Source organism: Arthrobacter sp. efr-133-R2A-120, from assembly GCF_030209835.1.
GTDB lineage: Bacteria > Actinomycetota > Actinomycetes > Actinomycetales > Micrococcaceae > Arthrobacter.
Genome location: NZ_JARVRF010000012.1, coordinates 1 through 53,216, shown reverse-complemented (window position 1 = coordinate 53,216; position 53,216 = coordinate 1). Strand labels below are relative to the sequence as shown.

Sequence of the window (53,216 nt, the reverse complement as noted above, 5' to 3'; positions counted from 1 at the left end):
CAGTGAGGTCGCTGGCCGGCAAGGCGGCCGACGACGTCGGACGGCTGGGTTTCCAGGAGGCCGTCGCGTTCGCGTCCGGGGTGGAGACACTCTCCCGCACCATGGATTATCTCCAACTGCTCGCCGCCGCAGGGCTGGACCGGGCCCGTAACGAAGAACCCGCCGCCGGGCCGGGCCGGACCACGGGCTGGACGACAGGCTGGGCTGCCGATGCGGAGACCGGCTCCGGCGCGGGCTGGACGTCCGGGACCACGCCAGCCCCCACGGACACGCAGGATGGTGCCGCCGGCTCCGGGCAGGATGGCGCCGCCGGCTCCGCGCAGGCTGGAAGCGGCCGGGGCGGGGAGTTCAGGTCCACAGCCGAGCACCTGCGGTCGTTGCTGCGGATCAGTACCGCCGAGGCCGGCCGCCGGCTTGCGCTGGCCCGGGAGTTGCTGCCGGGCCGCGGCCTGACCGGAGAAACGGTCCCTGCCCGGCATGAGGAAACCGCCGCGGCGCTGGCGTCCGGCGTGATCGGGTCCCGCCCGGCCGGGATCATCACGACGGCCGTGGCGAAGGTCCGACCGCTGTGCGGCCCGGAGAAGGCCGCGGAGATGGAACACGCCCTGGTCCGCACCGCGGAGGAAAACGACCAGGACTTCCTGGCCAGGTTGGCGCGGCGCTGGGTCGACGCGATCGACCAGGACGGCCCGGAACCGTCCGAAGAATCCCTGCGCCACCACCAAGGAGCGTTCCTGCGCCGCCCCAAGCACGGGCTCCAACACGTGGAGATCTTCGCCACCACCGAGCAATACGAGCACCTGCTCACGGTCATGAACACCGCTGCCAACCCCCGCACCCGCAGCACAGCAGCCCAGGGCGCCGGTCAGGTCAGCGCGGTTCCTGCCTGCGCGGAAGCATGCGGCAAGGCATCCGCCGAGGCATCCGGCGAACCATGCGTAGATCCGTCACCGTCCGGCGATTCGTCCGAGAGTGCCGGGGCGCTGGAGCGGCGGTCGAGGGCGCAGAAGCTGCTGGACGGTCTGGTCGGCGCCTGCCGGCTCGCCCTGGCCACAGGGTCCCTGCCCGCCGCGGGCGGGCACCGCCCGCAGATCCTGGCCACCATCAACCACCGCGACCTCTTCCCCCACGACCACCGGCATCCCCAGCCCGGGCAAGCTTCACAGGCCGGACAACCTTCACCCTTCGGGCAGTCTTCACCCTCCGGGCCACCTTCCCCCGGACAGCCCGCATTGTTCAACCGCCCCCGGCAAGGCAGCAGCACCGGGTCGTTCACGTTCACCGGGCCCGTCCCGGCAGCCACGTTGCGCAGACTCGCCTGCGACGCGGACATCATCCCCGTGGTCCTGGGCGGCGAGGGCCAGGTCCTGGACATCGGCCGGGCCTCAAGGATCTTCCCGCCGCACCTGCGCAAAGCCATCACCGCGCGGGACAAGGGCTGCGCCTTCCCCGGGTGCACCATGCCGGCCCCGTGGTGCGAGGCCCACCACATCGAGTACTGGTCCCGCGGCGGACCCACCAGCGCCGCCAACGGCACGCTGCTCTGCAGCCACCACCATCACCTGATCCACAAGGAAGACTGGCGCATCCAAGTCCAAACAGGCGTGCCCTGGTTCATCCCGCCACCCCACATCGACCCGGACCGGAAACCCCGAAGAAACCACTACTTCCAAATATGAGCCCGCCTTGGGCCGTGTCATGCGGCCACTGATCCTCCACAGGCACTCTGCGGCGGCCCTGTCCACATAGCACCGATCCGGGCTGCAGCTGCGAGCATGGAAGTTCTAGGCTCGTGGATATGCCACGTAGGAACCGAGCTTCACCCGCGGACGACGCTGCGAGTGCCGCCCGGCTCCGATTCGCTGTCCGTCTTGCGCCAACGTCGGACGAAGAGGCGGTCGCGAAACCGAGGCACGACAACAAGACGGAACCTTTGCTTCCGATGGGTACCTTGATGGCATCCGCATCGGATATGGACGATGCTGGAGCGCAGTCAGCCACCGAAGACTTGTCCGAAGAGGCAGGATCCCCATCGCGGCTTCGGTGGCGCACACCATGGCGCGTAGCGGTGTTGTTGTCTTTGCCTTGTTTGCTGCTGGTGGTTTGGTTCTTCTGGCAGTCATGGTCCGGGCAGCCGATGATTGAGCCCCTCGTCCGAGGTTCACATGCGGGAGGAACTCCGGAAGCGGGCACGGGTAGCGGAAAAGCCGGTGTCAACGGGGCTCCGGAATCTCCCAACGGCGCCCAGTTACTTATCGTGCACGTCGCGGGTGCGGTGAAGAATCCGGGCATCGTCAGGGTGCCCGCCGGTGCGCGGGTATTCGATGCGATCGCTGCAGCTGGTGGTGCGGATCCAGCAGCCGAGTTGGACAGCCTCAACCTTGCCGCCGTCGTCGAGGACTCGGCGAAGATTCATGTTCCGAGGATAGGGGAGGCGGCTCCGTCGCAGCTTGCGGGACCAGTCGGCGGTGGCCCAACGGCCGGTGGCACGGGGGCCGGGACCTCTGCCGGCGGCAAAGTCAATCTCAACACCGCGACCGCTGAGGAACTGGATACCTTGCCGAAGGTCGGCCCCGTCCTGGCAAAACGGATCGTCGAATGGCGGCAGCAACACGGTCCGTTCGCTTCCGTGGAGGACCTCGATGCAGTGGATGGTGTTGGTCCCAAGATGATGGAATCCCTTCTGCCCTTGGTGACGGTCTAGGGTGAGCGGAGGCAAGGCGGGCCCGGGGCGCGTGGACCTTCGACTGGCCCCCTCTGCCATTCTCACGTGGGCTGTTTCCCTTGCCTCCGCCTATCTACCTCCGCTGTGGACGGGAGTTGTGTGCGTGGCTTTGGCCGTCGCCGCCTGTCTTCTTCTCATTGCTCGGGCCGTGGCCCCTCAAAGCCTGAGGACCTTTCCTGCCACGTTGGCTGTTGCGTGTTTGTTTGCCGCAGCCGTGGCCGCCCACGCCGCGACGCAGGTCGGACCGCGCCAGGACGGTCCGGTTGCCGACGCTGCGGCGGCGCGCGACTCGGTTGTCATTCATGTGTTAATCGTGGGTGATCCCCGCGAATTTGGCACGGACTCACGTGGATCGGGACGGTGGGCCGTACCCGCCGAAGTGATTGATATGGCGGCCGACGGCATGTTGATCCGCACCCGCACAAGAATTCTGCTGACCGGAGGCGAAGGTTGGGACCAGGTCGTCAAGGGACAGGAGGTACGAACCGCCGGCAAGCTGAAGCCGGCAAAGCCAGGACAGGTCGAGGCCGGTGTCCTTGCCGCCGCCACCCCACCCATGCGGCCGGACTCGCGGCGCAAGACGGAAGCAAGGCACCAGCCGGGGGGACCTGCCAACATTCCCCAAGGTCCAGCGCAATTGAAAAGGCAATTCAGTTCCGCCGCCGAGTGGTTGCAGGGCGACGCCGCCGGACTCCTACCAGGAATGGTCACGGGCGACACCACCGGCCTGGACGAAGGCCTGGAGGCCGCGATGAAAACCACCAGCACCACCCACCTCACCGCCGTGAGTGGTGCAAACTGCAGCCTCATTCTTGGCGGCCTGGTGCTCCTCGCGAGGAGCTTTCGGCTTGCCAGGGGAGTCGCGGCAATCGTGGCCCTTGCTTGCTTGGCGGCCTTTGTCATGATGGTCGGACCGGACGCGAGCGTCCTGAGGGCGGCAGTCATGGGTGCTATCGGCCTCACCGCGCTGAGTAGTGGCCGGCGGGGCCGGAGCCTGGGCTTTCTCTGCCTCGCGGTCACTGGCCTGCTCATCCTGGACCCCTCACTTGGTACGAGTGTGGGGTTCCTCTTGTCTGTCCTCGCTACCCTGGGAATTGTCCTGTTGGCACGGCCCATCGCCTCCTGGGCTCCGACGTGGGTGCCCTCCTGGCTAGCCTCCGCCGTCGCCGTCCCCTTGGGCGCACAACTTCTGTGCAGCCCGGTCATCGTGGCCTTGCAACCCCAATTCTCCGGCTACTCATTGCTGACCAATATCGCAGTCGCCCCGTTTGTCGCACCCGTGACGATCCTGGGAACCATTGCGGTTCCCCTCGTTCCGCTGATTCCCTGGCTTTCGGTCATTCCCATGGCCATCGCCGGGGCCAGCGCGGAAATCGTGGCGGCAATCGCCAGGTTCTTCGCAGGACTTCCGGGAGCGGCCCTGCCGTGGCCTGAAGGTCCAACGGGAATCGCCACCATGCTTCTCTGGTCTGTTGTGACCATCCTGATTGTGTGGCTGGTCCTGCATCCGACGTTGGCGGGCTCAGCTGTAATGTCGTTGCACCGCCGCTTGGTGTTGCTCATAGCCGCGGGGGAGTCGGTCGTCCGGCGTCGACGGGCCAAGGCCCATTCCGGGTCTCGCCGCCGCCCCGTAGGCGGGCCGCGCGTATGAGGATCACCGCCCGGGACGCTGAACGTGGGAGACTGGGATTCTGCAAAAACCCTTCTGGAAGGAAGCAACGTTGGCTGCTGCCCAGGTCTCCAAGGCTAAAACTTCCGCGGCAAACACCGCCAGCTGGCGGGACGTTACCCCGTCCGCGGTAGTGCTTATCACCGGCCCTGAGGAATACCTCGGAATCCGTGCCATGGATCGGATCCGCTCTCAGGTGCGGGCCGCAGCGCCGGAAGTGGAAATCAGCAAGCTCAATGCCGGAAGCTACGAGTCCGGTTCCCTCGCAATGGCGGTCACGCCGTCGCTGTTCGACGAGGCCAAACTTATCGAGATCGAGGGCCTCGAGTCGATGACCGATGCCTTCCTTGCCGATGCCTTGAAATACGTAGCCCAACCGGAGAGCGACGTCGTGTTGGTCCTTCGCCACGGTGGCGGAGTGCGCGGAAAGAAGCTCCTGGACGCCATCAAGTCCTCTGGATGGCCGGTGGTGGACTGCCAACCCTTGAAAAAGGACGCCGAGAAAACAGCATTCGTCGTCTCGGAATTCAAGGCAGGCGGCCGTCGCATCGAGGCGGAAGCCGTCCAGGCCCTCGTCAATGCGGTCGGCGCCAGCCTCTCCGAGCTCGCTGCCGCATGCAACCAGCTCATCGCGGACGCTACCACCGCGGTCGACGCAGCCACAGTGGAGCGCTACTACGGCGGCCGCGTGGAAGCCACGGCATTCAAGGTTGCGGACGCCGCCATGGCCGGCAACGGGCCGCAGGCCCTGTCCAGCCTCCGGCATGCCCTTGCCACTGGGGTTGACCCGGTGCCGCTGGTGGCCGCCCTTGCCGCGAAGCTCCGCACCTTGGCCAAGGTTGCAGGAGCCCAGGGGTCGTCGGCACAGGTCGCCAAGCAGCTTGGCATGCAGCCATGGCTGGTGGAACAAGCCCAGCGGGACGTCCGGCGTTGGACCCCTGAAGGCCTGATCCGTTCCATCCAAGTCACGGCAGAAGCGGATGCCCAAGTAAAGGGCCTCTCCCGGGATCCCGTGTACGCGGTAGAGCACGCCGTCACGGTCATTTCGAACGCGGCCCGAGGCCGCTAAGCCCACGCGTGACACCCATATTGTTGGGCGACACGCACATTTCCTGGCGACGCCCGAATCCCCCTGCGTCGCTAGTCCATTTGCGCGTCGTGAGTCGAACCCCGAAGTCCTAAATACCCTGATGCCGGAACCCGGCGCGTCGCACGCATAACACTCACAGGCGGCACACTCATAGGCGGCCTGGCTACCACTCAATTCCGCGGCAATCACTACTCAATTTCGGGCAATGACCACTCAAATTCAGGCAAACGGCTACCTCGGCGGTCTTTTTGACCGTAGATTTCGCTGTGGGGGAGTCCTTCCTCCGGATGACGAGCCCGCTGTGTCAGCCCTCTGAGATGCCGGACGGGTGACTACGAAAATCACTGTATGAAAGGAACATTCATGTCAACTCCCGTTGAGAGCCGGAGCCGCACCAACGGCTCATTCACATGGAAGATGGCGAAAATTTGGTCTGGCCAAGAAGTGGGCGCTGAAGCAGTTCGTTGCATGGTAAACCGCTAACACTTACGTACCAGCCCATGAGAAGGCCACAATGAACTCGCCTGACGTCACCCAAAGACGTACTCGTGTATACGCTGTGGTCCTCTCCGGGTGCAAGGCCATCTTCACAAACGATTTTCGGCGCAGGTCCCATCGGTTCCAGGACCTTCTGTCGAGTTTAGGCTTTCCAGCTCACGCTACGACCATCAACAACGCACTGATCTTTGGGCATTTGTTGACATTACTCATCATCGGCGTGGGTATGGTGTGGACGCCCCAGCCAGCTGGGTTAGCCACATTGGGAATTCCGCTAAGCACTCCTGACCTGGTGAGCATCGCGGCGGTGCTGTTGGCAGTAGCGCTCATACAAGCGAGGCGTCGCTACAGCCAATCCCACCGTTGCTGGAACACCGTGTCAGCACCCCTGGGGGTTGGGATGCGCGCGGGTTTGGTCCTTACGGATCTGGGTCTTGCCAGCATGCTCATCCTTCAGAACCTGCGGTGGCACGAGGTTAGTAATCTATTAGCCGTCGGGGCCCTCGTTGTTTCATCATTTTTTGTCGTGGCACCCCTGAAGAGAACGGCGAGCCGGGTGCTCGTTATTTTGATTGTTGCCTTATCTGCGAGCAGCTTGATTCTTCTGTTTGCGAATGCGTCGTGGTTGGAGGTCGATGACACCCTAGGCTCTGGATTGGGTTACAAATTGTTGTTGATCATGGCAGGCACTGTTCTTACGGCAGCTTCCACGCCTGTTCTATACAGGGTCACCGCTCATCCCCGTGCACTGCATGGCCGTGGGTTGCTGACTGATTTATCAATTAAGGCGGGAAGTCTATTTTTCTTGTCAAGCTTGGCCTTGTCGGTCATGGAAATGACACCGTGGCCGTGGACGGCGCCGTTTATTGCTCTCGTTGTCTTCTTCTCGGGGGTAGTTCTGTATCGATCGTCTTTCGTAAGGATCTCGTCACCCGAAACCTTGGGCTTTGCCCTATTCCTAGTAAGGCTTAAACCGTCCTGGGTAAAGCCCCTCATTATCCGCAGCCTGGTAACTGCGATCGTAGTAACCGCACCCTTGACCTTTATGTTGTGTGTATTCCTCCTTTTGGGAAAGTACACCCAGGCGGCGGTCTTGCTCGTTGCCCTTGTCGCGCTCGAGATAAGCATCGACGCCTTGATCGTCCAGCGTCGGACGGCCGTTATGCCGGCCTCGCACATCGCGAAGTTGGCGCAGAAATCCAAGGCCGGATTAGGCGCAGCACTTTGCGCTGGCCTCGCAGTTGTGTTCTCAGGCATTCTGAGGACCGCTGCACCGCAAGCAACAAACGGTCCTTGGCTTGGCATCGCGTCTGGCGGACTTACTCTCGTGGCTGTGCTCTTGGCCGCCCTTGTTCTCAACGACGCGCCTGCATGGCTGCGTGAACTGTCTGCCACCGAAACGGAGGACACCTGAAATCTCTGGCGCGTGTCGATCATGCCTTTGGATCCCACGTCATATTTGACGGAGCTGCCGTAGATCTTCCGGACCGCGGCGTTGTTGCGCTTCGAGGGCCGAATGGATGCGGCAAAACGACGCTACTCAAGCTCCTCGGCGGTATGATCTCGACGTCGTGCACGGAAATCGAGCGGTGGAGAAAGGACTTCACGGCGGTCTATCTAGACACGGACTTTCTTACCCTCGACTACCTCACGGTAGAAGAACACTTGGATATGGTCAGGCCGCTGATTGGCCCGTCTGAGATGCCGGAAGATGAAGGGCATCATCTTCTGACGGAACTGATGATGCCAACCAAGGTCGCAGACCTATCCCTCGGACAGCGCCAGCGACTTGTTCTGACAGTAGCTTTGGCACTCAGGAACGTCGATGTCCTTCTTCTCGACGAGCCCCTTAACGGATTGGACCAGCTAGCCTCTTTAGTCGCACGCCAGTCAATCCTCGCCGTAGGAAGAGGCCGACTGGTCCTCGTGGCTACACACGAGGATGACCACTGGAGCGACTACGATCTCGCGATCCGCCAAAAGGATACAGTCGAACTGCGCCCAACAGGAGCGCGAAAATGAGCAGTCGTCTCACCAATAGCGTTCGCGCTCCTTTCAAAGCCGTGCGTTCCCACTTCCCGTATCTGGGCACCGATTCCTTGAAAATTCTGATCGCCATGGCCTGCGGGATAGGTTTTGCTTCTCTCTTCACGTGGGGCAGCAGCAGTGACGTGACTTCGATTAGCGCGCCAGGAATACTTCTGCACAACGCTTCCTTGGCTGTTCTCGCTCTTTTCCTGACCCACTACGGTGCGATCGTCATGATGATCCTCAACGGCTTTTGGCTCGGGATGGGCCTGGTTGCCAGTACAGCGGCTGTTGGCCTTCACCAGACCGTTGCGCTCACCGCGGTCCACGTTCCCCTCGAGATCGTAGCGTGGACGCTCACAATCCACGGGGCACGCCTATTTTGGCCAACACTTCTCGGAACGGTCAGAGGAGAACACGGTTGGCGTCACGTGGCTCACAAGATGCGCGAAGTACTCATCGCCGCAGCTACCTTCTACTTCCTGGCTGCCCTGGCCGAGTGGGCCGAACATGCACTACTCGAAAGGTAAGTAATGACCTCCACGAGCCCAAAGACGTCCGATCAGCCCACACCGCAGAGCCCGAAGAAGATCAACCCGGTCTGGATCATCTGCCTCCTGCTCGCATACACTGCTGCTGCCCAATTCGCTGTGGGGCCGAGTATTGGACGGCTGGCCACGGAAAATGCCGAACACAACCAGTTTTCGAGCCAAGAAGTGCTCCTCACCTTCCTCCGCGTAGGCGTCATTGCCTGGAGTATCCTGGCATCGTTTCTGCAAGCCCTCATATTGAGGCTTATATACAAGGGCATCGTCAAAGGACATGGCCCCACCTTTGGAGCCAGCTGGTTTTGGGTTCTTCTAGGTCAAATCCCGTTCATCGCCACTGTCCTCGTCATGGGTCTGTTTTTGCAGCCCGAAGCGCCCGGTCTCCTCGGTCAAGCCTGGGTGCGTATTCTGTTCGGCACGATCGCGGGGGCCATCTACATTGCGGCTGCCAAGAAGGTGTTTGTTGCCCCGAACGGGCGCCTTGCGATGCTCTTCCTCATCGTCGCCGTCGTGAACTCCGTCCTGCTCGTCTCAGGTAGCTCAGCCTTAAATACCTGAGGCCGGCACCCAATGGATGCCGGCCTCACGCGTTCAGCTCAGTCGAACTGGAAAAACCTTAGAGTGCGTTGACCTTTTTGGAGATCGCCGACTTGCGGTTTGCAGCGTTGTTCTTGTGAATAACGCCCTTGCTGACAGCCTTATCCAGCTTACGGCTGGCAGCAACAAGAGCCTTTGCAGCGGCATCCTTGTCCGTGGACTCAACGGCGGTGGCAACGGCGCGGATGGCCGTCTTCAGCTCAGACTTGACAGCGTTGTTACGCAGGCGAGCCTTCTCGTTGGTGAGGATGCGCTTCTTCTGGGACTTGATATTAGCCACGTGTGTGAACTCTCTTTTTAATGCGGAAATGGTCTAGAGGGTTTTCAGGTTGGCCATCGACTGAGCGGCGTGGGGATGCCTATGGCAGCCAACCATGAGTGGCCGTCGACCTGCACGGACACACAGCCATAAATATTATCAGACTCGGCGCTTTTCCGGGGATTTCGGGTCTATGCCGGATCGTGTCGCCCGTTGAGCCGACGCGCCACTAGTTGGAAAGTGCGTTTGTCGAGGACGGCACCCTCGCGCCGGACGTCCGCCGGATTGACGCGAACCACCCGGTCTACCTTGACCTCACTGGGCCGGCCTTGGGGGTCCCAGGCGCCGGTCCCGATGTCGATGTAGCCGTCTGAATGGAGCCCGTTGTCGTGGTCTTTGCTGGTCAGCATCAGCCCCAGCAGCCACCCGCCGTCGTGCCCAATCAGCAGGACCGGCCGGTCCTTACCTTGGGAATAATCCTCTTCGTAAGGGACCCAGGACCACACGATTTCTCCGGGGTCTGGTTTGCCGTCGGGGTTGGGGGCGTACCGCGGAGACACGGCGCCCCTGAAGTCGCCCGGGTAGGGGCGTGAAAGCTGCCCGACGCCGGTGCTTGCGTTCCGTGTCCGGCTCGCCGTCGCCGCGGCCCCGGCTTTCGGGGATGGGCGAGCGGGTGCGCCATCCGGGGCTCCTATGATCCGTCGAAGGTAGCCCAAGGAGCCTTTGAGGAGCCTGCCAAGCAAATGTGTGTCCGATGCCATGGCTCCACCGTACTTTCCATTGCCATGCCGCGTCGCGCATCAAGTTGCTCACCATGCGTTCCCACATTGCGACGGCGCCCGATCACAGTGCACAAGCGGCGTCGTGTTCATGGGAGACTATTAGTTCAGATATGCGGCATCGGCCGGAATGGTCCAGGCCAGTCCGGAGTCCGGCCGTGTGAGTATCGACAGTAAGGACCCTGCGTGTCTCCCATGGCCCGCACCGCACCGGTGCCCGCCGCGACAGATCCGGCCATCATCCGGAACTTCTGCATCATCGCCCACATCGACCACGGTAAATCCACCTTGGCCGACCGCATGTTGCAGTACACCGGCGTCGTTAAGTCCCGCGACATGAAGGCCCAGTATCTGGACCGCATGGATATCGAACGCGAACGCGGCATCACCATCAAGTCCCAGGCTGTCCGCATGCCTTGGGAACTTGACGGCACCAGCTACGCCCTGAACATGATCGATACCCCTGGCCACGTTGACTTCACCTATGAGGTTTCCCGTTCCCTCGCGGCCTGTGAAGGTGCGGTCCTGTTGGTGGACGCGGCGCAAGGCATCGAGGCCCAGACCCTCGCCAACCTCTACCTGGCGATGGAAAACAACCTGACCATCATTCCGGTGCTCAACAAGATCGACCTCCCGGCCGCCCAGCCCGAAAAGTATGCGGCGGAACTCGCCAACCTGATCGGCGGCGACCCCGAGGACGTGCTTCGCGTATCCGGCAAGACCGGCGTCGGCGTGGAGGCCCTCCTGGACAAGATCGTCCGCGATCTTCCAGCCCCTGTCGGCGACCCCAGCGCACCGGCCCGCGCCATGATCTTCGACTCCGTGTATGACACATATCGCGGCGTGGTCACCTACGTCCGTGTCGTGGACGGCATGCTGCACCCGCGCGAGCGGATCCAGATGATGTCCACCCGTGCCACGCACGAACTCCTGGAAATCGGTGTCAGCTCTCCGGAGCCCACTCCCTCCAAGGGACTGGGCGTCGGCGAAGTAGGCTACTTGATCACCGGTGTGAAGGACGTCCGCCAGTCGAAGGTCGGCGACACCGTGACCAACCTGGCCAAGCCCGCTTCCGAGTCCCTCGCCGGCTACGCCGATGCCAAGCCTATGGTCTTCTCCGGTTTGTACCCCTTGGACGGCACGGACTATCCCGTGCTCCGGGATGCCCTTGAGAAGCTGATGCTCAACGACGCAGCGCTCGTCTACGAACCGGAGACGTCTGCCGCCCTCGGCTTCGGTTTCCGCGTGGGCTTCCTTGGCCTGCTGCACCTGGAAATCACCCGTGAGCGCCTCGAACGCGAGTACAACCTCGACCTCATCTCCACCGCTCCCAACGTTGAGTACGAGGTCACGCTGGAGGACAAGCGGGTCATCCACGTCACCAACCCCAGCGAGTACCCCACGGGCAAGATCGCCGAGGTCCGCGAGCCGATGGTGTCGGCCACCATCCTGGCGCCCAATGAGTTTGTGGGTGCCATCATGGAGCTCTGCCAGAGCCGCCGCGGCGTCATGGGCGGCATGGACTACCTCTCCGAAGACCGCGTGGAAATCCGCTACCGCTTGCCGCTGGCCGAAATCGTCTTCGACTTCTTCGACATCCTCAAGTCCAAGACCCGAGGCTACGGTTCGCTGGACTGGAAGGCCGACGGCGAGCAGGTCGCCGACCTGGTCAAGGTGGACATCATGCTCCAGGGTGAGCAGGTTGACGCTTTCAGCGCCATCACCCACCGTGACAAGGCCTACGCCTACGGGGTCATGATGACTGGCAAGCTGCGCGAGCTCATTCCCCGCCAGCAGTTCGAGGTGCCCATCCAGGCCGCTATCGGCTCGCGGATCATTGCCCGCGAGAGCATCCGCGCCATCCGCAAGGACGTCCTTGCCAAGTGCTACGGCGGTGACATCACCCGTAAGCGCAAACTTCTGGAAAAGCAGAAGGAAGGCAAGAAGCGCATGAAGATGGTGGGCCGCGTGGAAGTTCCACAGGAAGCGTTCATCGCCGCCCTGACCACCGACGAATCCAAGGACAAGGCCAAGAAGTAATGCGGCTTTTCGCCCGGAACGCTGCGGGACAGGCTCGCCCTGAAGCGGCGCGCACAGGACAGGCCCGGGGGGAATTCCGTGCCTAGCGTTCTTCCCCTCGGGGATCCGGCACCCGCGGACGGCCTCTTGCCGCCGCAGGTGCTCGACGGCGTCGATTCACGCAAGTTCGGACTATACGTCCACATACCCTTCTGCGCCGTGCGTTGCGGATACTGCGATTTCAACACCTACACTGCCACCGAGCTTGGTGGCGGCGCCTCCCAGGACGCCTACGCGTCCACCGCCATTTCGGAAGTGGAGTTCGCCGTCCGGGCCATGGAAGCCTCAGGGCTGCCTCAGCGGCCCCTGAGCACAGTGTTCTTCGGCGGCGGCACACCGACACTGCTGCCTGCTGAAGATCTCGCACGCATCCTGACGGCCGCCGTCGGGCACTGGGGACTGGAAGCGGGAGCCGAAGTCACCACTGAAGCGAACCCGGACTCCGTGACGCCGGAATCCCTCCAACTGCTCGCCGACGCCGGCTTCACCCGGATTTCCTTTGGCATGCAGTCGGCGGTCCCGCACGTGCTCAAAGTCCTGGACCGTACGCACACACCCAGCCGGGTTCCCTTGGTTGTCCAGTGGGCGCGCGACGCCGGCCTTGCCGTGAGCCTCGACCTCATCTACGGCACTCCGGGCGAGTCCATGGCTGATTGGCAGACGTCCTTGGAGACTGCTTTGTCCTACGGTCCGGACCACATCAGTGCCTACGCGCTGATCGTGGAAGAAGGCACCAAGCTCGCGGCACAGATCCGGCGCGGAGAAGTGCCCGGGATCGACGACGACGACCACGCCGCCAAGTACGAACTCGCCGATCAGCTGATCAGAGCCGCCGGGCTGGACTGGTACGAAGTCAGCAATTGGTCCCGCACACCGGAACAGGCATGCAAACACAACCTTGCCTACTGGCGGGGGGACGATTGGTGGGGAATCGGACCCGGCGCGCATTCCCACATGGGCGGCGTCCGCTGGTGGAACGTCAAACACCCCACCGCCTATGCCAACAGGCTCGGTAGCGGAGTCTCGCCCGCCGCTGGCCGCGAAACGCTCGACGCCGGAACCCGGGAAGTGGAACGCATCATGCTGGAGGCGCGCCTCGGCACCGGGCTGCAGGTCGATGCCCTCGACAAGGTGGGTCGCCACGCCGTCGCGGGCCTCATCGCGGACGGCCTGGTTGAGCCTGGAGCAGCCTTCCAAGGACGGCTGATCCTGACACTCAAGGGCCGGCTACTCGCGGATGCCGTGGTCCGCCGGATCCTTCCGGACTAATGTCCGGCGCGGGAACCGGCACAGGGATCGCGAAGACCCTCTACTTGATCCAGCGCAGGTTGAAGCGGTAGCGGTGCGGCTGTCCGTGGTTCACGCGGATTCCGGCCGACACCGAGAAGCAGGTCACTGCGACCCAGATTCCCGTGGCAAGGACAGCGAACAGGTTTCCCACCACCGGGAGCAAGACCAGGATGTTGGCGAGCACTGCCGCAATCGTCGGGGGCAACGTGAAGTTCAGCGCCTCCTTGGATTCCTGGGCCGTGAACGGGCCACGTTCGCGGAAGATCAAGTAGATCAGGAGCGAAGGCACGCAGCCGAGGATCCCTCCGAAGTGCGCCAGGGTTGCCCACTGCCGGTCTTCCGAGGCGGTCAAGGGCAGCGCGTTGGCAGGAACGCCGTGGTACTGGGACTGGCCCGAGGCGCCGTCCCGATCGTCAGGAGCGTTGTCTGCCACAGTTTCTTCCTTCGAGTATCTATCGGTGCAGTGTTGCTGTCCCAGAATACTTGCTCGGCACGCGATCAGCCGACCAACCACCGTGCCCGAGGCAGGTAATCATCAGGGAACGGTCAGGAAATCGATGACTTCCTCCACGCGACCCAGCAAAGAGGCTTCCAAATCGGCGTAGCTGTGGACGGCGCCCAGAAGCTTTTGCCACCCCAGTCCGATGTCTTCGGCCGTCTCATGCGGCCAGCCGAACGACTTCAGGATGCCGGTCTTCCAATCGGTGCCCCGCGCGACGGTCGGCCATTGCTCGATCCCCAATACTTTGGGCCGGATTGCCTGCCAGACGTCCACATAGGGGTGACCGACGATCAGGACGTTTCCCGTGGCGCCCGGCAGCGTCATGGCGTCGGCAGCAATCCGCGACTCCTTCGAATCCGGCACCAAGTGGTCCACCAGGATCCCGAGCCGTCGGCCCGGACCGGGGGAGAACGCGGCAATGGCCGCCTTGAGATCGTCCACACCGTGCAAGGGCTCGACGACGATGCCCTCCACCCGGAGATCGTCTCCCCACACCTTTTCCACGAGTTCGGCGTCGTGCTTGCCTTCCACCCAGATCCGGCTTGCCTTGGCGACCTGGGCCCGCTGTCCGGCGACGCGGACGGAACCTGATGCCGTCCTGCCTGCTTGCGGCGCGCCCTTGGCGGCCGGGCGTGGCGCTGGCGGCAGGAGCTTCACTGCTTGGCCCTCCAGCAGGAATCCGAAGCCGAGCCGGAACGATTTGGTCTTACCCCGCCGGTCCTCAAGCACCACAATGTGCATGCCTCCGGACTTCTCCACCCTGGTCACGGCCCCGACCCAACCGGACTGAACGTCCTCGAGAACCATCCCGCGTTCAACGGGCACTTCAGGCAGTTGCCGTTTGGCCGGCGAGGAGAGGTCTTGCGGGCCCCAATTGTCGTAAGACACGGTCTTCACACCACTTTGCGCTAAGGGATCGGTCACGGTCCGTGGCATTCCGCAGGACCGCGCGGGAATCATGTTCGCCGCGAGCGGTACCAATGCTAACAACGAGGTGGCTCATACTAGACTTGTTAGCACTTGGGCATGTTGAGTGCTAACTGTTGAAATGTTGATCGGAGGTGGGCAGTGAGCGAACCACGCAAGCTTGAAGTGTTGCGCGCCATCGTGGAGGACTACGTTCACTCCCGCGAGCCCGTCGGCTCCAAAGCCTTGGTCGAACGGCACCATTTGGGAGTGTCGAGCGCCACCATCCGCAATGACATGGCCCTCCTGGAAGAAGAAGGCCTCATTGCGGCGCCCCACACGAGTGCGGGCCGCATCCCTACGGACAAGGGTTACCGCTTGTTCGTCGACCGTATTTCCGAGGTCAAGCCGCTTTCGGCTGCCGAGCGCCGGGCAATCCACTCGTTGCTTGAGGGACCCGACGACGTCGAGGACATCCTTGAGCGCACCGTCCGGCTCCTCTCCCAACTGACCAACCAGGTCGCCGTCGTACAGTATCCGCACCTGAGCCGCGCGCGCGTCCGGCACATCGAGTTTGTCCTTTTGGCGCCGCGCCAGATCCTGGTGGTGTTGATCGCCGATTCGGGCAAAGTGGAACAGGGCGTTGTGCACGCAGCGGCGGACGCCACCGACGAAGAGCTCATGGCCCTGCGCGGGCGATTCCTTGGGAGTATTTCCGGCTCCCAGCTCGACCTCATGCCGCAGGTCCTGCCCTCGGTGGTTGCCTTGTGCCCGCCGGCGCTCCGGAACCTTGCCGGCGCCCTTGCCCTCGGCCTGGAAAGGCTTGCCGAGCGGAGCCGCGACGAACGCATGGTCATGGCAGGCACGGCAAACCTGGCCCGCTCCAATGTGGACTTCCCGCTGAGCATCGGTCCGGTCCTCGAAGCGCTCGAGGAGCAGGTGGTCATGTTGCGGCTGTTGTCGGACATGGCGGAGGACCCCCGGGGCGTCACGGTGAGCATCGGGCGCGAAAACCCCTATGACGGGCTCTCCGAAGCTTCCGTCGTTGCCACGGGCTACGGTCCGGGCAGCAGCGCCAAGATCGGGATTCTTGGACCCACCCGCATGGACTATCCGAACACCATGGCGGCCGTCCGTGCCGTCGCACGCTACCTTTCCCGCATTCTGGGCGGCTGACGGCTTCGGCTGGAAACCGCCGCACAAGAAACGCAGTGTAACCGTAAAACAAGGAAGAGATACCGACTTTGAGCAGCCACTATGACGTTCTGGGCGTCTCGCCGGAAGCAACCGGCGAGGAGATCAAGAAGGCCTACCGCAAGCTCGCACGAAAGCTGCACCCCGATGTGAACCCAGGTGCCGGCGCTGCCGAGGAATTCAAGGCCGTAACTCATGCTTACGAGGTCCTCTCCGACCCCCAGAAGCGCCGCGTCTACGACGCCACCGGCAACGAGAACGGGACCGACAACGGTTTCGGCGGAGGCTACGCGGGCCAGGGATTCGCCTTCCAGGACATCTTCGACACCTTCTTCGGTGGCGGAGGTGGCGGCATGCAAGGCCCCGCATCACGCATGCGCCGGGGGCAGGACGCTCTGATCAGCGTCCGCATCGACCTGCGCGAGGCCGTCTTCGGTGTCAACAAGAAGCTTGAGGTGGACACCGCTGTCATCTGTCCCACCTGCGAGGGCTCATGCTGCCGTCCGGGCACCCACCCCGAGCGCTGCGACATCTGTGGCGGCTCGGGCCAGGTCCAGCGTGCAGTACGCTCGATTCTCGGCCAGGTCATGACGGCCGCACCGTGTGGATCGTGCGAAGGTTTCGGTTCGATCATCAAGGATCCTTGTAATGAGTGCAGCGGCCAAGGCCGTATCCGCAGCCGCCGTTCACTGACCGTCAAGGTGCCAGGCGGCGTTGCTACCGGAACCCGCATCCAGCTATCGTCGCAAGGCGAAGCAGGTCCCGCCGGCGGACCTCCCGGTGACCTCTACGTGGAGATCCGGGTCAACAGCGATTCCACCTACATACGGGAAGGCGACGACCTTCACGCAACGCTGAGCGTTCCCATGACCGCCGCGGCATTGGGTACCGAGCTTCAGCTTGATACTTTCGATGGCCCCCAGGAGATCGACGTCAAGTCCGGCACGCAATCCGGCGAAGTCATCACCCTGCGCGGGCTCGGCGTCACCCACCTCCGCGGCTACGGCAGGGGAGACCTCAAGGTGCACCTGCACGTCGAGACGCCCGGCAAGCTCGACGCCGCACAGGAAGACTTGCTACGCCAACTGGCGAAGTTGCGCGGAGAGCAGTTCACCGAAGGCAAGCTTGTGGCCAGTGGCGGTATGTTCGCGAAGCTGCGGGATAAGCTCGGTAACCTGTAGCGGTGAGCAACCCCGTATTCTTCACAGCAGCCGGAACGCTTGACGGGCTCGGCCCTGGTGACGCTTTCGTGCTCGACGGCGCCGAGGCAAGGCACGCTGTCACCGTCAAGCGCCTTGAAATTGGCGAATCGGTCGATATCGCCGACGGTGCCGGTAAACGGCTCACGGGCACCGTGACGGAATCCGGGCAGGGAACCTTGACAGTCCTTGCCTCCACCGTCCAGGAGGAGCACCAGCCGACGGTGCGGCTCGTGTTGGTCCAGGCCCTCGCGAAAGGCGACCGGGACGAGCTTGCCGTCGAAACGGCAACGGAACTCGGGATCGACGCCGTCGTGCCCTGGCAAGCGGAACGTTCCATCGTCCGTTGGAAGGGTGACCGGGCTGCCAAAGCCCACGCCAAATGGCAATCCGTCGCCACAGCAGCCGCCAAGCAGGCGCGGCGCGCGTGGATTCCCGAGGTGCGTGCCGCCGTCGACGGCTCGGGCTTGGCCGCGGCCGTTGCCGCGGCCGATCTGGCGATCATCCTGCACGAGGACGCGAAACGCCCGTTGCGTGAGGTTCTGGAGAAGTGGCAGGGCGAGGCTTCTAACGCGGATGCCGGAGATGGACTGGAAGTCCTGCTCATCGTCGGCCCCGAGGGTGGCATTTCACCGCGCGAAGTGACCAAGCTCAGCGACGTCGGTGCCGTCACCGCACTCTTGGGCCACCACGTGCTTCGCTCGTCGACGGCGGGCCCCGCCGCCGTCGTGCTGGCCAGCGACATTCTGGGGCGCTGGTAGGAAGCCTGCCGGATCAGCGAACGTTGAACGAACGGGTATCCGTCGCGACGTCGGCGCCGTCGGGGCCAACCAAGGAAACCCGCAATTCATAGCGGCCCGCTCCGAGCCCCACGGTGAGGCTGAATACCCCGCCTTGTCCCGGGACGGTCGACGCGGTTGTCTGCCCGGCAAGGTAGGACGACTTGTCGCCATTTGAGTTCTCGCGGAGGATCTGCCAATGCAGCTTCTTCGAGGGGTCCGTGCTTCGCCCGTTGAACTTGACTGGACCGGCAGGCAAGGTCAAATCCTCCTGAGGGTCAATGATCCACACAGGTGCCACCATGGTTGCGTCGCGGACCATGGGATCGCCCAGTTTGACCTGTCCGAATGCCATGTAGTCCGTGTGCCCGTCCACCAAGATGGTCACTTTGATCTGCTGTCCGGCATCGATCAGGCCGGAGCTCGCGGCCGCAGCGGTTGCGGTGTAGACGAGTTGCTGGACAGCCCGCTGAGCCATCCCGGCATCGAGATTGGAATTGAACGCGTCGCGGGATACGTCCACCGTGACCACGTTCTTACCGGAAATCGAGGTCGCCAGGCTGCCCGGATTCTGCCACGGCGTGAAGAAATCGTGATCCAACGGCTTCTGGGACATCATGATCCGCAAGGCCGTGGTGATGGGGTTCTCGTTGCCCGGGTTGTCACGGAATTCGCGGTACAGGAAGGTGTCAGTGTCGCTTCGACCGATCCAATACACGGGGATCTTGTTTGAGGCCTGGGTTGTTTCGAGCGGAGCATTGCTGTCCGGGGCCACCTGCAGGGCGGCTGTCGGGGTGGGAACCGGCGTCGTGGATCCCTGTCCCGTGCGATCGGCAATGCAACCCGACAGGAACAAGGCAGCCGTCAAGGCGGTCGCAAGCATGGCGGAACTTTTCCGGATGCGTGTGCCGTGTGAAATGCCGGCTGGCCTGGTGATGGTGGATTCCTGCTCGTGTTCGGCCGCTGTGGTGCGGGTGGAGTCGTGCGCCCGGGTGGCCGGGTACAAGGGCATTTTTGCCCATGAATCAGCTTGTCATAGTCCCGCGGGCGTCGGCTGGCGTTTCGATACTCAGGCGGCGAACTGCAATGCGATTGATACGAGGTCGATGCCGAGTTGATACCAAAGCGTTCGAATCGGCCGTCTGCAGCCCCGCCAGGCACGGCCTGGAACCACCGCGGAGACTGGCTGGCGTAGGATTGAAAGCAATCCGAGGCCCGCGATCCTGCGCCCATCCAGCAAACGGACATCGGAGGAAATCGATGGACATCACCAAGCCGGAGGAGCACAGGCCGCGAGGCCAGCACTATGACAGAATCATTGAACGGGCGGCCCAAGGCCGGCAGCGTTGAGACAGGTCCGGCCGAGTTCCCACACTCTGTCCCGGGCGCCCGGACGGAAGTTGTCATCTTCGACAACTCGGATCAGATGGTTCAGACCCTTGGTAGCCATGACGAGGCGCTGCGCTACATCGAAGCCCAGTTCCCCGGCGTCGACTTTCATGTGCGCGGCAACGAGCTCTCCTTCAGCGGACCGTCAAGCGATGTCCCGCGGATCATGCGGCTTCTGGAGGAAGTCCGCGGCCTGGTCGGCAAGGGGACGGTCATCACCCCGGACGTGCTCCAGCAGCTAGTTTCCTTGTTGCGCAGCCAATCGCTCCAAAACCCCGTGGAAGTCCTGACCCACAACATTCTTTCCAGCCGCGGGCGCACCATACGCCCCAAGACGCTGAACCAGAAAAACTATGTCGACGCCATTGACGACAACACTGTGATCTTCGGGATCGGCCCTGCGGGCACGGGCAAAACTTATCTGGCCGTCGCCAAGGCTGTTCAGGCCCTGCAGCTCAAGGAAGTCAGCCGTATCATCCTCACGAGGCCGGCCGTCGAAGCCGGAGAGCGCCTCGGCTTCCTGCCGGGGACGCTGAGCGACAAGATCGATCCGTATCTGCGCCCTTTGTACGACGCATTGCACGACATGATGGACCCGGAATCGATCCCGCGGCTCATGGCCGCCGGGACCATTGAGGTAGCACCGCTCGCTTACATGCGCGGCCGCACGCTCAACGACGCGTTCATCATTCTTGACGAGGCGCAGAACACCACCGCGGAACAGATGAAGATGTTCCTGACGCGGCTCGGCTTCGGTTCCAAGATGGTTGTCACGGGGGATATCACCCAAGTGGATCTGCCCTTCGGTGCCACCTCCGGGCTGCGTATCGTCCAGGAAATCCTCAGCGGGATCGACGACGTGAACTTTACGATGCTGGACGCGTCCGACGTCGTCAGGCACCGGTTGGTCGCCGACATCGTGATCGCGTACAGCAAATGGGATGAAAAGCACCGGGCGCGTGTCCAGCACACGCCCATCCATGACAAACGGGGAGAACACCGATGAGCATAGAGGTCAACAACGAGTCCGGCGTCCAGGTGGACGAGGCACAATTGGTGACGCTCTCACGCTTCATCTTCGAGCGGCTCTACATTCACCCCCAAGCCGAACTTTCCATCCTCCTGGTGGATGAAGCTGCGATGGAAAAGCTCCACATCGAGCTCATGGACGAACCCGGCGCCACCGATGTCCTGTCTGTTCCTATGGATGAGTTGACGCCGGGAACGCCGGGGAAGCCGACTCCGCAGGGCATGCTGGGCGACATCGCCATCTGCCCGCAAGTGGCCGAGGTGCAAGCGCGCAACGCCGGTCATTCGACACGGGATGAAATGCTCCTGCTCTGCACGCACGGAATCCTTCACCTGCTCGGTTTCGACCATGCCGAGCCGGAGGAAAAAGAAGAAATGTTCGGCCTGCAGCGTGAGCTGCTGTCCGCGTTCCTTGGCAAGGACGCCCCCATGGAGACCATGCTGTGACCTCGCTCATCCTGGTCGGGATGGCGTTGGTGTTCCTCAGTTTCGTCGCCCTGCTGACCGCGGCTGAGGCTGCCTTCACCTTCCTGCCGCGGCACGACGCGGAGCAAGCCATCGTCAGGAGCCGGGGGAATTCGCTTCGCAGTATCCTCGCCCAGCCTGTTGCGCACATTCGCGCGCTGCGGTTCTGGCGGGTCTGGTTCGAGATGGCGGCAGCAGTTGCAGTCGCAGTCGTCATGCATAGTCTCCTCGAGAACGTCTGGCTTGCCGGTTTGGCGGCGACCGGCATCATGGCCGTCATTGGTTTCGTCTTGGTGGGTGTCTCGCCCCGCCAACTCGGACGCGCCCACTCAGGCGGGGTGGTTCGCTACTCGGCCCCGCTCATCAGGTTCCTGTGCTGGATCCTCGGTCCCATTCCCGGCTGGCTCGTGGCGATCGGCAGCACGGTGGCTCCCGGTGCGCCCAGCGGCGACGAAGCGTTCTTCAGTGAGGAAGAATTCCGTGAACTCGTCGACAGGGCTACGGAATCAGACATGATCGAGGACAGCGAGGCCGAACTTATCCAGTCTGTCTTTGACTTCGGCGACACCCTGGTCCGCTCGGTGATGGTCCCTCGAACGGACATTGTGAGCATCGAGTCCGGATCCAGCCTGGAGCAGGCCATGGCCCTGTTCCTGCGCTCCGGGTACTCAAGGATCCCCGTCATCGGCGAGAACGCGGACCAGATCCGCGGCATTCTCTATTTGAAGGACGTTGCTGCAGCATTGCACCGCCCGGAACAGCCATCGGCGCGCCAGGACGTCGATGCCATAGCCCGCGAGGCACGATTCGTTCCCGAATCGAAGCCTGTCAGCGACCTCCTGAGTGAGCTCCAGCAAGAGTCCACTCACGTGGCCATCGTCATTGACGAATACGGCGGCACGGCAGGACTCGTGACGCTGGAGGACCTCATTGAGGAAATCGTGGGGGAGATCGTGGATGAGTACGACTCCAATGATGCCGAGGTCACTGACCTGGGTGATGGCACGTACCGCGTCAGTTCACGGATGAGCATCGACGACCTCGGCGAGCTTTTCGACATTGACCTCGACGACGACGAAGTGGACACCGTGGGCGGCCTCCTGGCCAAGACCCTGGGCAAGGTGCCGATCGTAGGCAGCGCGGTGCAGGTGGATGGGATCTCCTTGAAAGCCGATAGGCTGGAAGGCCGGCGAAACCGGGTCAGCCATATCATTGCGGCAGCCATTCCAAAAGAAGACACTGACCTTGAAGACCTTCTCGACGAGGCCGACACAACGCAACAGGGAGTTCCACGTGAGCAAGCACAATAAGAAGTTCGACGCCGATCAGGACTTCGGCGGCTTCCACGCGGGATTCTCGGTTCTTGTGGGCCGTCCCAACGCCGGCAAGTCCACCCTCACCAACGCTTTGGTCGGCCAGAAGGTGGCCATCACCTCGGCAAAGCCGCAGACCACGAGGCACACGATCCGCGGCATTGTCCACCGGGAGGACGCCCAGCTGATCCTCGTGGACACCCCCGGCCTGCACCGCCCCCGCACCCTCCTTGGTAAGAGGCTCAACGATCTCGTCGCGGACACCCTCTCGGAAGTGGACGCGATTGGCTTTTGCCTGCCCGCCAACGAGAAGATCGGGCCGGGCGACAAGTACATTGCGGCCCAGCTCGCCGCCGTCGGACGCAAGCCCATCATCGCCCTGGTCACCAAGACCGACCTGGTGGACCGGCAGGCCCTGACCGAGCAGCTCCTGGCGGTAGCCGCCTTGGGCCGCGAAGTACTCGGCGAACAAGGCTGGGCCGATATCGTTCCGGTTTCGGCGACCGATGGCTTCCAGGTCAATACCGTCGCCGACGTCCTCATCGGCCACATGCCGCCCTCTCCTCCTCTGTACCCGGACGGTGAACTCACCGATGAACCGGAGGCCGTCATGGTCGCCGAACTTATCCGGGAAGCAGCCCTGGAAGGGGTTCGCGACGAGCTTCCGCACTCCCTGGCCGTGGTGGTGGAGGAAATCCTGCCCCGCGAAGGACGCTCCGAAGACAACCCGCTCCTCGACGTGCGCGTCAACCTGTACGTCGAGCGCCCATCCCAGAAGGCCATCATCATCGGCAAGGCCGGAAGCCGGCTGCGCGAGGTCGGAACGAACGCCCGCAAGGGGATCGAGGCCCTCTTGGGAACCAAGATCTACCTCGACCTGCACGTGAAAGTGGCCAAGGATTGGCAGCGCGATCCGAAGCAACTCGTGAAGCTGGGATTCTAGCCGCTGGGGAATTTCCCAGATTGGGCCCGTAAAATGGTCCGAATCCCATTTTCCGAGGAAAGGTTGAGCGCGCAGTGCGACGTCGCGATGCACGCGTTCAGGAGCCCGGCACCGTTGGTGCGCGCGGCACTGCACGCCACGGGGAAGCCCCCGGCACCCCCCGCCACATGAATGCTCCGAAGGGCCTCCCGCTCTGGCTCAAGGTCACTGCCGTGACGGTGTCGGTGCTGTTGGTCGGCGGTATCGCCTTCGCTGCTTACTGGGTCATCCGCTTGCAGTCGAACATCAGCAAAGCACCTTTGTCGGCAGGCGCTTCCAGGACCGAGGCGGCAGCAAACGATGCGACGGACCGCCTGCAGATCCTGATCCTCGGGTCCGACACCAGGGACGGGAAGAACTCGCAATACGGTTCAACGCAGGAATCTACTGGCTATGGCCAGTCGGATGTCATGATGCTGCTGGACATTTCGGCGGACAACAAGAGGGTGAGCCTCACCAGCTTTCCCCGCGACCTCCTGGTGGATGTCCCGTCATGCACTGATCCCAAAACCAACACTGTGTATCAGCCCCATTCCAACGTCATGATCAACTCGGCCATGGCAGAAGCCGGAATCGGTTGCGCCGTAGACACAGTGAACAAGCTCACGGGACTGCAAATCGACCACTTCATGATGGCCGACTTCAACGCCGTCAAGGAGCTGTCCAACGCCGTAGGCGGAGTGGACGTGTGTGTAAGCGACGCCGTCTACGACCCCGACTCCGGGCTCCGGCTGCCCCAGGGAACCTCGAAGGTCCAGGGGGAGCAGGCCTTGGCCTTCCTCCGGACGCGCCACGGTTTTGGCGATGGAAGCGACCTCGGCCGCATCCAGGCGCAGCAGGGTTTCCTCTCCTCGCTGACCCGGAAGATCAAGTCCGACGGCACGTTGGGCAATCCGCAGAGCCTCCTGTCCATCGCGGATGCCGTGACAAAGAACCTGACCGTGGATGAAGGCCTGGCGTCCGTCCAGTCGCTCCTGACCATCGGGAGCCGCCTCAAGGACGTTGACTTGTCCAAGGTCGCCTTCGTCTCGGCTCCCACCCAGCCCGCCGCCGTCGACCCCAACCGGCTCGAATTGGTTCAACCGCAAGCCTCCCAGCTGTTCGCCGCCATGCGCGCGAACCTGGACCTGACCACTCCGGGCGCTACGGCCGCTCCCTCGCCTGCGGCGTCGGGCGCCCCGAGCAACAGCGCGGCGCCAACGCCGAGCGCTCCCGCCGCTCCTGCCTATGACAAGGCCCTTCAGCCAGTGAGCGTTGCCGACGGAACAGGCATCGCATCCCGCGGCCAGGAGATCGCCGCCGCCCTGGTTGGCGGCGGATTCACGAAAGCCGCACACTTCCTTGCGGCCGCTGTGCCCAAGACCGTTGTCTATTACGGCCCCGGCTACGCTGACGTCGCGCCGGATGTCGCAAGTCTCCTGGGGATCCCGGCCTCGCAAATAGAAGCATCCAACGGCGTGGTCGGAGTCCAGGTCTACATAGGCAGCGACTTCGATTCCGGGACCAAATACGGAGTGGCCTCCGTACCGTCCAACGTCGTCAAGCAGACCGCGGGCGACGTGAAATGCCAGGCGGTCAACCCGGCACTCGTCGCTAGGTAGCTGTTGCCGCTGCCTACCAGATACTGACTCGGTCCTCGGGCGACAGCCACATCCCATCCCCGGCTTCCACCGTGAACGCCTCGTGGAACGAGTCCAGGTTCTTGGCGATGGCATTGGTCCGGAACTCGTTGGGGGAATGCGGGTCCGTGGCGACGCGACGGATGGCTTCCTCGGGACGGATGACCTGGCGCCAACCGGCAGCCCAGGACATGAAGAAGCGCTGCTGGCCGCTAAGGCCTTCGAGAACAGGGGGTTCAGCACCGTCAAGGCTCAGGAGGTAGGCCTTGTAGGCGATGGTCAGGCCGCCCAGATCGCCGATGTTTTCGCCGAGCGTGAGCTTCCCGTTGACCTTGTGCTCCGGAGCGGCATACGGGGCGAGGGCGTCGAATTGGGCAACGAGCTTCGCCGCAAGTCCTTCGAAGGCCTTGCGGTCTTCCTCGCTCCACCAATTCCGCAGCGCACCGCTTCCGTCGAACTGGGAGCCTTGGTCGTCGAAGCCGTGGCCGATTTCATGGCCGATGATGGCGCCGATACCTCCGTAGTTGACCGCGTCGTCGGCCTCTGCCGTGAAAAAGGGTGGTTGCAGGATCGCAGCAGGGAAGACAATCTCGTTCAACATCGGGTGGTAGTACGCGTTGACGGTCTGCGGGGTCATGAGCCACTTGTCGAGATCGACAGGCTTGCCGACCTCATCGAGGTGGCGGTCGACGTCGGCGTTGTGGGCCCGTTCGACGTTCCCCAGAAGATCGGCCGGGTCGATGTCGACGGCGGAATAGTCTATCCACTTGTCCGGGAAACCAATCTTGGGCCGGAAGGCCTCAAGCTTTTTCAACGCCTCGGCCTTGGTGTCCTCGCCCATCCAGTCAAGCGCCGTGATGCTCTCGCGATAAGCCTCGATCAGTTTGGCGACGAGCGTCTGCATCCTGGCCTTGTACCCCTCGGGGAAGTGGCGCTCCACGTAGATCTGGCCTACCGCCTCGCCAAGGGCGGCTTCGACGACGGCGACGCCGCGCTTCCAGCGGTCCTTGTTCTGTGGAGTGCCACTCAGGGTGGTCCCATAGAAGTCGAAGTTTGCGTCCACGAACGCCGAGGAAAGATAGGGGGCGGCGGCATTGAGGACACGCAGGGCCAGCCACTCCTGCCACGTGCCAAGGGACTCGGACTCGACAAGGGCGGAGGCGCCGGTGAAGAAATCAGGAGTGCTCACCACCAGCTCGGTGAATTTGTCTTCCTCAACCCGGGCGGAATCGAACCATGCGTCAAGGTACGGGAACAGCTCACGGCCCTCCTCCGCGGTCTTGAGGTTGTAGGTCTTCTGCGGATCGCGCAGGGTGACGTTGTCCCAGTGGTGCGAGGCAAGCGCCTTTTCAAGGGCGACAACACGATCGGCGGCACCGTCGGCGTCGGGAATGCCTGCCAGGCCGAAGAGCTTGGCGACGTATTTCGCGTAGGCGCTGACAATTCCTTCGAACTTCTCGTCACGGTAGTAGGACTCGTCGGGCAGGCCGAGGCCGCCCTGACCGATGTACAACAGGATCCGGTCCGGGTTCCCGGCGTCGGGCGCAGGATAGATGGAGAAGAGGCCGGAAACATCCGAGCGGAACAGCCGCCCGGTCAGGGCAACCACTTCGGCCGGCGAAGCTGTGGCAAAGACCTCGGCGAGCCGGGCCCGGATGGGCTCCATGCCCTTGGCCTCGGTGGCTTCCTCGTCCATGAAGCTGTTGTAGAGATCGCCTACTTTGCGTTCGATGCCGCTGGCATCCTCGCCCTTTGCGGCAGCCTCCTCGATGATCGCTTTGACCGCGAGTTCAGCGCCGTCCCGTAGCGCGGTGAACGTTCCCTCAAGCGGGCGGTCGTCAGGGATGACCGTCGACTTCAGCCACGCCCCGTTGACGTGCTGGTAGAGGTCGTCCTGCGGCCTAACGCTTTCATCGATGTTGGACAGTGTGATCCCCGACTGTGGCACAAGAACTCCTTCGGACGACGAGCGGAACCGGCTCACCACCGTTCCCGCGTCTGCATAGTGGACGTTGCTTCTGGTATTGCATTGTCATCATACGCACCCGTGTTACTGTGAAATGGTGCGTGCAGGAATGCTTCTCCTTAGCTGCCGCGGCGGGGCCTCGAAGGCGATCATTCGCTAGGCCAACCCTCGCTGCGGAGTTAGCTATGCCCGGCCAATCTTCCATCAAGATTAAGAGAAAAGGCCCAAAGTCATGCGCAACGCACAAAAGCCCTCCGGAATGCCCATTCACCGGTACCTGCCTTTCCAGGACCAGATCAATGTCGAGCTCCCGGACCGCACCTGGCCGGACAAGGTCATCACCAAGGCTCCGCGCTGGTGCGCCGTGGACCTCCGTGACGGCAACCAGGCCCTGATCGACCCTATGAGTCCGGCACGCAAGCTGAAAATGTTCCAGCTGCTGGTCAAGATGGGCTACAAGGAAATCGAAGTCGGCTTCCCCTCCGCTTCGCAAACAGATTTCGACTTCGTGCGGCAGCTCATCGAAGGCGGCCACATTCCGGATGACGTTTCCATCCAGGTCCTGACCCAGGCGCGTGAGCACCTGATTGAGCGCACCTACGAATCCCTCGTGGGCGCCAAGCAGGCCATCGTCCACCTGTACAACTCCACCTCGGTTCTGCAGCGCCGCGTCGTGTTCAACCAGGACGAGGACGGGATCCTGGACATCGCCCTCCAGGGTGCCCGTTTGTGCAAGAAGTACGAGGAAACCCTCACGGACACCCAGATCACGTACGAGTACTCGCCGGAGTCCTTCACCGGAACCGAGCTCGAGTACGCAGCGCGTGTCTGCAACGCGATCGCAGACGTATTCGAAGCATCCGCGGACAAGCAGGTCATCATCAACCTGCCCGCCACTGTGGAAATGGCCACACCCAATGTCTACGCCGACTCCATCGAATGGATGCACCGTAACCTGCATCCGCGCGACGGCATCATCATTTCCCTCCACCCGCACAACGATCGCGGTACGGGCGTTGCCGCTGCGGAGTTGGGCTACCTGGCCGGCGCCGACCGAATCGAAGGCTGCTTGTTCGGCAACGGCGAGCGTACCGGCAACGTGGACCTTGTCACCTTGGGACTGAACATGTTCGTCCAAGGCGTGGATCCGATGATCGACTTCTCGGACATCGACGAAGTCCGCCGGACCGTGGAGTACTGCAACCAGCTGCCCGTTCCCGAACGTTCCCCCTACGGCGGCGATCTGGTGTTCACAGCGTTCTCCGGTTCGCACCAGGACGCCATCAAGAAGGGTTTCGAAGCCCTCGAAAAGGACGCTGCCGCCGCCGGCAAGGCCGTGGACGACTTCACGTGGCAGGTTCCGTACCTGCCGATCGATCCCAAGGACCTCGGCCGCAGCTACGAGGCCGTCATCCGCGTCAATTCACAGTCCGGCAAGGGCGGTGTGGCGTACCTGCTCAAGAACGAGCACAGCCTGGACCTGCCGCGCCGGGCACAAATCGAATTCTCCGGCGTCATCCAGCACCGCACCGACACCGTGGGCGGCGAGGTCAGCGGCGCCCAGCTGTGGGCCATGTTCCAGGACGAGTACCTGCCGGCCAGCACGGCGGATGGACAGTGGGGTCGCTACTCTCTGGGTTCCATCCGCACCGAAACCGATGAGTCCGGCGAGCTCACCCTGCATGCGGCCCTGCGTGTTGACGGCACGGTAGTCCAGCGAACCGGCACGGGCAACGGACCGATCGCGGCCATGCTGGACATCTTGCGCCAAGACGGCGTGGACGTCCGCGTCCTGGACTACACGGAACATGCATTGTCCGAAGGTGGCAGCGCCACCGCCGCGGCTTATGTGGAATGCGCCGTTGGCGAGCGGGTCCTCTGGGGAGTCGGTATCGACCCCAACACGAGCACCGCGGCACTCAAGGCAGTCATCTCCGCCGTCAACCGTGCCATCAGGGCAGTCCGGGCATAGCCATTTGCCGTGCGGCGCCGTCAACACGGCGCCGCACGGCTTCGCTGGACCCGAGAAGGCCCGGCGTGGTGCGAAGATTAACTGTGGCCAATCCTTCGTCGTTTGCAGCGCGCTCCTATCGGGACGATGCCGTGGTGCTGCGCACCCACAAGCTGGGCGAAGCGGACCGCATCATCACTTTGCTGACAAAGCACCACGGACAAGTAAGGGCAGTTGCCAAGGGCGTACGGCGTACCAGTAGCCGGTTCGGGGCCAGGCTGGAGCCGTTCATGGTGGCCGACCTGCAACTCGTTTCCGGCCGCACCCTGGACATCGTCACCCAGGCCGTCGCCAAAGGAGCCTACGGGAGCTCGATCGCTGCCGATTACTCCCGCTACACGGTCGCTGCCGCCATGACGGAAACGGCAGAAAAACTGACAGACGCCGACGCCGATTCGGGAACCGCCCAATACAACCTGCTTGTCGGGGCTCTTGCCGCGTTGAGCCGTTCCGACCATCCTCCGGAACTCATCCTCGATTCCTACCTGCTCCGTGCTTTGGCAACCGGCGGTTGGGCGCCCAGTTTCACGGATTGCGCCCGCTGCGGGGCGAGCGGTCCGCACTCAGCCTTCTCCGCTCCCTTGGGTGGAATGATCTGCAACGACTGCCGTCCGCCCGGTTCGCCGGCACCCGCACCCGAGACCGTCGTCTTACTGGGTGCGCTGCTGACGGGGGACTGGGCTGTTGCCGATATGTCCGAGTCCTTGCACCGCCGCGAGGCCGCCGGATTGGTGGCGAGTTACCTGCAATGGCATCTTGAACGAGCATTGAAGTCCCTCAAACATGTGGAGCGAAGCTGAAAGTGGCACTGGGAAAAAAGAAGACGGCAACGGTGCGGACCACCCCGGTGAGGCCCCCCTACCACCATCCCTCGGGCGCCAGGCCGCCGGCCATCCCTGCAGAACTGATACCGCGGCACGTGGCCATCGTCATGGACGGCAACGGCCGCTGGGCGAACCAACGAGGCCTCCCGCGCATCGAAGGTCACAAAGCGGGGGAGCCGGCCCTACTGGATGTAATGGCAGGCGCGATCGAGCTGGGCATCAAGTACGTCAGTGTCTACGCATTCTCCACCGAAAACTGGCGCCGTTCTCCTGAAGAAGTGCGCTTCCTCATGGGATTTAACAAGGATGTGCTGCGTCGGCAGCGCAACCAGCTTGATGAATGGGGAGTGCGGATCCGCTGGGCAGGACGGAGGCCCAAGCTGTGGGGCTCCGTCATCAAGGAGCTGGAAGACGCCGAGGAGTTCACGCGCGGCAACGACACCTGCACCTTGACAATGTGTGTCAACTACGGCGGCCGCGCCGAAATCGCCGATGCCGTCGCCGCGATTGCCCAGGATGTTGCCGACGGCCGCCTGAAACCCGGCTCCGTCACCGAGAAGACCATCCAGAGGTACCTCGATGAACCGGACCTTCCGGATGTGGACCTGTTCCTGCGAAGCTCCGGCGAGCAGCGGCTCTCGAACTTCCTCTTGTGGCAATCCGCCTACGCGGAATTCGTCTTCATGGACACGCTGTGGCCCGACGTCGACCGCAGGACTTTGTGGGACGCCGTCGAGATCTATGCCAAACGGGACCGCCGCTACGGGGGCGCGGTAGATGCGGCGGCACCCCGCTGACCCCGGCACCGAATTAGCACACAGGTGCTGCGAACCGCTCAGTCCGGGTAGGAAGCCAACCAGATAGCTACGTCCCGGTAGGCCTGCTGTCGGATCGTACGCCTTGACAGGAATACATCGTGAAGGGCGCCCGGATAGCGGAATACCGCTGTCCGGCGGCCAAGGCCCAGCGCCCGACGGGCCGTCTGCTCTACGTCGATCACGGCGTCGACGCGCATGAGCTCCGCGGTCCATTCGGCCTGGATCCGGGTCCGGCCGGAAAGCAGCACGAGCACCGGGGCGTCGATATTGAGTTTGCGTTCGACGGCGGCGTGCCCCGCGAGGACTGCCTTTGTCCACCCTGCACGGATCGGGAAGGAAGCCCGGGGCCTCCATTCCGGATCGAGGGTCCATTCGCCGTGGGCCAGGTTGCTCACGCTTTCCCAGTAGGCCGGCATCTCAGGGAAACGAAAGGGTCGTTTGGGGTCGGTACGCGCAAATGGTTCCACCAGACGCATCGCCATGCTGCGGATCAGGCTGCTGCCCTGGAGCTCCAGCCACGGCGAATTCAACGTCAGCGTGGCAATGCGGCCGGGGTTCCGGTCGGCCCACAGCGCCGCGATCAGGCCGCCGAGCGAGTGGGCCAGGAGGTGGACGGTGGGTGCCTCCGCGCTACCCGTCAGCTCGGCAACATCCTGCTGGATGGTACGCAGGGCGGCGTCAAGGTCTTCGTCATAGACCGTGAGGTCGGTGGTGTAGCCGGGAGTCTGACCGGGCCGCAGGCTCCGCCCAAACTTGCGCAGGTCAAGGGCATAGAAATGGAATCCTGAGGCGCCGAGAAACTCGGCCAGCTCCGTCTGCATGAAGTAGTCCGCCCAGCCGTGGATGTACAGCACCACCCTCGGCGGCCCCTGGGTGACGGGAACGTCGTGCCGGCGTCGCCGTCGAGTGAATGCCGTCAAGGCATCCAGGAGCCCGTGCGGCACTGACGGTGCGGCCACCTGGCGGATGTGTCGGACGAGGGTGGCGCAGACGGGACCCTCCTCGTCCGGTGGAAGTTCCAGCTCCAAGGCCTCGAATCCGCCGCCCAGGAAGTCGTGTTGCCAGACCGGCACCCCGAGTTCAGTCGTCATGGCGTTTCCCCCGCTTGTCCCAGCTCACGGCCCGCCGGAGGTTCAGTCCGTGGCCCGTTGGTGATGTATCCGTGAATCCAACGCGCAAGCCTGTCATAGGCATCGGCGCGCACCGGGCCGGCCGACAGGAAGACATCGTGGAGGCCGCCGTCCACCCGTTCCAGGGTGACCGTCCGGCCAAGGGTCATGGCCCGGACTGCCATGGTGTTGACGTCCAGGACCGCGTCCGAGTGCCGCATGGACTCTTGCCAGACCATGCCGTTGGCGCTCGCTCCGGAAATCAAAACCAGGATCGGGATATCTATTCTCAGCCCCCGGGCTACCCTCGTGTGGCCGCTGAGGACCGCACTGAGCCAACCGGCCCGCATGGGAAAGGCCAAAGGCGGGCGGTATTTTTCGTCGACGAGCCATTCGCCTTCGGCCGAGCTGCTGATGCTGCGGAAATAGAAGCCGCGTTCGGGCAAGCGCAGGATGGTAGTGGGCCGGAACCGTGCGAGGGGCTTCACCATGGTCTGCGCGGCACGGCGGACCACGGAACTTCCATGCATTTCAAGCCACGGGCTATTCAGGACGAGGTACTGGACCGAGCCGGGGTGGCCACTGACCCACAACGCGGCCACGAGGCCCCCGGTGGAATGCCCCATGAGGGTCAACGAGCCGGGCTCCTGACTACGCTGGTCCGCGGAACGGATCATATCGATGGCTTTGCTGATTTCGGCGTCGTAGTCGTTCAGGTGCTCGACGTAACCGCCAGGCCTGTCCGCTTGCAGGCTGCGGCCGTGGTTGTGCATGTCCAACGCGTAGAAATGGAAGCCTTGACCCGTCCAAAACTCCGCCAGGGCGACGTTGAAAAAGTAGTCGCTCCATCCGTGCAGGAACAGGACCGAACGGTTGGCCGGCGCGGGAAAACCACCGGGGCTGTCCGCGCCTTGGCGCGGGACATGGCGGACCAGCGTTGCGCGCCGGACAACTCCATCAGGTCCGGCCGCCTCGAATGCGCAACTTTCGAAGTCCGCACCGAGGATATCGGTCTGCCACTCCATGGGAACAGCTTAGACACTCGCCGCGGCATCGCGCCCGGCTGCGCGTCCGGAGAACAGGCACCCGCCAAGGAAGGTTCCTTCCAACGCCCGGTATCCATGGATGCCTCCTCCGCCGAAGCCGGCGGCCTCGCCCGCCGCGTACAGTCCGGGGACGGGAGTTCCGGAATCGTCAAGCACACGTGAACGAAGGTCCGTTTGAAGTCCGCCCAGGCTCTTGCGCGTCAGGACGGAGAGGCGAACGGCCAGGAGCGGACCGTGTTCCGGGTCGGTGAGCCGGTGCGGAGGGGCCACCCGCATGATCTTGTCGGTGGCGAAACGCCGCGCCGCCCGGATCGCGGCGAGCTGCGGATCCTTGCCCAGTCCGCTCGCCACCTGCAGGTCCCGATCGTGGATGAGTGAATCGAGCCGGGCAGGATCTATCAGGGCCGAGCCTGTCAGCGAGTTCATTTTCGCAGCGAGCTCCGCGGCCGTTTCGGCTTGCAGGAAATCCACGCCGCGGTCCAGGAAGAGGCGCAACGGAGAATCGCTGCCGGGATTGAGCCTGGAAACGAGGAGCCTGATGTCCTTGCCGGTGAGGTCCGGGTTCTGTTCCGACCCCGACAGGGCGAATTCCTTCAGAGCGATGGTGCGGTTGCACACGAACCACGAATGTCCGTGTCCGCTCGCCAGGATATGGCGGAGGGCGCCCAACGAATCGAAGCCCGGAAAGAGCGGGGCGGGCAACTGCCGGCCTGTCGCGTCAATCCACAGCGACGACGGACCGGGCAGTATACGGATGCCGTGCGAAGGCCACACGGGGGAGTGGTTGTGGATGCCTTCGGGGTAGTGCCACATGCGGTCGCCATTGATGAGCCTTCCACCAGCGGCAGCAGCGGCGGCGAGGAACTCGCCGTCGACGGATGCCGGTACACCGCTCAGCATGTGTTCCGGCGCACGGCCGTCCGGCCATTGCCTCCGCACCATGGTGTGGTTCCCGCCGATTCCGCCGGTGGTCACGATGGTCGCTCCTGCGGTCGCCTCAAAGCGCCCGACGACGGTCCTTGGCGATGCTTCGCCGCGTCCGGCTCCGGACGCCTCGAGGATCTCGCCGACGACCCCGGTGACGCGGCCCGCCGTCGTCGTAATTTCCGTGGCGCGATGCCGGAAATGGAGGGATATCCTTCCGCGGGCCACGCCCTCGTTCACTTTTGCCAGGAACGGTTGCACGACGCCGGGTCCCGTGCCCCACGTGACGTGGAACCGCGGGACCGTGTTGCCGTGGCCTTGGGGACCATAGCCGCCGCGTTCGGCCCACTGCACGAGTGGAAAGATCCGCACGCCAAGGGAGTTCAGCCAGCGGCGCTTCTCGCCGGCGGCAAAATCCACGTAGGCTTCCGCCCACCGCCGGGCCCAGTGGTCTTCCGGCCGGTCAAAAGCCGCGGACGCCAGCCAGTCGCTCAAGGCAAGCTCGGGGCTGTCCCTGACGCCCAGCCTCCGCTGCTCGGGAGAGTCGACCAGGAACAAGCCGCCGAAAGACCAATGTGCCTGGCCGCCCACGGAGGCGGAGGGTTCCTGGTCCAGGACAGCAACCCGTTTGCCGTCGGCGTAGGCTTGGGCCGCGGCGACCAGTCCCGACAGTCCCGCCCCAATGATGACGACATCGGCTTCAATAGTTGCCTTGGAGTGAACTCCATCACGCGGATTGCTCGGCATTGGTACATGCTACCGTCCGGTAACCGCCCTGGTTTGGTGCGCGACCCGTAAACCGGAAAACTAGGACCATGCGCGTTTACCCCACATTCTTCAAGTTGGCCTTCTCCTGGATGGATGCCGAAAAGGCCCACAAGATCGGCTTCCAGGCGATCCGCTTTGCACACCGCTCAGGAGCAGGACGCGTTCTGGCCAAAATGACGGCTCCGCACCCCTCCCTGCGCACGGAGGCTTTCGGGCTGACGTTTCCGTCGCCCTTCGGTCTTGCGGCCGGTTTCGATAAAGAGGGCCACGGAATCGAAGCCCTCGCTGAGTTGGGCTTCGGCCACGTGGAGGTAGGTACGATCACCGGCCAGGCACAGCCCGGAAATGAGAAACCACGGCTTTTCCGCCTGATCGAGGACAAGGCCGTGATCAACCGCATGGGCTTCAACAACGACGGCGCGGCGGCCGTGGCCCCGCGGCTCAAGGCCGCCCGGGCGGCGTTGCAGCGGGCGCATTCAGGCGTTCGTCCCGTGATCGGAGTCAACATCGGCAAGACCAAGGTTGTCGAGCTCGACGACGCAGTTGAGGACTACTTGGTCAGCGCCCGCAGCCTGGCACCCGCCGCCGACTACCTGGTAGTCAACGTCAGCTCGCCCAACACTCCGGGATTGCGCCTGCTCCAGAACGTCGAAACACTTCGCCCGCTCTTGCGCGCCGTAGGCGACGCCGCGGACGAATCCGCCGGCCGCCATGTGCCGCTGCTCGTCAAGATCGCACCGGATCTGAGTGACGAAGACATTGACGACGTCGCCCGCCTCGCCTTGGACCTCAAGCTCGACGGGATCATTGCCACAAACACCACCATCGGCCGGGAAGGCCTGGTTTCCGATCCGGGCAAAGTGGACGCGTGCGGCGCCGGCGGACTCTCCGGTGCACCGCTCAAGGAGCGTTCGCTCGAGGTATTGCGCCGCCTGAAGGCCGCTGTGGGGGAGGGGCTCGTGCTCATCGCCGTCGGCGGTGTGCAGTCTGCCGCGGACGTCCAGGAGCGGCTCGACGCCGGAGCAACCCTCGTGCAGGGCTATACGGCGTTCCTGTACGAAGGTCCGTTCTGGGCCGCCGGCATCAACAGAGCCCTCGCGAAGCGTCGCCGCTAAACAGGGAGCCGACGGCCGGGCACCTGAACCGCCACGTGCGGACAATCAAAAAGACCCTGGAACAGCTGTTCCAGGGTCTTTTTGATTCGTCGGACTCGTGTCCTTGGCGATGGGGGGACTTAAGCGGGGTACTGGCCTCGCTGCACCTGCGGCTTCGGCAGGCGCAGGCGGCGGAATTGCAGGGAACGCATGCTGCCGTACCAGACGGTGCCACGCTCGACGTCGCCGAACTTCTGCGTCAAGCCCTTGCGCAACTTGCGGGAGAGTACGAACACATCCGCGAAGACCGCGAGGAACATGACCCAGAACCCGATCAGGATGTAGCTGAGGACGTCGCTTCCCGCAGGAATGATGAAGGAGATGACCACGAACAGCAGGGCACCGAACATCAGGTACTCACCCAGGCTGAAACGGGCATCTACATAGTCGCGCGCAAAACGCTTCTGGGGTCCCTTGTCCCGCAGCGGCAAGTATTTTTCATCGCCGGTGTCCAGGGCCTGGCGCATTTTCTGGCGCTGGTCCTGCATGGCGATGCGCTCGGCTTCTTTCGAGGCCTTGCGGTCCGTCGGCACCAGGGGGCGCTTGCGGGCTGCTTCCTGCTCCTTGCGCTTGGGCGTGGGAGCGCCCTTGCCGGCGCCTTTCACGAGGGCTTCGGCGGCAAGCTGGTCTATTGAGTCCTGAGCGCTCGGCTCATCCTTTTTACGTCCAAACACCACTACAGAATACCCCGCACGAACCGCGCCAAAGTCGACGTGACGTGCCGCCCTCCGATAGCGCCCGCCACGCCGCCCGGTCCGGTTCCCCAGCACCACTCCCGGCGGTAGTCTTTTCGCCATGACTTCAATGAATGCGGAGATCCCGCAGACCCTTTCCGGCGGCTCCAGCACAATCAATGTTGATGCGCTCAAGTCCTCGATCGATGCTTCTTTTGACGAGACCATGGCTCGTTTGAAAGACCTGGTCGCTATCCCGGGGATCGCCTGGCCAAGCTTTGACCCGGCGGAACTGGAGCGGAGCGCCGAGGCTGTTGCGGCGCTGGTCCGTGAGTCGGGCTTCCGCGACGTACAGATCCTGCGCTGTGACAAGGCCGACGGGACGCCCGGAGGCCCCGCTATCGTTGCTCGCCGCGTCGCCGCGCCGGGCAAAGCAACGATCCTGCTTTACGCGCACCACGATGTGCAACCGCCGGGCGACGTGACCTTGTGGGACAGCGAGCCCTTCGTCGCAGAGGAACGCGATGGCCGCCTTTATGGCCGTGGTGCGGCCGACGACAAAGCGGGAATCATGGCCCACCTGGCGTCTTACGCCGCTGTCACCCAGGTACTGGGAGACGATTTCGGCCTCGGGGTCACCTTGTTCTTCGAGGGCGAAGAAGAGGCCGGCTCGCCGACGTTCCGCACGTTCCTCGAAACACACCGCGAGCTCCTCGAAGCGAACGTCATCGTTGTGGCGGATTCAAGCAACTGGAAGGTCGGCGTTCCCGCGCTGACAACAAGCCTCCGCGGCTTGGTGGACGGCACCTTCGAAGTGCGGGTCCTTGATCACGCCGTGCACTCCGGCATGTTCGGTGGTCCGGTACTGGATGCGCCGACCCTGCTGTCCCGCCTCATCGCTACCCTTCACGACGACGACGGCAACGTGGCCATCGAGGGCCTGGTAGCCAGGGACGACGTCGTTGAGGACGTGGACGAGGAACAGTACCGCGCCGACGCCTCCGTGCTCGACGGCGTGCGGCTCGCCGGCAGCGGCAGCATCGCTTCGAGGCTCTGGACCAAGCCCGCCTTGTCCGTCATCGGCATCGACGCACCCGCCGTCGACGTCGCATCCAACACCCTGCTCCCCTCCGCGCGGGCCAAGTTCAGCCTGCGCTTGGCTCCCGGGCAAGACCCCGATGCCGCCATGGACGCAGTGGGGAGGCACCTGGAGGCGAACGCGCCCTTCGGGGCGAAGGTGACGTTTGTGCCGGGGGAGCGCGGCAATGCCTTCTCCACCGACACTGGATCGGCGGCGGCCCGGATCGCGATGTGGGCCCTGGGCGAAGCCTGGGGTGTGCCCGCCGTTGAGATGGGGATCGGCGGATCCATACCGTTCATCGCGGACCTGACGGAAACCTATCCCGATGTCCAGATCCTGGTGACTGGTGTCGAGGACCCGGATTCACGAGCCCACAGCGCCAACGAATCGCTTCACATCGGAGATTTCCGCAACGCCGTTCTGGCAGAAGCACTGATGCTGGCCCGGCTGAACTCGGAAGGCGCCTGAGCCCACACCCGCATTGACCGGGAACAACGTAAGGGTCCGGCCGGTTACGTTAGGAGTTATAGCTATGCGCTGGCTGGACGTAGCATGTAGCTATAACCCGCACGTATTTGGGTAAGGGCAGGCAGCGCGAAGGCGCAGCCGCCAAGAGCGTCATAAGAAGGTAGGCCAATGAGCACTGCAACCAACGAAAACAGCACCGGAGCGCAGCTCGCAGGCGGCGAGCTTCCTGAGCACGAGGTCAAGCTGACCGATGTCGCCGCAGGTAAAGTCCGGAGCCTTCTCGAACAAGAAGGCCGCACGGACTTGAGGCTCCGCGTCGCTGTTCAGCCGGGCGGCTGCTCGGGCCTGATCTACCAGCTCTACTTCGACGAGCGCCTGCTCGACGGCGACGCCGTCCGCGACTACGACGGCGTCGAAGTGGTTGTCGACAAGATGAGCGTGCCTTACCTGAGCGGTGCCAGCATCGACTTCGAGGACACCATCTCGAAGCAGGGCTTCACCATCGACAATCCTAACGCCGGCGGGTCTTGCGCCTGCGGCGATTCGTTCCACTAAACCCGGGCATTCGCAGACTGTTGGCCCAGTTCAGGAACGGGTTGAACCCGTGCCGACGCACTGGGCCAGCATGTCAGCGAAAACCGCTCGGTAGCGGTAAGCTCTACATCGGGTAGTAAAACTTTAGTGTGCCCGGTGGGCTTTCGGCCTGCCGGGCTGCAGCAACAAGAGGAAGGGCCGTCTGTGAGTTCGCAGAACCGAACCGGCAGCCGACGCATAAAGATCACCTCGATCACTGGCTTGGCACTAGCCGGCGCGTTGGTTTTGACCGGATGTTCACCAGAGGTAGAAAAAGGCTGGTTGCCCACGGAACGTGGAACCACCAGCAACACCGATCGGATCATGGACCTCTGGGTCAACTCATGGATCGCCGCCCTCGCCGTGGGCATTATTACTTGGGGCCTGCTGGTCTGGTGCATCATCGCCTACCGCCGCCGCAAGGGCACCACGGGTTTCCCGAAGCAGCTTAGCTACAACCTCCCTCTGGAGGTCTTTTATTTGACCATTCCGCTGTTCATGGTGCTGGTGTTCTTCTACTTCACCGACCAGGACCAGCGGGCAATCGATGATCGCTCCCAGCCGGCCGACGTCACCATTGACGTCCGCGGCAAGCAGTGGGCTTGGGACTTCAACTATGTGAAGGGATCGGTCATCTCCGAAGACCTTCACGAGGCCGGCGTCCAGGCGCACCTCACGGGCAACAACGTGGACAAGGACAAGCTCCCCACCTTGTACCTGCCGGTCAACAAGTCGGTTGACCTGGAATTGAACTCCCGCGACGTCATTCACTCTTTCTGGGTACCCGCCTTCCTTCAGAAGCGCGACATGATCCCCGGCAAGACCAACTACATCAGGTTGACCCCCACCAAGGAGGGAACCTATGACGGCAAGTGCGCCGAACTTTGCGGTGAATACCACTCAGAGATGCTGTTCCGAGTGAAGGTCGTTTCCGAGGCTGAGTTCCAGGCTCACATGGACCAGCTTCGCCAGAGCGGCAACACCGGTCTTCTCGATTCGAAGTACGACCGCAACCCGAACCTGAACGCAAAGAATTAAGGGAAGCGACGTGGCTACTTACACTCAATCCGCCGGGGTCCTCGACGCTCCGGTAGTACCGAAATCCAAGGGACGCATCGTCGTCAACTGGATCACCTCCACTGACCACAAGACCATCGGGTACATGTACCTGATCGCGTCCTTCGTGTTCTTCTGCCTGGGCGGTGTCATGGCGCTGCTGATCCGTGCCGAGCTCTTCGAGCCCGGCATGCAGATCCTGCAGACCAAGGAACAGTACAACCAGCTGTTTACGATGCACGGCACCGTGATGCTGCTGATGTTTGCGACGCCGCTCTTCGCAGGGTTCGCGAACGTCATCATGCCGCTTCAGATCGGTGCCCCCGACGTTGCCTTCCCGCGACTGAACGCACTGGCTTTCTGGTTCTTCCTCTTCGGTTCCACCATCGCGGTGTCCGGCTTCATCACCCCGCAGGGTGCCGCCTCCTTCGGCTGGTTCGCCTATGCCCCCTTGTCGGACACGACATTCACCCCGGGCGTGGGTGGAGACCTTTGGGTCTTCGGCCTGGCATTGTCCGGTTTCGGAACCATCCTCGGTGCCGTGAACTTCATTACCACCATCATCTGCATGCGCGCTCCCGGCATGACGATGTGGCGCATGCCGATCTTCACCTGGAACACCCTCGTGACGGCAATCCTGGTTCTCATGGCCTTCCCGCCGCTCGCCGCCGCGCTCTTCGCCCTCGGCGCAGACCGCCGCTTCGGAGCCCACATCTTCGATCCGGAGAACGGCGGAGCTGTCTTGTGGCAGCACCTGTTCTGGTTCTTCGGCCACCCCGAGGTCTACATCATTGCGCTGCCGTTCTTTGGCATCGTCTCTGAGATCTTCCCGGTATTCAGCCGCAAGCCGATCTTCGGCTACAAGGGCCTGGTCTACGCGACCATTGCCATCGCTGCCCTGTCTGTTACTGTCTGGGCCCACCACATGTACGTCACTGGATCGGTACTGCTGCCGTTCTTCTCCTTCATGACGATGCTGATCGCGGTACCCACCGGCGTGAAGTTCTTCAACTGGATCGGTACGTTGTGGCAGGGCTCGATTACCTTCGAGACGCCTATGCTCTGGAGCATCGGCTTCCTGGTCACCTTCCTCTTCGGCGGCCTGACCGGCATCATCCTGGCCTCCCCGCCGCTTGACTTCCACGTTTCAGACTCCTACTTCGTCGTAGCGCACTTCCACTATGTGGTCTTCGGAACTGTCGTGTTCGCCATGTTCGCGGGCTTCTACTTCTGGTGGCCCAAGTGGACCGGCAAGATGCTCAACGAACGCCTCGGCAAGATCCACTTCTGGCTCCTGTTCCTGGGCTTCCACGGCACCTTCCTGATCCAGCACTGGCTCGGCGTCGAGGGCATGCCCCGCCGCTACGCGGACTACATGCCGCAGGACGGCTTCACCTGGATGAACCAGTTCTCCACCATTTCATCCTTCGTGCTGGGCGCTTCACTCCTGCCGTTCTTCTGGAACGTCTACATCACGTGGCGCAGCAACAAGAAGGTGGAAGTGGACGATCCCTGGGGCTTCGGCGCTTCGCTCGAGTGGGCCACATCCTGCCCGCCGCCGCGGCACAACTTCACCTCGCTGCCCCGCATCCGTTCCGAACGTCCTGCCTTGGACCTCCACCACCCGGAACTCGCTCAGCACCACACTGCGCTGAGCCCTGAGCCGGCAGCAAAGGTGCTCGGCAACGCTGATCAGAAGGACGCCAAGTGAAAATCGAATCATGGATCTTTGGAGCCGGGACCTTCTTCTTCGTCCCCGTCGCACTGGCCTACGGTTTCCTGACCCACTGGTCTGAGTGGGTTGGAACCCTGGGCATTCTCCTGGTCGGTGGCCTGGCAGGCATGATCGGCGGCTACCTCGGGTTCACTGGCAAGCGAGTCGGCATGCGCCCGGAAGACCGTGCGGATGCTGAGATCCACGAAGGCGCCGGCGAGCAGGGACACTTCAGCCCCTGGAGCTGGTGGCCGCTGGTCCTCGGTCTGGCTTGCGCCGGTGGCTTCCTTGGCCTAGCCGTGGGTTTCTGGATCACCTTTGTCGCCGCGGGCCTGGCCCTCGTTGCCTTGGTCGGTTGGGTCTTCGAATACAGCCGTGGAGACCACGCGCACTAGAAGTACCTGAATACGACGTCGGGCCCCACCAAATTGGTGGGGCCCGACGTCGTTGTTGTTAAGGATGATGACCGAAAGCTACCCCCGGGGGGAGGCCCGGCTCGTCGGCTTTGCCCGCTCACTGACCTTCTACGGCCTCCAGGACGGCCGAAAGCGCGGCCAAGGCATCGTTGACCTCATCAAGCGTGAGACCAGCTTGTAGCGCTTCTCCGGAGACCGAGAGGACCACCTCGCAACCGTGGCCGAAATCTTCGGTCATGACCTCGAGCAAAGAACGCGCATCCACGGCTTGCTGGCCGGGCTTGCGGATCGTCACCGGAAGGCCTGTGGCTGTCACAGCCCGCACGAACACGGCGGCAGCACGTGCGTGGAGGCCGATCTCTGCGGCGACGATGGCTTTGTGCTCGGGCAAACCGGCTCCTTTGACTCGGACGGCCGAAATGCCGACTGCGATTTTGATCCCTACAAGCCTAGCGCCGCCACGCGACGGCAACGTTCGCAGCGCTCAGCTGGTCTAGACCTGCCGGTGGATTCGCCTACGCTTAATCCATGAATGATTTTGTGGCCGGAGTCCGTCGTGCCCGCTGAGGCAGCACGTATCGCGGGGGAGATCGACCGCAAGAGCGGCACTCCCATCTACGTTCAGCTGCGCGAGATCCTGCGTAGCTATATCTCCGAGTCCTGCAAGCCCGGTGCGGCATTGCCTTCGGAGCGGGACTTGTCCGAACGCTTCGGACTTGCCAGGATGACGGTGCGGCAGGCCATTGATGCCCTCGTCGGCGAGGAAGTCATTGAACGGGTGGTTGGACTGGGAACTTTCGTCCGCAAACCGAAGCTGGACCTCCAAGTGAAGCTCACGTCGTACAGCGAGGAAATGCAACGCCGCGGCATGGTTCCGGCAGCCAAGGTCCTGAGCTTTGAACAAATCGCGGCGAGTGCCTTCCTGGCGAGGGAACTCCAGCTGGAGGAAGGGACGCCGTTGGTCCGCTTCAGACGGCTCCTGCTCGCCGACAACGAACCCATGAGCGTGGACGAGAACTTCATCCCCGCCCATCGCGTGCCAGGTCTTTTGGACGAGGCGCCTCCCACCTCCTTGTACAACGTGCTGAGTGAGAAGTACGGACTGGTGATGGAGTGGGGAGAGGACATGATCGAAGCGACGGCAGCATCGCCATCGACAGCGCGGCTGTTGAACGTGGATGTCGGTACGCCGTTGCTCAAGATTCAGCGCCACGCTTTCGTTGCCCGCGCCATGGTGGACTACTCCGTGTCCTACTATCGGGCCGATCGGTACAAGTTGTGGGTCCCGTTGCAGCGCCCGGGCGTTCGCTCCACCCGAAGCCAATCCACGGGGTACCGCACCCACTAACTCAAAGCGTCCAGGGCCGCCCGCCTGAAAGCCCGAACAACGAGAGAAGGCCCCGTCCACGTGGACGGGGCCTTCTCTGTGCTCTCTGCGGGAGCTAGTGGCTCAGGCTCTTGTGCTCTTCGCCGGACTCGATGGCCTCATGGTGGCCGTGTCCGTGAGCCGCTTCAAGCTCGGCCGGTGTTGCCGGAGCAACACGGTCTTCGAAGAACCACTTGGACAATGCCGCGCGGCGCTTCTCCTTCGGGGTGACCACACCGTGCTCGTTCGGCTCGGCCGGCAACGGGGAAGGCGACTCGAAGCCTACAAGCTTGTAGTGCTTGTAGTCGTCGAGGGGTGCGTGTACCTCGATGAACTCACCGTGCGGCAGGCGCACGATGCGGCCGGTTTCGCGGCCGTGCAAGGCAATTTCACGGTCCTTGCGCTGGAGCGCAAGGGCCACGCGCTTGGTCACCATGAACGCAATGATCGGGCCGATGAAGAACAGCGTACGCAGCCAGTACGTGACGTCGTTCAGGGCAACGTGGAAGTGCGTCGCGATGAGGTCCGAGCCGGCAGCGGCCCACATGACGCAGTACCAGGTAAAGCCTGCGACGCCAATGGCGGTACGTGTGGGAGCGTTACGCGGACGGTCGAGCACGTGGTGCTCGCGGTTGTCCTTGGTGATCCAGCGTTCGATCCACGGGTACATGAACAGCACCGTGAAAATGATGCCTGCGGGAACCAATGCGGGCAGCAGCACATTCAGCGTCAGCACATGGCCGAAGATGATGTATTCGAAGTGGAAGTCGTTGACAACACCAGGCATGAGTCGCAGGGCGCCGTCGACGAAGCCGATGTACCAGTCGGGCTGGGTACCGGCCGACACTGGGGAGGGGTCGTACGGTCCGTAGTTCCAGATCGGGTTGATAGTGAACATCGCGGCCATGAGCGCGACGACACCGAACACGATGAAGAAGAAGCCACCGGCCTTTGCGGCGTAAACCGGTCCCAAGGGGTAACCGACGACGTTGCCGTCGTTGCGACCCGGGCCGGGGTACTGCGTGTGCTTGTGCACAACCACCATGAAGAGGTGGATGACGATCATCAGCAGAATCATGGCCGGGACCAGCAGGATGTGCAGCACGTACAGGCGGCCGATGATGGCCGTACCCGGGAACTCGCCACCGAAGAGGAAGAACGAGATATACGTACCGATCACCGGGATGGACTTGATAACACCATCGATGATTCGCAGGCCGTTACCGGAGAGAAGGTCATCGGGAAGCGAGTATCCCGTGAAGCCTTCAGCCATTGCCAGGATGAGCAGGACGCCGCCCACCACCCAGTTCATTTCACGAGGCTTGCGGAAAGCACCCGTGAAGAACACACGCAGCATGTGGACACCAAGCGATGCCACGAAGAGCAAAGCCGCCCAGTGGTGGACCTGGCGGAAGAACAAGCCACCGCGAATGTCGAAGGAAATGTTCAGCGACGAGTTGTACGCGACCGACATTTCGACGTTGGTCAGCGGCGTGTAAGAACCCGTGTAGTGGGTCTCGGCCATCGACGGGTCAAAGAAGAACGTCAGGAAGGTACCCGACATGAGGAGAATGACGAAGGAATACAGCGCCACCTCACCGAACATGAAGGACCAGTGGTCGGGGAAGACCTTGCGGCCGAATTCACGCAGGATTCCGGATCCGCCGACGCGCTCGTCAACGAAGTCCGTGATCCGGCCAACCTTGGTTTTGGGTACGAAGGGGACTTCAGCTGTTGATGAGGCGCTCATGCTCGTCACGCTCCCAGTAACTCGGTCCTACAGGTTCTTTGAAATCGCTCGTGGCTACGAGGTAGCCCTCAGCGTCTACCGCGATGGGCAGCTGGGGGAGCGGACGGCTGGCGGGGCCGAAGATAACCTTGCATTCCTTGGTGAGGTCGAAGGTTGACTGGTGGCACGGGCACAGCAGGTGGTGCGTTTGCTGCTCATAAAGGGCAACGGGGCAGCCGACGTGGGTGCAGATCTTGGAGTAGGCAACGATTCCGTTGTAGCTCCAGGTTTCGCGGCCCTTGGAAATCGTCAGGTCATCCGGGTTGAGGCGCATGAGCAAAACGACGGCCTTGGCCTTCGCGTTGAGCTTGCCCTCCTGGAGTTCGTTGAGGCCTTCCGGGATCACGTGGAACGCAGAACCAATGGTAACGTCCGATGCCTTGATCGGAGTTCCGTCGGGGTCGCGGGTGAGGCGCTTGAGCTTGCCGTCCTGGGGAGCCCACATGGTGTGAGCGAGGGTGTTGTCCGGGCGGGGACCAAGGTCACCGAATACTGCCAAGGCCGGGAGGGGCGCCAGCGCCACGGCACCCAGAAGGGTGTTGCGGATCAGCGGGCGACGCTTGATGCCGGTTTCCTCGACGATGTCCTCGACGATTCGCACGGCTGCCTGGCGGTCTTCCTCGGTACGGATGGCGTGGCGCTCTTCCGATACCTCGTGGTCCGGCATGAGGGCCTTGGCCCAGTGCACGATGCCCGTGCCGATGCCAAGCATCGCGAATGCGGTGCCAAGGCCGAGCAACAGGTTCTGGGTGCGGATCGTTGCGATCGTGGAGTCTTGCCCAAGATCGATGGCAAAGTACGACACCAGGAAGATCACCGTGCCGATGACGGAGATGCCAAACAGTATGGCTACCTGTCGCTCGGCTCGCTTAGCGGCTCGCGGGTCCGTGTCAGCCAGGCGCAAACGGTGCGGAGGAAGCCCAGGATCCTGGAACTTCTCCACAACATTCTGACCAGCCGTAGCTACGGTGCCCGAGTGGTTCGGACTGCCGTCACTATGGTTGCCCATAATTCGCCTCATCCTTCTCTCGTTGTCCCGGCCGTAACCGGGTTAATGTTCAATTCAAAACTGCTGTGGGGACAGCAGAAGTTCTTGTAGTGCGCTGGCCTAGGACGTACGGGACGTCAGCCAGATGGTGAAGGCGATGATGACGCCGAGGCCTGCAACCCAGACGAAGAGACCTTCGGATACCGGACCCAGGCCTCCGAGGTCGTTTCCACCCGGCGAGCCGTTGGTTTCGATCTTCTTCAGGAAGGTGATGATGTCGCGCTTGCCTTCAGGAGAGATGTTGGCGTCGTTGAAGACGGGCATGTTCTGCGGACCAGTGGCCATGGCTTCATAGATGTGCTGACCTGAGACTCCAGCCAGGGCCGGAGCGAACTTTCCACGGGTCAAGGCACCGCCGGCGGCTGCGGCGTTGTGGCACATCGCGCAGTTGACGCGGAAGAGTTCGCCACCCTTGGCGGCATCTCCGTTTTCGTCGAGCAGCGATGCATCGGGAATTGACGGGCCAGCGCCGAGCGAGGCGACGTAGGCTGCCAGCTGCTGGGTTTGCTGGTCGTTGAACTGCCTCGGCTTTTCCTGGGCCTGGGGTCCGTTCATCTGCATGGGCATACGGCCGGTGCCAACCTGGAAGTCAACTGCAGCAGCACCCACACCGACCAGCGAGGGGCCGTCCTTGGTTCCGCTGGCGCCCATGCCGTGGCAGGTGGCGCAGTTGGCGGCGAAGAGCTTGCCGCCTTCCTGGGCGTCGCTTGCGCTGAAGGTAGTGGTGTCTGCCTTCGCCTGGTTGACCGTTGTGGCAACGGCGTAGAGCCCACCAGTGACGAGGAGTCCCATCAGCAGCAGCGCAATGGCTGCCAGTGGATGACGTCGCTTCTGCGAGAGTGCCTTCACGTGGTGGTTCCTTTTTTCGATCCTGCGTCGGCTCCGCGAGCCGCTTCTTTAAAATTCATCCTCTTGTGGAACAAGAGTCGGTGCCGGGCTACTTCAGTACGTAGATGACCAGGAAGAGGCCGATCCACACAACATCCACGAAGTGCCAGTAGTACGAGGTGACGATTGCCGAGGTCGCTTCAAAGTGCCCGAACTTCTTGGCGGCGTATGCGCGCCCAATGATGAACAGGAAGGCGATGAGGCCGCCAATGACGTGGAGGCCGTGGAAGCCGGTTGTCATGTAGAACGCGGAACCGTAGGCATTGGCCGAGAGCGTAACGTGCTCGGACACAAGCATTGCGTATTCGGTGGTCTGGCCGGCAACGAAGAAGGAGCCCATGATGAACGTCAGGATGAACCATTCGTTCATGCCCCAGCGGGTGAACTGCAGAACACCACCTCGACGGCGCGGCTCAAGTCGCTCGGCGGCGAAGACGCCCATCTGGCAAGTGAAGGAACTTGACACAAGAACGATCGTGTTTACAAGCGCAAACGGGAAGTTGAGCTTGCCGGTTTCTTCCGCCCACAGCGCGCCCGACGTGGAGCGCAGCGTGAAGTACATGGCGAAGAGACCGGCGAAGAACATCAACTCACTGGAAAGCCACACAACGGTTCCAACGGAAACCAAATTGGGGCGATTCAGCGTCGGGTGCGCCGGGGTACTGGGGGCATGGGTCGCAGATGTCACAAGGACATTATGTCTGTAAAAGTCCGGACTTCCCAATGCGAACCGCCATTTGGGGAGACTTTTTCTACAAACACGCGAATTCGCGCGGAAAAGTTCCCGACGTCCTTAGCATTGGTCACGGAGCAGGGTGGATCGCTAGCATCAAGTGGTGACTTCACAGGCATCTGCAGAGCAGGCAAGCAACTCGTGGCCCGGACTCATCTCCGCATTGATCGACGGGCATGACCTCTCGGTCGGGAACACGGCATGGGCCATGAACACGATCATGTCCGGGGAGGCCGCCCCTTCCCAGATTGCCGGTTTCCTGGTGGCCCTGCGCGCCAAAGGGGAGACGGTGGATGAAGTCACCGGACTGGTCGAGGCGATGCTCTCCAACGCCAAACCTGTGAGCATTCCGGGCGAAAAGCTTGACATTGTGGGAACCGGCGGCGATCGCCTCAACACGGTCAACATCTCGACGATGGCTGCCCTTGTGGCGGCGGGGGCGGGTGCGCGCGTCGTAAAGCACGGCAACCGGGCGGCATCGTCGTCGTCGGGCTCGGCCGACGTCCTGGAAGCCTTGGGCGTGAGGCTCGACTTGCCGATCGAGCGCGTAGCCCGCAACGCCGAGGAGGCGGGGATCACTTTTTGCTTCGCCCAGGTATTCCACCCGTCATTCCGGCATACCGGCGTGGTGCGGGCGGAACTTGGCATTGCCACGGCGTTCAATTTCCTGGGACCGATGACCAACCCGGCCCATGTCCAGGCTTCAGCCGTGGGTGTTGCCAACGCCACCATGGCTCCGTTGATCGCCGGGGTCCTGGCTCGGCGAGGGAGCCGCGGACTGGTGTTCCGCGGGGAAGACGGCCTTGATGAACTCACCACCACAGGTCCATCCACGGTGTGGGAAATCAGGAACGGGCACGTCACGGAGCAGCGGTTCTCGCCGGTGGATCTTGGGATCGCTGCGGCGACCGTCGCCGATCTTCGAGGCGGCAACGCCGAGGCGAATGCCGCCGTCGTGCGCGAAGTACTTGAGGGGAAGCCGGGCCCGGTCCGCGATGCCGTGTTGCTCAACGCCGCCGCAGGCTTGGTGGCCTTCGACACTGCCGCAGACGGATCGTTCCTGGAACGAATGAAGTCAGCTTGGCTGCGGGCTGCGGAATCGATCGATTCCGGAGCGGCTACCCGGGTCCTTGACACGTGGGTCGGACTCACCCAAAGGTAGGCAAAGCGCCAGGATGCCGGCGGTTACTGCTCGAAGCCGAGCGAAAACGCGGCATCCAGATCATGCTGTGAGTACGCGCGGAAGGCGATGTGCGTGGTGGTGTGAACCACTGCGGGAACCTTGGAGAGTTTGTCGGCAATGACGTCCGCCAATTCCTCATGCTTCGCCACTCGCGCCACGGCAATAAGGTCCCATTCCCCTGTGACGGAGTAGACCTCGCTGATCCCTTGGATGGCGGAGATCTCCTCGGCCGTCTCCGGGATGCGTGAAGCGTCAGTCTTGATCAGGACAAAAGCGGTGATCACTGGGGGCGGCCTTTCCGAAGTGCAGCAGTGGACGTAGCAAGCCTAGTGCATCGGCGGGTGCTTAGGACCGGCGGCTCCGGCGGCGGACCCGCACCACGAGGGCGATCACAGAACGGTAGCCAAGCAGCAGTATCGCCAAGCTGATGAGAGCGACAATGATGAACGCTAGTACTACTGTCTGTCCGGTAGCCGCACGCAAAAGCATGCCCCCGGCCACGGTTGCAAGCCACACGGCGACGCCTGCCGGCCACGTCTGGAAGGGTGCCCGCCAGACCTTCACGGTGAGCCATCCGATCGCGGCGCCAGCAAGAAACGGCCAGGCCGTGGCAAAGACCCCTGTCAGAATGTCAGCACGCTGGTGTGCGTCGCGGCCGATGGCAGCGAAAACAAGAATGAGAATGGCGTCGGCCAATCCGGCGATGAGGGCAGTGCGGACCAGGGCGGGTTTTGCAGCAGGCATGGACACGACACTATCCCGCACTGATGCCGAACTCGAACCGGCACATCTTGAACCAGCAACGTGGACCGCGGAAGATATGGCTACCGAAGTTGAGGTGACGCCAATCCCCGGAGATACAACATGAGGTTAATCCAGGTTGCCCAGCGGGCAGTGGACCTCGACCGTGCAGCGGCGTTCTACTCCCGGCTGCTGGGCAGCGGGCCAAGCGGAAGATTCGATCCGCCCGGCCTGCTCTTCTTCGATCTCGACGGCGTCCGGCTTCTCCTCGATCGCGGCGCTCCGGCGTCGCTGATCTACCTTGACGTAGTCAATCTCCAGGTCGCTGTTGACGAACTCCGCGCCTCAGGGACAAAGATCATCCAGGAACCACAATTGGTCTACAGTCACGTCGACGGGAGCCTCGGACCAGCTGGAACCGATGAATGGATGGCCTTCGTCGAAGACAGCGAGGGCAACACCGTAGGCCTCGTCGGACGGGAGACGAGCGGCAGCTAGGAAGCGGGGCGGCCGCCGTCGGGCAGGACACACGACAGCGGCTGAGAGCGCCCTCCGGGCGCCGGACAAATTGCCTGTGGATGGTCCCGTCCGGCGCTGTTAGCATGACGAAAAGGTAGCCGATCGCGCTGCCCCAAACACTGAGGAGCCACGTAATGACCACGAACCTCAACCCGTACATCAGCTTTCGGGACAACGCCAAGGAGGCGATGGCCTTCTACCAGTCGGTCTTCGGAGGCGAACTGACTCAAAGCACTTTCGCGGAGTTCCACGCGAGCGAAGACCCCGCCGAAAGCGACAAGATCATGCACTCGGCACTCAAAACAGACAACGGACTGCTGCTCATGGCCGCAGACACCCCCAACAGCATGGACTACAACCCGGGAAACAACATCTCGGTGTCACTCAGCGGCGAGGACGAAGCGGAACTCCGCGGCTACTGGGACGGACTGGCCGACGGCGGGACTGTCACCGTGCCGATGGAGAAGGCACCCTGGGGAGACATCTTCGGGATGCTGACTGATAAGTTCGGCATTGCCTGGCTAGTCAACGTTTCGGGGGAGCAGCCTCAGTAGTACAAACAGAAAGCGCCCTCCGCCCCGCAATGGGGGACGGAGGGCGCTCTGTCTTCCGGCTATCCGACCGGGTTGGTCGTCTGGCAGGTCTGGTCTTGGGCGGTCTGGGCAACTACATCGTTGGGCTTGGGGGCCGGAAGCGTCGGCTTGTTGCCACTGGCGAAGTCTTGCCCGGCGTAGAGCTGGACCCCCTGGACACTGGCGACCTGCTGCACGCTCGTCGCAGGCAAACCGAACATTGCGGCGACGTCCGCGGCAACGTCGGCGAAGCCTGCACCGTAGTAGACCATGGTCTGTGCCCTGGCGTCGGCTTGGATCCTGGACAGCTTCGTGAATCCGCCGGCGGAGAGAATCGATCCGATCTCCTGGCTTTTGCCGGTCACGCCCGTTCCATTGGCGACGGTGATCGGTTGAAGCGACTTGTCGTATCCGGCTTTCGGGGCTTCCGTGGATGGAGCAGGGGACGCCGCGGCGCTTGGTGCGGGCTGGCTGAGGTCGGGGCTCTTGGTCAGGGCAGCAAAGAAGTTGCTTGCAGCAGGCTGGTCGAGGTCGAGCCGGTTGGGATCGGACGCCGCCGGGACGTTGGGCACAGTGATGAAGTTGACCTTGGCCGGGTCAATGTTCTTGAGCCTGCCCGCGATGGTCAACAGGGCCGGAACCGAGGCAAGACCGTTGTCGACGGTGAGGTTCTTCGTGACTGTATCGGCGATGCTCAGCATCTTCTGGGGGTTTCCGAGCGTTCCGTCGGCCTTGAGCTTCCGTACGAGGGAACCGAGGAACGATTGCTGCGCCTTGATTCGTCCGAGGTCTCCGCCGTCGGAAAATGCATGGCGGGTGCGCAGGAAAGCCAGGGCCTGGTCGCCTTCCACCTGCGAGGTGCCCTTGGGCAAATGCAGTCCGGAATCGGGGTCGTTGACTGCAGTGCTCACGCAGACATCGACGCCGCCGACGGCCTTGGATAGTTCGGTCACGGCGTTGAAGTCGGCCATCATGAAGTGGTCAACCTCCAAACCCGTGAGCTTGTTGACGGTGTCAACTGCGCAGCCGATGCCAGCCTCGGCCATCGCACTGTTGATCATGGCATTTTGCCGTTCGGGGTATTGCTTGCCGGTTTTGTTGTCGGTACAAGCCGGTACGTCGACCAACAAGTCCCGGGGGAAACTGATGACGTTGACATGGTTGTTGTCCGCGGAAATATCCAGCAACATCATGACGTCCGATTGGCCGTAGCCCGAAGATTGGTCGGTCGTGCCGAACTGCCCGTTCTTCCCGCTCCTGGTATCGGTACCCAGAACGAGGATTTGAAGCCGGTCCTTGCTGTCGTCCACCGGTCCTTCCGTCCTGACGCCTCCGGCGCCGAGTGCGGATGATGAGATGTTGGACTGAAGGCGCCACACCCAATACCCTCCAAACGCGATGACTGCGATCAGCAAGACAGCCACTGCGGCGCTGGTGATTTTGAACCAGCGGGGCGAACGGCGGAAGCTGAACCGCCGGCTGCGGGCAGCCAGCTTTCCCTGGCCCGGGTAGGCAACAGGGGGTGACTGACCCGGCTCCGGGCTGGGTGCATCGTGGCGAGTGACCAAAAGGGAACTACCTCTCCAAGGGAAATACGGACGGCCCTATTGTAGCTGTGGGCTCTGGGAAGGTTCCGTGAGGCCCGCGGCGCCCAGTGCAGATACCGCGCAATGATTCAATGGGAGCATGACTCTGAGTTCACTTGCGGCGTTTGTTGGGTTGTGCGTGATTTTGGCCCTCACTCCGGGTCCTGACTCGTTCCTCGTCTTGAGGTACAGCCTGTCAAACGTCAAGGCCGGCCTCTCAGCGGGTCTCGGCTCCTCGCTCGGCAGCATCTTTTGGGCAGGGCTTGTCGGCATTGGATTGGCGGCGCTTCTGGAACAGTCGGCCGAGGCCTACCGGGTAGTGAAGATCATTGGTGGCTTGTACCTGATCTACCTGGGGATCAGCGCCTTTATCCACAGCCGGCGCGGCCAGTCCACCCACCAGGAAGAAGACGTCCCGGGGACGGGCCCCAAACTGCGCTCGAGCTTCTTCGCGGGACTTGTATCGTGCATGCTCAACCCCAAAGTCGGCCTGTTTTTCCTCGCGGTTGTGCCCCAGTTCCTACCTCCGGGGGAAGCGTCGCTTGGACTGACGATGATGCTCGGAGTCATCGACTTCGCAATTTCGATGCTCTACCTCGGAGTCCTGTCCTTGGTGGCGACCAAGGCCGTTCTCTGGCTGAAGAGACCATCTGTCACGAAAGCGCTCGAACGGACGTCTGCCGCGATCCTCACGGCACTTGGCTTGGGGACTGCGGTTTCGGCAAACAGCTGAAGGGGATGACGCAGGTCTCGCCCTGAGCCAGTTCGAGTGCCGTACCTTCCTTGGCCTGTGGGGAGCGGCCGTTCCCCAGCGTTAAGCCGTGGTCAGTTCACGCTGTTTCATACCTATTGTCGCCAGAATGGCGACCACCACCGCGATGCATAGCATCCATATGCCTCCGCTCCAGTCCGTGGAGGTGCCGATCGGCACAGGGGAGTGGGTGAACGGCGAGATGTCGCGCATCCATTCCGGCATGCCCACGAGTCCGCCGAACAGCCCGAATACCGTGCCGAGGCCCAGCAGGGTCCAACCCAGGCCCACGGTCAACCCGGGCAACACGACGAACACGAGTGCCAGCACGCTGAGGTACAGCAATGCTGCTGGCAGTTGGGCGGCTGCCGCCGCGAAGGAGTCGCCGACGCGGGCAGAATCATCGCCGACTGCCACGGCACTGATATGTAGCTACGGCTGTCAAGAGTGCATGGATGAGCGGCCCCTGGGGTTTTGTTCCGGGGGCCGCTCATCGTGT

51 protein-coding genes are annotated in these 53,216 nt (G+C 62.8%); 32 read left to right on the top strand and 19 right to left on the bottom strand.

What is annotated here, in order from left to right; all coding sequences use genetic code 11:
- The 8 genes from QRN52_RS08290 to QRN52_RS08255 all read left to right on the top strand — a co-directional run.
- Positions 1–1,679 (top strand): HNH endonuclease signature motif containing protein (locus QRN52_RS08290; RefSeq protein ID WP_284752253.1); only part of this gene is annotated, 1,679 nt, incomplete at its 5' end.
- Positions 1,680–1,798: 119 nt separating this feature from the next.
- Positions 1,799–2,704, top strand: a complete 906-nt coding sequence (locus QRN52_RS08285) for a helix-hairpin-helix domain-containing protein (RefSeq protein ID WP_284752252.1) — start codon at positions 1,799–1,801, stop codon at positions 2,702–2,704.
- A gap of 31 nt (positions 2,705–2,735) precedes the next feature.
- Positions 2,736–4,376: a ComEC/Rec2 family competence protein gene (locus QRN52_RS08280; RefSeq protein ID WP_284752251.1), complete on the top strand. Its 1,641-nt coding sequence runs from the start codon at positions 2,736–2,738 to the stop codon at positions 4,374–4,376.
- A gap of 70 nt (positions 4,377–4,446) precedes the next feature.
- Complete coding sequence (gene holA / locus QRN52_RS08275) at positions 4,447–5,463, top strand: DNA polymerase III subunit delta (protein WP_284752250.1); 1,017 nt, start codon at positions 4,447–4,449, stop codon at positions 5,461–5,463.
- A gap of 535 nt (positions 5,464–5,998) precedes the next feature.
- Positions 5,999–7,396, top strand: coding sequence for a hypothetical protein (locus QRN52_RS08270; RefSeq protein WP_284752249.1), 1,398 nt, complete (start codon positions 5,999–6,001; stop codon positions 7,394–7,396).
- A complete protein-coding gene (locus QRN52_RS08265) occupies positions 7,393–8,004 on the top strand; it encodes an ATP-binding cassette domain-containing protein (RefSeq protein ID WP_350225138.1) in 612 nt (203 codons plus the stop codon). The genes QRN52_RS08270 and QRN52_RS08265 overlap by 4 nt, the downstream gene beginning before the upstream one ends.
- On the top strand, positions 8,001–8,540 hold the full coding sequence (locus QRN52_RS08260) for a hypothetical protein (protein WP_284752248.1): 540 nt from the start codon (positions 8,001–8,003) through the stop codon (positions 8,538–8,540). The genes QRN52_RS08265 and QRN52_RS08260 overlap by 4 nt, the downstream gene beginning before the upstream one ends.
- A 3-nt stretch (positions 8,541–8,543) precedes the next feature.
- Positions 8,544–9,116 carry a hypothetical protein gene (locus QRN52_RS08255; protein ID WP_284752247.1) on the top strand — a complete coding sequence of 191 codons (573 nt, stop codon included), beginning with the start codon at positions 8,544–8,546 and terminating at the stop codon, positions 9,114–9,116.
- Between the two features lie 58 nt (positions 9,117–9,174).
- Here QRN52_RS08255 and rpsT read toward each other — a convergent pair whose 3' ends face one another.
- The gene (gene rpsT / locus QRN52_RS08250; protein ID WP_028267110.1) at positions 9,175–9,435 is read right to left on the bottom strand and encodes a 30S ribosomal protein S20; all 261 of its coding nucleotides are present in this window, start codon (positions 9,433–9,435) and stop codon (positions 9,175–9,177) included.
- Between the two features lie 170 nt (positions 9,436–9,605).
- A complete protein-coding gene (locus QRN52_RS08245; RefSeq protein ID WP_284752246.1) occupies positions 9,606–10,175 on the bottom strand; it encodes a type II toxin-antitoxin system PemK/MazF family toxin in 570 nt (189 codons plus the stop codon).
- Between the two features lie 204 nt (positions 10,176–10,379).
- Between QRN52_RS08245 and lepA the strand changes: the two genes are divergently transcribed.
- Both lepA and hemW read left to right on the top strand, forming a co-directional pair.
- Positions 10,380–12,233: a translation elongation factor 4 gene (gene lepA / locus QRN52_RS08240; RefSeq protein WP_284752245.1), complete on the top strand. Its 1,854-nt coding sequence runs from the start codon at positions 10,380–10,382 to the stop codon at positions 12,231–12,233.
- A 78-nt stretch (positions 12,234–12,311) separates the two neighbouring features.
- Positions 12,312–13,541 carry a radical SAM family heme chaperone HemW gene (gene hemW, locus QRN52_RS08235; protein WP_284752244.1) on the top strand — a complete coding sequence of 410 codons (1,230 nt, stop codon included), beginning with the start codon at positions 12,312–12,314 and terminating at the stop codon, positions 13,539–13,541.
- A 40-nt stretch (positions 13,542–13,581) separates the two neighbouring features.
- On the opposite strand, the gene QRN52_RS08230 is transcribed toward hemW, so the two are convergent.
- Positions 13,582–13,995 carry a DUF4870 domain-containing protein gene (locus QRN52_RS08230; RefSeq protein ID WP_284752243.1) on the bottom strand — a complete coding sequence of 138 codons (414 nt, stop codon included), beginning with the start codon at positions 13,993–13,995 and terminating at the stop codon, positions 13,582–13,584.
- Between the two features lie 102 nt (positions 13,996–14,097).
- Entirely contained in the window at positions 14,098–14,952 is an 855-nt protein-coding gene (locus QRN52_RS08225) for a DUF3097 domain-containing protein (protein ID WP_284752242.1), read from the bottom strand.
- Between the two features lie 180 nt (positions 14,953–15,132).
- On the opposite strand from QRN52_RS08225, the gene hrcA reads away from it, so the two are divergent.
- The 3 genes from hrcA (at position 15,133) to QRN52_RS08210 (ending at position 18,124) form a co-directional block, all read left to right on the top strand.
- Positions 15,133–16,146, top strand: coding sequence for a heat-inducible transcriptional repressor HrcA (gene hrcA / locus QRN52_RS08220; protein ID WP_284752241.1), 1,014 nt, complete (start codon positions 15,133–15,135; stop codon positions 16,144–16,146).
- A 68-nt stretch (positions 16,147–16,214) separates the two neighbouring features.
- The gene (gene dnaJ / locus QRN52_RS08215; RefSeq protein WP_284752240.1) at positions 16,215–17,345 is read left to right on the top strand and encodes a molecular chaperone DnaJ; all 1,131 of its coding nucleotides are present in this window, start codon (positions 16,215–16,217) and stop codon (positions 17,343–17,345) included.
- 2 nt (positions 17,346–17,347) lie between these two features.
- Positions 17,348–18,124 (top strand): 16S rRNA (uracil(1498)-N(3))-methyltransferase, encoded by a 777-nt coding sequence (locus tag QRN52_RS08210; protein ID WP_284752239.1) that lies wholly within the window; start codon positions 17,348–17,350, stop codon positions 18,122–18,124.
- Between the two features lie 13 nt (positions 18,125–18,137).
- Here the strand turns inward: QRN52_RS08210 and QRN52_RS08205 are convergent, their stop codons facing one another.
- Positions 18,138–19,154, bottom strand: a complete 1,017-nt coding sequence (locus QRN52_RS08205) for a GerMN domain-containing protein (protein WP_350225137.1) — start codon at positions 19,152–19,154, stop codon at positions 18,138–18,140.
- A 294-nt stretch (positions 19,155–19,448) separates the two neighbouring features.
- Between QRN52_RS08205 and QRN52_RS08200 the strand changes: the two genes are divergently transcribed.
- From QRN52_RS08200 to QRN52_RS08180, 5 genes are all read left to right on the top strand, one after another.
- Positions 19,449–20,537 (top strand): PhoH family protein, encoded by a 1,089-nt coding sequence (locus QRN52_RS08200; protein ID WP_284752238.1) that lies wholly within the window; start codon positions 19,449–19,451, stop codon positions 20,535–20,537.
- Positions 20,534–21,007, top strand: a complete 474-nt coding sequence (gene ybeY / locus QRN52_RS08195) for an rRNA maturation RNase YbeY (RefSeq protein WP_284752237.1) — start codon at positions 20,534–20,536, stop codon at positions 21,005–21,007. The genes QRN52_RS08200 and ybeY overlap by 4 nt, the downstream gene beginning before the upstream one ends.
- Positions 21,004–22,335, top strand: a complete 1,332-nt coding sequence (locus tag QRN52_RS08190; RefSeq protein WP_284752236.1) for a hemolysin family protein — start codon at positions 21,004–21,006, stop codon at positions 22,333–22,335. Before ybeY ends, QRN52_RS08190 begins: the two co-directional genes overlap by 4 nt.
- Positions 22,319–23,281 (top strand): GTPase Era, encoded by a 963-nt coding sequence (era, locus tag QRN52_RS08185; protein ID WP_284752235.1) that lies wholly within the window; start codon positions 22,319–22,321, stop codon positions 23,279–23,281. Before QRN52_RS08190 ends, era begins: the two co-directional genes overlap by 17 nt.
- Before the next feature lie 74 nt (positions 23,282–23,355).
- Positions 23,356–24,921, top strand: a complete 1,566-nt coding sequence (locus tag QRN52_RS08180; RefSeq protein WP_284752234.1) for an LCP family protein — start codon at positions 23,356–23,358, stop codon at positions 24,919–24,921.
- A gap of 13 nt (positions 24,922–24,934) precedes the next feature.
- Here the strand turns inward: QRN52_RS08180 and QRN52_RS08175 are convergent, their stop codons facing one another.
- Entirely contained in the window at positions 24,935–26,887 is a 1,953-nt protein-coding gene (locus tag QRN52_RS08175; protein WP_284752233.1) for a M13 family metallopeptidase, read from the bottom strand.
- Positions 26,888–27,137: 250 nt separating this feature from the next.
- Between QRN52_RS08175 and leuA the strand changes: the two genes are divergently transcribed.
- The 3 genes from leuA (at position 27,138) to QRN52_RS08160 (ending at position 30,537) form a co-directional block, all read left to right on the top strand.
- The gene (leuA, locus tag QRN52_RS08170; protein ID WP_284752232.1) at positions 27,138–28,877 is read left to right on the top strand and encodes a 2-isopropylmalate synthase; all 1,740 of its coding nucleotides are present in this window, start codon (positions 27,138–27,140) and stop codon (positions 28,875–28,877) included.
- A 68-nt stretch (positions 28,878–28,945) separates the two neighbouring features.
- Positions 28,946–29,716 (top strand): DNA repair protein RecO, encoded by a 771-nt coding sequence (gene recO, locus QRN52_RS08165; protein WP_284752254.1) that lies wholly within the window; start codon positions 28,946–28,948, stop codon positions 29,714–29,716.
- A gap of 2 nt (positions 29,717–29,718) precedes the next feature.
- A complete protein-coding gene (locus QRN52_RS08160) occupies positions 29,719–30,537 on the top strand; it encodes an isoprenyl transferase (RefSeq protein ID WP_284752231.1) in 819 nt (272 codons plus the stop codon).
- A gap of 38 nt (positions 30,538–30,575) precedes the next feature.
- On the opposite strand, the gene QRN52_RS08155 is transcribed toward QRN52_RS08160, so the two are convergent.
- From QRN52_RS08155 to QRN52_RS08145, 3 genes are read right to left on the bottom strand one after another with little or no spacing between them, the layout of a single operon-like run.
- Complete coding sequence (locus tag QRN52_RS08155) at positions 30,576–31,649, bottom strand: alpha/beta hydrolase (protein WP_284752230.1); 1,074 nt, start codon at positions 31,647–31,649, stop codon at positions 30,576–30,578.
- The gene (locus tag QRN52_RS08150) at positions 31,646–32,692 is read right to left on the bottom strand and encodes an alpha/beta hydrolase (protein ID WP_284752229.1); all 1,047 of its coding nucleotides are present in this window, start codon (positions 32,690–32,692) and stop codon (positions 31,646–31,648) included. Before QRN52_RS08150 ends, QRN52_RS08155 begins: the two co-directional genes overlap by 4 nt.
- Before the next feature lie 9 nt (positions 32,693–32,701).
- On the bottom strand, positions 32,702–34,384 hold the full coding sequence (locus tag QRN52_RS08145; protein ID WP_284752228.1) for an FAD-binding dehydrogenase: 1,683 nt from the start codon (positions 34,382–34,384) through the stop codon (positions 32,702–32,704).
- Positions 34,385–34,452: 68 nt separating this feature from the next.
- On the opposite strand from QRN52_RS08145, the gene QRN52_RS08140 reads away from it, so the two are divergent.
- On the top strand, positions 34,453–35,520 hold the full coding sequence (locus QRN52_RS08140; RefSeq protein WP_284752227.1) for a quinone-dependent dihydroorotate dehydrogenase: 1,068 nt from the start codon (positions 34,453–34,455) through the stop codon (positions 35,518–35,520).
- A gap of 119 nt (positions 35,521–35,639) precedes the next feature.
- On the opposite strand, the gene QRN52_RS08135 is transcribed toward QRN52_RS08140, so the two are convergent.
- Complete coding sequence (locus QRN52_RS08135; protein ID WP_284752226.1) at positions 35,640–36,233, bottom strand: DUF3043 domain-containing protein; 594 nt, start codon at positions 36,231–36,233, stop codon at positions 35,640–35,642.
- A gap of 121 nt (positions 36,234–36,354) precedes the next feature.
- Here QRN52_RS08135 and QRN52_RS08130 point away from each other — a divergent pair, with 121 nt between their 5' ends.
- From QRN52_RS08130 to QRN52_RS08110, 5 genes are all read left to right on the top strand, one after another.
- Complete coding sequence (locus QRN52_RS08130; protein WP_284752225.1) at positions 36,355–37,782, top strand: dipeptidase; 1,428 nt, start codon at positions 36,355–36,357, stop codon at positions 37,780–37,782.
- A 168-nt stretch (positions 37,783–37,950) separates the two neighbouring features.
- Positions 37,951–38,337, top strand: a complete 387-nt coding sequence (locus tag QRN52_RS08125) for a HesB/IscA family protein (RefSeq protein WP_059390004.1) — start codon at positions 37,951–37,953, stop codon at positions 38,335–38,337.
- Between the two features lie 183 nt (positions 38,338–38,520).
- Positions 38,521–39,393, top strand: coding sequence for an aa3-type cytochrome oxidase subunit II (gene ctaC, locus QRN52_RS08120; RefSeq protein ID WP_284752224.1), 873 nt, complete (start codon positions 38,521–38,523; stop codon positions 39,391–39,393).
- Between the two features lie 10 nt (positions 39,394–39,403).
- Entirely contained in the window at positions 39,404–41,122 is a 1,719-nt protein-coding gene (gene ctaD, locus QRN52_RS08115; protein ID WP_284752223.1) for an aa3-type cytochrome oxidase subunit I, read from the top strand.
- Positions 41,119–41,520 carry a cytochrome c oxidase subunit 4 gene (locus QRN52_RS08110; RefSeq protein ID WP_284752222.1) on the top strand — a complete coding sequence of 134 codons (402 nt, stop codon included), beginning with the start codon at positions 41,119–41,121 and terminating at the stop codon, positions 41,518–41,520. The genes ctaD and QRN52_RS08110 overlap by 4 nt, the downstream gene beginning before the upstream one ends.
- 118 nt (positions 41,521–41,638) lie before the next feature.
- Here the strand turns inward: QRN52_RS08110 and QRN52_RS08105 are convergent, their stop codons facing one another.
- Entirely contained in the window at positions 41,639–41,932 is a 294-nt protein-coding gene (locus QRN52_RS08105) for an HPr family phosphocarrier protein (protein WP_284752221.1), read from the bottom strand.
- 141 nt (positions 41,933–42,073) lie between these two features.
- Here QRN52_RS08105 and QRN52_RS08100 point away from each other — a divergent pair, with 141 nt between their 5' ends.
- On the top strand, positions 42,074–42,889 hold the full coding sequence (locus tag QRN52_RS08100) for a GntR family transcriptional regulator (protein ID WP_284752220.1): 816 nt from the start codon (positions 42,074–42,076) through the stop codon (positions 42,887–42,889).
- A 94-nt stretch (positions 42,890–42,983) separates the two neighbouring features.
- Here the strand turns inward: QRN52_RS08100 and qcrB are convergent, their stop codons facing one another.
- The 4 genes from qcrB to ctaE all read right to left on the bottom strand — a co-directional run bounded on the left by qcrB (position 42,984) and on the right by ctaE (position 47,320).
- The gene (gene qcrB / locus QRN52_RS08095) at positions 42,984–44,657 is read right to left on the bottom strand and encodes a cytochrome bc1 complex cytochrome b subunit (RefSeq protein WP_234749250.1); all 1,674 of its coding nucleotides are present in this window, start codon (positions 44,655–44,657) and stop codon (positions 42,984–42,986) included.
- Entirely contained in the window at positions 44,635–45,705 is a 1,071-nt protein-coding gene (qcrA, locus tag QRN52_RS08090) for a cytochrome bc1 complex Rieske iron-sulfur subunit (RefSeq protein WP_284752219.1), read from the bottom strand. Before qcrA ends, qcrB begins: the two co-directional genes overlap by 23 nt.
- 99 nt (positions 45,706–45,804) lie before the next feature.
- Complete coding sequence (gene qcrC, locus QRN52_RS08085; RefSeq protein WP_284752218.1) at positions 45,805–46,593, bottom strand: cytochrome bc1 complex diheme cytochrome c subunit; 789 nt, start codon at positions 46,591–46,593, stop codon at positions 45,805–45,807.
- An 88-nt stretch (positions 46,594–46,681) separates the two neighbouring features.
- Positions 46,682–47,320, bottom strand: a complete 639-nt coding sequence (ctaE, locus tag QRN52_RS08080; RefSeq protein WP_236810900.1) for an aa3-type cytochrome oxidase subunit III — start codon at positions 47,318–47,320, stop codon at positions 46,682–46,684.
- 148 nt (positions 47,321–47,468) lie between these two features.
- Between ctaE and trpD the strand changes: the two genes are divergently transcribed.
- On the top strand, positions 47,469–48,527 hold the full coding sequence (gene trpD / locus QRN52_RS08075; protein WP_284752217.1) for an anthranilate phosphoribosyltransferase: 1,059 nt from the start codon (positions 47,469–47,471) through the stop codon (positions 48,525–48,527).
- A gap of 23 nt (positions 48,528–48,550) precedes the next feature.
- Here the strand turns inward: trpD and QRN52_RS08070 are convergent, their stop codons facing one another.
- The gene (locus tag QRN52_RS08070; protein ID WP_078108932.1) at positions 48,551–48,832 is read right to left on the bottom strand and encodes an Lrp/AsnC family transcriptional regulator; all 282 of its coding nucleotides are present in this window, start codon (positions 48,830–48,832) and stop codon (positions 48,551–48,553) included.
- Positions 48,833–48,893: 61 nt separating this feature from the next.
- Positions 48,894–49,292 (bottom strand): DUF3054 domain-containing protein, encoded by a 399-nt coding sequence (locus tag QRN52_RS08065; RefSeq protein ID WP_284752216.1) that lies wholly within the window; start codon positions 49,290–49,292, stop codon positions 48,894–48,896.
- Between the two features lie 120 nt (positions 49,293–49,412).
- Between QRN52_RS08065 and QRN52_RS08060 the strand changes: the two genes are divergently transcribed.
- Both QRN52_RS08060 and QRN52_RS08055 read left to right on the top strand, forming a co-directional pair.
- Positions 49,413–49,787 (top strand): VOC family protein, encoded by a 375-nt coding sequence (locus QRN52_RS08060; RefSeq protein WP_284752215.1) that lies wholly within the window; start codon positions 49,413–49,415, stop codon positions 49,785–49,787.
- 155 nt (positions 49,788–49,942) lie between these two features.
- Positions 49,943–50,362 carry a VOC family protein gene (locus QRN52_RS08055; protein ID WP_284752214.1) on the top strand — a complete coding sequence of 140 codons (420 nt, stop codon included), beginning with the start codon at positions 49,943–49,945 and terminating at the stop codon, positions 50,360–50,362.
- A 59-nt stretch (positions 50,363–50,421) separates the two neighbouring features.
- Here QRN52_RS08055 and QRN52_RS08050 read toward each other — a convergent pair whose 3' ends face one another.
- Positions 50,422–51,948 carry an LCP family protein gene (locus QRN52_RS08050; RefSeq protein WP_284752213.1) on the bottom strand — a complete coding sequence of 509 codons (1,527 nt, stop codon included), beginning with the start codon at positions 51,946–51,948 and terminating at the stop codon, positions 50,422–50,424.
- Between the two features lie 118 nt (positions 51,949–52,066).
- On the opposite strand from QRN52_RS08050, the gene QRN52_RS08045 reads away from it, so the two are divergent.
- Complete coding sequence (locus QRN52_RS08045) at positions 52,067–52,699, top strand: LysE family translocator (protein ID WP_284752212.1); 633 nt, start codon at positions 52,067–52,069, stop codon at positions 52,697–52,699.
- An 81-nt stretch (positions 52,700–52,780) separates the two neighbouring features.
- On the opposite strand, the gene QRN52_RS08040 is transcribed toward QRN52_RS08045, so the two are convergent.
- A complete protein-coding gene (locus QRN52_RS08040; RefSeq protein WP_284752211.1) occupies positions 52,781–53,134 on the bottom strand; it encodes an efflux permease Rv1217c-related protein in 354 nt (117 codons plus the stop codon).
- Positions 53,135–53,216 lie beyond the last annotated feature (82 nt).

Bases quoted from the DNA above. Each gene is read 5' to 3' on its own strand.
- QRN52_RS08285 (WP_284752252.1), top strand. From the start codon at position 1,799: ATGCCACGTAGGAACCGAGCTTCACCCGCGGACGACGCTGCGAGTGCC.
- QRN52_RS08270 (WP_284752249.1), top strand. From the start codon at position 5,999: ATGAACTCGCCTGACGTCACCCAAAGACGTACTCGTGTATACGCTGTG.
- QRN52_RS08260 (WP_284752248.1), top strand. From the start codon at position 8,001: ATGAGCAGTCGTCTCACCAATAGCGTTCGCGCTCCTTTCAAAGCCGTG.
- QRN52_RS08255 (WP_284752247.1), top strand. From the start codon at position 8,544: ATGACCTCCACGAGCCCAAAGACGTCCGATCAGCCCACACCGCAGAGC.
- QRN52_RS08245 (WP_284752246.1), bottom strand. From the start codon at position 10,175: ATGGCATCGGACACACATTTGCTTGGCAGGCTCCTCAAAGGCTCCTTG.
- QRN52_RS08205 (WP_350225137.1), bottom strand. From the start codon at position 19,154: ATGCCCTTGTACCCGGCCACCCGGGCGCACGACTCCACCCGCACCACA.
- QRN52_RS08200 (WP_284752238.1), top strand. From the start codon at position 19,449: ATGACAGAATCATTGAACGGGCGGCCCAAGGCCGGCAGCGTTGAGACA.
- ybeY (WP_284752237.1), top strand. From the start codon at position 20,534: ATGAGCATAGAGGTCAACAACGAGTCCGGCGTCCAGGTGGACGAGGCA.
- leuA (WP_284752232.1), top strand. From the start codon at position 27,138: ATGCGCAACGCACAAAAGCCCTCCGGAATGCCCATTCACCGGTACCTG.
- QRN52_RS08155 (WP_284752230.1), bottom strand. From the start codon at position 31,649: ATGACGACTGAACTCGGGGTGCCGGTCTGGCAACACGACTTCCTGGGC.
- QRN52_RS08150 (WP_284752229.1), bottom strand. From the start codon at position 32,692: ATGGAGTGGCAGACCGATATCCTCGGTGCGGACTTCGAAAGTTGCGCA.
- QRN52_RS08145 (WP_284752228.1), bottom strand. From the start codon at position 34,384: ATGCCGAGCAATCCGCGTGATGGAGTTCACTCCAAGGCAACTATTGAA.
- QRN52_RS08140 (WP_284752227.1), top strand. From the start codon at position 34,453: ATGCGCGTTTACCCCACATTCTTCAAGTTGGCCTTCTCCTGGATGGAT.
- QRN52_RS08130 (WP_284752225.1), top strand. From the start codon at position 36,355: ATGACTTCAATGAATGCGGAGATCCCGCAGACCCTTTCCGGCGGCTCC.
- QRN52_RS08125 (WP_059390004.1), top strand. From the start codon at position 37,951: ATGAGCACTGCAACCAACGAAAACAGCACCGGAGCGCAGCTCGCAGGC.
- QRN52_RS08100 (WP_284752220.1), top strand. From the start codon at position 42,074: ATGATTTTGTGGCCGGAGTCCGTCGTGCCCGCTGAGGCAGCACGTATC.
- qcrB (WP_234749250.1), bottom strand. From the start codon at position 44,657: ATGAGCGCCTCATCAACAGCTGAAGTCCCCTTCGTACCCAAAACCAAG.
- qcrA (WP_284752219.1), bottom strand. From the start codon at position 45,705: ATGGGCAACCATAGTGACGGCAGTCCGAACCACTCGGGCACCGTAGCT.
- QRN52_RS08065 (WP_284752216.1), bottom strand. From the start codon at position 49,292: ATGCCTGCTGCAAAACCCGCCCTGGTCCGCACTGCCCTCATCGCCGGA.
- QRN52_RS08060 (WP_284752215.1), top strand. From the start codon at position 49,413: ATGAGGTTAATCCAGGTTGCCCAGCGGGCAGTGGACCTCGACCGTGCA.
- QRN52_RS08055 (WP_284752214.1), top strand. From the start codon at position 49,943: ATGACCACGAACCTCAACCCGTACATCAGCTTTCGGGACAACGCCAAG.
- QRN52_RS08045 (WP_284752212.1), top strand. From the start codon at position 52,067: ATGACTCTGAGTTCACTTGCGGCGTTTGTTGGGTTGTGCGTGATTTTG.